52 protein-coding genes and 6 tRNA genes (1 of these 58 cut by a window edge) are annotated in these 57,085 nt (G+C 64.8%); 41 read left to right on the forward strand and 17 right to left on the reverse strand.

Annotated features, from left to right (window positions below):
• Positions 1–348 precede the first annotated feature (348 nt).
• The 3 genes from aceA to NX784_RS02240 all read left to right on the forward strand — a co-directional run bounded on the left by aceA (position 349) and on the right by NX784_RS02240 (position 4,708).
• Positions 349–1,647 carry an isocitrate lyase gene (gene aceA / locus NX784_RS02230; RefSeq protein WP_258815077.1) on the forward strand — a complete coding sequence of 433 codons (1,299 nt, stop codon included), beginning with the start codon at positions 349–351 and terminating at the stop codon, positions 1,645–1,647.
• A gap of 468 nt (positions 1,648–2,115) precedes the next feature.
• Complete coding sequence (locus tag NX784_RS02235; protein WP_258815078.1) at positions 2,116–3,270, forward strand: 23S rRNA (adenine(2030)-N(6))-methyltransferase RlmJ; 1,155 nt, start codon at positions 2,116–2,118, stop codon at positions 3,268–3,270.
• Positions 3,271–3,433: 163 nt separating this feature from the next.
• The gene (locus NX784_RS02240; RefSeq protein ID WP_258815079.1) at positions 3,434–4,708 is read left to right on the forward strand and encodes an EAL and HDOD domain-containing protein; all 1,275 of its coding nucleotides are present in this window, start codon (positions 3,434–3,436) and stop codon (positions 4,706–4,708) included.
• Between the two features lie 47 nt (positions 4,709–4,755).
• Here NX784_RS02240 and NX784_RS02245 read toward each other — a convergent pair whose 3' ends face one another.
• Positions 4,756–5,505, reverse strand: coding sequence for an SAM-dependent methyltransferase (locus NX784_RS02245; RefSeq protein WP_258815080.1), 750 nt, complete (start codon positions 5,503–5,505; stop codon positions 4,756–4,758).
• A gap of 8 nt (positions 5,506–5,513) precedes the next feature.
• Positions 5,514–6,131: a Maf-like protein gene (locus NX784_RS02250; protein ID WP_258815081.1), complete on the reverse strand. Its 618-nt coding sequence runs from the start codon at positions 6,129–6,131 to the stop codon at positions 5,514–5,516.
• Positions 6,132–6,236: 105 nt separating this feature from the next.
• Between NX784_RS02250 and NX784_RS02255 the strand changes: the two genes are divergently transcribed.
• From NX784_RS02255 to NX784_RS02325, 15 genes are all read left to right on the forward strand, one after another.
• On the forward strand, positions 6,237–6,734 hold the full coding sequence (locus NX784_RS02255) for a YceD family protein (protein ID WP_258815082.1): 498 nt from the start codon (positions 6,237–6,239) through the stop codon (positions 6,732–6,734).
• A gap of 210 nt (positions 6,735–6,944) precedes the next feature.
• Entirely contained in the window at positions 6,945–7,127 is a 183-nt protein-coding gene (rpmF, locus tag NX784_RS02260) for a 50S ribosomal protein L32 (protein ID WP_005666806.1), read from the forward strand.
• 206 nt (positions 7,128–7,333) lie between these two features.
• Positions 7,334–8,374 (forward strand): phosphate acyltransferase PlsX, encoded by a 1,041-nt coding sequence (gene plsX / locus NX784_RS02265; protein ID WP_166859100.1) that lies wholly within the window; start codon positions 7,334–7,336, stop codon positions 8,372–8,374.
• Positions 8,375–8,376: 2 nt separating this feature from the next.
• Positions 8,377–9,357 (forward strand): beta-ketoacyl-ACP synthase III, encoded by a 981-nt coding sequence (locus NX784_RS02270; protein WP_258815083.1) that lies wholly within the window; start codon positions 8,377–8,379, stop codon positions 9,355–9,357.
• A gap of 83 nt (positions 9,358–9,440) precedes the next feature.
• Positions 9,441–10,376, forward strand: a complete 936-nt coding sequence (fabD, locus tag NX784_RS02275; RefSeq protein ID WP_258815084.1) for an ACP S-malonyltransferase — start codon at positions 9,441–9,443, stop codon at positions 10,374–10,376.
• 35 nt (positions 10,377–10,411) lie between these two features.
• On the forward strand, positions 10,412–11,149 hold the full coding sequence (fabG, locus tag NX784_RS02280; protein WP_258815085.1) for a 3-oxoacyl-ACP reductase FabG: 738 nt from the start codon (positions 10,412–10,414) through the stop codon (positions 11,147–11,149).
• Positions 11,150–11,326: 177 nt separating this feature from the next.
• Entirely contained in the window at positions 11,327–11,566 is a 240-nt protein-coding gene (gene acpP / locus NX784_RS02285; protein ID WP_036168404.1) for an acyl carrier protein, read from the forward strand.
• A gap of 25 nt (positions 11,567–11,591) precedes the next feature.
• Positions 11,592–12,836, forward strand: coding sequence for a beta-ketoacyl-ACP synthase II (gene fabF, locus NX784_RS02290; RefSeq protein ID WP_258815086.1), 1,245 nt, complete (start codon positions 11,592–11,594; stop codon positions 12,834–12,836).
• Positions 12,837–12,943: 107 nt separating this feature from the next.
• A complete protein-coding gene (locus NX784_RS02295; protein WP_258815087.1) occupies positions 12,944–13,456 on the forward strand; it encodes a hypothetical protein in 513 nt (170 codons plus the stop codon).
• Positions 13,457–13,525: 69 nt separating this feature from the next.
• Positions 13,526–14,128, forward strand: coding sequence for an RNA polymerase sigma factor RpoE (gene rpoE / locus NX784_RS02300; RefSeq protein ID WP_258815088.1), 603 nt, complete (start codon positions 13,526–13,528; stop codon positions 14,126–14,128).
• 64 nt (positions 14,129–14,192) lie between these two features.
• Positions 14,193–14,534 carry a sigma-E factor negative regulatory protein gene (locus NX784_RS02305; RefSeq protein ID WP_258815089.1) on the forward strand — a complete coding sequence of 114 codons (342 nt, stop codon included), beginning with the start codon at positions 14,193–14,195 and terminating at the stop codon, positions 14,532–14,534.
• A 150-nt stretch (positions 14,535–14,684) separates the two neighbouring features.
• Positions 14,685–16,139: a DegQ family serine endoprotease gene (locus NX784_RS02310; RefSeq protein WP_258815090.1), complete on the forward strand. Its 1,455-nt coding sequence runs from the start codon at positions 14,685–14,687 to the stop codon at positions 16,137–16,139.
• Positions 16,136–16,405: a glutaredoxin family protein gene (locus NX784_RS02315; RefSeq protein ID WP_258815091.1), complete on the forward strand. Its 270-nt coding sequence runs from the start codon at positions 16,136–16,138 to the stop codon at positions 16,403–16,405. The genes NX784_RS02310 and NX784_RS02315 overlap by 4 nt, the downstream gene beginning before the upstream one ends.
• A gap of 75 nt (positions 16,406–16,480) precedes the next feature.
• The gene (locus tag NX784_RS02320; protein ID WP_258815092.1) at positions 16,481–17,929 is read left to right on the forward strand and encodes a pyridoxal phosphate-dependent decarboxylase family protein; all 1,449 of its coding nucleotides are present in this window, start codon (positions 16,481–16,483) and stop codon (positions 17,927–17,929) included.
• The gene (locus NX784_RS02325; RefSeq protein WP_258815093.1) at positions 17,926–19,161 is read left to right on the forward strand and encodes an ATP-grasp domain-containing protein; all 1,236 of its coding nucleotides are present in this window, start codon (positions 17,926–17,928) and stop codon (positions 19,159–19,161) included. The genes NX784_RS02320 and NX784_RS02325 overlap by 4 nt, the downstream gene beginning before the upstream one ends.
• Here NX784_RS02325 and NX784_RS02330 read toward each other — a convergent pair whose 3' ends face one another.
• Positions 19,162–20,133, reverse strand: coding sequence for a hypothetical protein (locus NX784_RS02330; protein WP_258815094.1), 972 nt, complete (start codon positions 20,131–20,133; stop codon positions 19,162–19,164).
• A gap of 360 nt (positions 20,134–20,493) precedes the next feature.
• Here NX784_RS02330 and lepA point away from each other — a divergent pair, with 360 nt between their 5' ends.
• The 16 genes from lepA (at position 20,494) to NX784_RS02410 (ending at position 31,003) form a co-directional block, all read left to right on the forward strand.
• Entirely contained in the window at positions 20,494–22,287 is a 1,794-nt protein-coding gene (lepA, locus tag NX784_RS02335) for a translation elongation factor 4 (RefSeq protein WP_258815095.1), read from the forward strand.
• 3 nt (positions 22,288–22,290) lie between these two features.
• Entirely contained in the window at positions 22,291–23,205 is a 915-nt protein-coding gene (lepB, locus tag NX784_RS02340; protein WP_258815096.1) for a signal peptidase I, read from the forward strand.
• An 18-nt stretch (positions 23,206–23,223) separates the two neighbouring features.
• A complete protein-coding gene (locus tag NX784_RS02345; protein WP_258815097.1) occupies positions 23,224–23,628 on the forward strand; it encodes a DUF4845 domain-containing protein in 405 nt (134 codons plus the stop codon).
• Positions 23,629–23,692: 64 nt separating this feature from the next.
• The gene (gene rnc, locus NX784_RS02350) at positions 23,693–24,526 is read left to right on the forward strand and encodes a ribonuclease III (protein ID WP_258815098.1); all 834 of its coding nucleotides are present in this window, start codon (positions 23,693–23,695) and stop codon (positions 24,524–24,526) included.
• Positions 24,523–25,449, forward strand: a complete 927-nt coding sequence (gene era, locus NX784_RS02355; protein ID WP_258815099.1) for a GTPase Era — start codon at positions 24,523–24,525, stop codon at positions 25,447–25,449. The genes rnc and era overlap by 4 nt, the downstream gene beginning before the upstream one ends.
• A gap of 21 nt (positions 25,450–25,470) precedes the next feature.
• Positions 25,471–26,271, forward strand: coding sequence for a DNA repair protein RecO (gene recO / locus NX784_RS02360; protein ID WP_258815100.1), 801 nt, complete (start codon positions 25,471–25,473; stop codon positions 26,269–26,271).
• A 22-nt stretch (positions 26,272–26,293) separates the two neighbouring features.
• Complete coding sequence (pdxJ, locus tag NX784_RS02365; protein ID WP_258815101.1) at positions 26,294–27,079, forward strand: pyridoxine 5'-phosphate synthase; 786 nt, start codon at positions 26,294–26,296, stop codon at positions 27,077–27,079.
• Positions 27,079–27,492: a holo-ACP synthase gene (gene acpS / locus NX784_RS02370; protein ID WP_258815102.1), complete on the forward strand. Its 414-nt coding sequence runs from the start codon at positions 27,079–27,081 to the stop codon at positions 27,490–27,492. Before pdxJ ends, acpS begins: the two co-directional genes overlap by 1 nt.
• A gap of 128 nt (positions 27,493–27,620) precedes the next feature.
• Positions 27,621–29,489, forward strand: a complete 1,869-nt coding sequence (gene uvrC, locus NX784_RS02375) for an excinuclease ABC subunit UvrC (protein ID WP_258815446.1) — start codon at positions 27,621–27,623, stop codon at positions 29,487–29,489.
• A gap of 142 nt (positions 29,490–29,631) precedes the next feature.
• Entirely contained in the window at positions 29,632–30,216 is a 585-nt protein-coding gene (gene pgsA / locus NX784_RS02380) for a CDP-diacylglycerol--glycerol-3-phosphate 3-phosphatidyltransferase (RefSeq protein WP_258815103.1), read from the forward strand.
• Between the two features lie 81 nt (positions 30,217–30,297).
• Positions 30,298–30,373, forward strand: a tRNA-Gly gene (locus NX784_RS02385).
• A 78-nt stretch (positions 30,374–30,451) separates the two neighbouring features.
• Positions 30,452–30,527, forward strand: a tRNA-Gly gene (locus NX784_RS02390).
• A gap of 42 nt (positions 30,528–30,569) precedes the next feature.
• Positions 30,570–30,645, forward strand: a tRNA-Gly gene (locus NX784_RS02395).
• Between the two features lie 33 nt (positions 30,646–30,678).
• Positions 30,679–30,754, forward strand: a tRNA-Gly gene (locus tag NX784_RS02400).
• 26 nt (positions 30,755–30,780) lie between these two features.
• A tRNA-Gly gene (locus tag NX784_RS02405) sits at positions 30,781–30,856 on the forward strand.
• 73 nt (positions 30,857–30,929) lie between these two features.
• A tRNA-Cys gene (locus NX784_RS02410) sits at positions 30,930–31,003 on the forward strand.
• 136 nt (positions 31,004–31,139) lie between these two features.
• On the opposite strand, the gene NX784_RS02415 is transcribed toward NX784_RS02410, so the two are convergent.
• Complete coding sequence (locus tag NX784_RS02415; protein ID WP_258815104.1) at positions 31,140–31,595, reverse strand: DoxX family protein; 456 nt, start codon at positions 31,593–31,595, stop codon at positions 31,140–31,142.
• Between the two features lie 100 nt (positions 31,596–31,695).
• Positions 31,696–32,274, reverse strand: a complete 579-nt coding sequence (locus NX784_RS02420) for a PEP-CTERM sorting domain-containing protein (protein WP_258815105.1) — start codon at positions 32,272–32,274, stop codon at positions 31,696–31,698.
• Positions 32,275–32,307: 33 nt separating this feature from the next.
• On the opposite strand from NX784_RS02420, the gene NX784_RS02425 reads away from it, so the two are divergent.
• Both NX784_RS02425 and NX784_RS02430 read left to right on the forward strand, forming a co-directional pair.
• The gene (locus NX784_RS02425; RefSeq protein WP_258815106.1) at positions 32,308–32,610 is read left to right on the forward strand and encodes a hypothetical protein; all 303 of its coding nucleotides are present in this window, start codon (positions 32,308–32,310) and stop codon (positions 32,608–32,610) included.
• Positions 32,611–32,682: 72 nt separating this feature from the next.
• Positions 32,683–34,761 carry an amidohydrolase family protein gene (locus NX784_RS02430; RefSeq protein WP_258815107.1) on the forward strand — a complete coding sequence of 693 codons (2,079 nt, stop codon included), beginning with the start codon at positions 32,683–32,685 and terminating at the stop codon, positions 34,759–34,761.
• 4 nt (positions 34,762–34,765) lie between these two features.
• Here NX784_RS02430 and NX784_RS02435 read toward each other — a convergent pair whose 3' ends face one another.
• The 3 genes from NX784_RS02435 to NX784_RS02445 all read right to left on the reverse strand — a co-directional run bounded on the left by NX784_RS02435 (position 34,766) and on the right by NX784_RS02445 (position 40,707).
• Complete coding sequence (locus tag NX784_RS02435; RefSeq protein ID WP_258815108.1) at positions 34,766–36,262, reverse strand: glycoside hydrolase; 1,497 nt, start codon at positions 36,260–36,262, stop codon at positions 34,766–34,768.
• 29 nt (positions 36,263–36,291) lie between these two features.
• The gene (locus tag NX784_RS02440; protein WP_258815109.1) at positions 36,292–37,812 is read right to left on the reverse strand and encodes a tryptophan halogenase family protein; all 1,521 of its coding nucleotides are present in this window, start codon (positions 37,810–37,812) and stop codon (positions 36,292–36,294) included.
• A 75-nt stretch (positions 37,813–37,887) separates the two neighbouring features.
• Positions 37,888–40,707 (reverse strand): TonB-dependent receptor, encoded by a 2,820-nt coding sequence (locus NX784_RS02445; protein WP_258815110.1) that lies wholly within the window; start codon positions 40,705–40,707, stop codon positions 37,888–37,890.
• A 412-nt stretch (positions 40,708–41,119) separates the two neighbouring features.
• Between NX784_RS02445 and NX784_RS02450 the strand changes: the two genes are divergently transcribed.
• Entirely contained in the window at positions 41,120–41,383 is a 264-nt protein-coding gene (locus tag NX784_RS02450) for a hypothetical protein (protein WP_258815111.1), read from the forward strand.
• A gap of 6 nt (positions 41,384–41,389) precedes the next feature.
• Here NX784_RS02450 and NX784_RS02455 read toward each other — a convergent pair whose 3' ends face one another.
• On the reverse strand, positions 41,390–41,614 hold the full coding sequence (locus NX784_RS02455) for a hypothetical protein (protein ID WP_258815112.1): 225 nt from the start codon (positions 41,612–41,614) through the stop codon (positions 41,390–41,392).
• A 99-nt stretch (positions 41,615–41,713) separates the two neighbouring features.
• Between NX784_RS02455 and NX784_RS02460 the strand changes: the two genes are divergently transcribed.
• From NX784_RS02460 to NX784_RS02470, 3 genes are all read left to right on the forward strand, one after another.
• Positions 41,714–43,246: an alpha-L-fucosidase gene (locus NX784_RS02460; RefSeq protein WP_258815113.1), complete on the forward strand. Its 1,533-nt coding sequence runs from the start codon at positions 41,714–41,716 to the stop codon at positions 43,244–43,246.
• Between the two features lie 121 nt (positions 43,247–43,367).
• Positions 43,368–45,290 carry a glycoside hydrolase family 97 protein gene (locus tag NX784_RS02465; RefSeq protein ID WP_258815114.1) on the forward strand — a complete coding sequence of 641 codons (1,923 nt, stop codon included), beginning with the start codon at positions 43,368–43,370 and terminating at the stop codon, positions 45,288–45,290.
• Positions 45,287–46,339 carry a glycoside hydrolase family 62 protein gene (locus NX784_RS02470; RefSeq protein WP_258815115.1) on the forward strand — a complete coding sequence of 351 codons (1,053 nt, stop codon included), beginning with the start codon at positions 45,287–45,289 and terminating at the stop codon, positions 46,337–46,339. The genes NX784_RS02465 and NX784_RS02470 overlap by 4 nt, the downstream gene beginning before the upstream one ends.
• Positions 46,340–46,354: 15 nt before the next feature.
• On the opposite strand, the gene NX784_RS02475 is transcribed toward NX784_RS02470, so the two are convergent.
• Genes NX784_RS02475 through NX784_RS02495 form a run of 5 tightly spaced genes read right to left on the reverse strand, consistent with a single transcriptional unit; the run spans position 46,355 to position 49,066 of the window.
• Positions 46,355–47,056 carry an MBL fold metallo-hydrolase gene (locus NX784_RS02475; RefSeq protein ID WP_258815116.1) on the reverse strand — a complete coding sequence of 234 codons (702 nt, stop codon included), beginning with the start codon at positions 47,054–47,056 and terminating at the stop codon, positions 46,355–46,357.
• 25 nt (positions 47,057–47,081) lie between these two features.
• Complete coding sequence (locus tag NX784_RS02480; protein ID WP_258815117.1) at positions 47,082–47,879, reverse strand: sulfite exporter TauE/SafE family protein; 798 nt, start codon at positions 47,877–47,879, stop codon at positions 47,082–47,084.
• A gap of 13 nt (positions 47,880–47,892) precedes the next feature.
• On the reverse strand, positions 47,893–48,330 hold the full coding sequence (locus NX784_RS02485) for a YeeE/YedE family protein (RefSeq protein WP_258815118.1): 438 nt from the start codon (positions 48,328–48,330) through the stop codon (positions 47,893–47,895).
• A 9-nt stretch (positions 48,331–48,339) separates the two neighbouring features.
• On the reverse strand, positions 48,340–48,771 hold the full coding sequence (locus tag NX784_RS02490) for a YeeE/YedE family protein (RefSeq protein ID WP_258815119.1): 432 nt from the start codon (positions 48,769–48,771) through the stop codon (positions 48,340–48,342).
• The gene (locus NX784_RS02495) at positions 48,761–49,066 is read right to left on the reverse strand and encodes an ArsR/SmtB family transcription factor (protein WP_258815447.1); all 306 of its coding nucleotides are present in this window, start codon (positions 49,064–49,066) and stop codon (positions 48,761–48,763) included. Before NX784_RS02495 ends, NX784_RS02490 begins: the two co-directional genes overlap by 11 nt.
• Before the next feature lie 219 nt (positions 49,067–49,285).
• On the opposite strand from NX784_RS02495, the gene NX784_RS02500 reads away from it, so the two are divergent.
• Complete coding sequence (locus NX784_RS02500) at positions 49,286–52,234, forward strand: EAL domain-containing protein (protein ID WP_258815120.1); 2,949 nt, start codon at positions 49,286–49,288, stop codon at positions 52,232–52,234.
• A 36-nt stretch (positions 52,235–52,270) separates the two neighbouring features.
• On the opposite strand, the gene NX784_RS02505 is transcribed toward NX784_RS02500, so the two are convergent.
• The 3 genes from NX784_RS02505 to NX784_RS02515 form a co-directional block, all read right to left on the reverse strand.
• Positions 52,271–54,187, reverse strand: a complete 1,917-nt coding sequence (locus NX784_RS02505) for an NPCBM/NEW2 domain-containing protein (RefSeq protein ID WP_258815121.1) — start codon at positions 54,185–54,187, stop codon at positions 52,271–52,273.
• Between the two features lie 37 nt (positions 54,188–54,224).
• Positions 54,225–55,217, reverse strand: a complete 993-nt coding sequence (locus tag NX784_RS02510) for a sulfurtransferase (RefSeq protein WP_258815122.1) — start codon at positions 55,215–55,217, stop codon at positions 54,225–54,227.
• A 73-nt stretch (positions 55,218–55,290) separates the two neighbouring features.
• Positions 55,291–57,085 carry the 3' portion of a bifunctional aconitate hydratase 2/2-methylisocitrate dehydratase gene (locus NX784_RS02515; RefSeq protein WP_258815123.1) on the reverse strand. 791 nt of this gene lie beyond the right edge of the window, so the window shows 1,795 of its 2,586 coding nt (coding positions 792–2,586); its start codon lies off the right edge, out of view — the gene reads right to left on this strand; it ends in the stop codon at positions 55,291–55,293.

Consider the following 57,085-nt stretch of genomic DNA (forward strand, 5'->3'; position numbering starts at 1 on the left):
CACGTCGTCGAAGCCCGCGGGGCTCGGCATCGTTGCACTGATTTATCAAGGCCCGAAGCGGAATCTGCGTCACGATAGCCCGCGTGCCCAGCGGAAATAACGCTCGTATCCCACATCATGAAAATCGGTTCGCAGATGTGAAAAGCCAATCGGCGAGTCACACCCGGCCGTTTCCATTTTGAGAAATTTGCTTCCGTATCATGAAAATGAATTTTTAAGCATTTGATTTAAAAGAAAATAAAAACCGTCATATGTCTTATATAAGACCATTGGTGCTGCGCACAACCGGCGCTATCATTGTTTCCAACGGAATCACTGTCCAACCTCGTTTCACATTGGGAGAACGCCATGGCAACTCGTGAACAGCAAATCGCCGCCCTGCAACAGGATTGGGAGACCAACCCGCGCTGGAAAGGTATCGTCCGCAATTACACGGCGGAAGATGTCGTACGGCTGCGAGGCTCCGTGCAGATCGAACATACCCTCGCCCGCCGCGGCGCCGAGAAGCTGTGGAACCTGATCAACGACGAGCCGTACGTGAACGCGCTGGGTGCGCTGACGGGCAACCAGGCCATGCAACAGGTCAAGGCTGGCCTGAAGGCGATCTACCTGTCGGGCTGGCAGGTCGCGGGCGATGCCAACCTGGCCGGCGAAATGTATCCGGACCAGTCGCTGTACCCGGCCAACTCGGTGCCGATGGTCGTCAAGCGCATCAACAACACGTTCCAGCGCGCCGACCAGATCCAGTGGTCGGAAGGCAAGGACGACGTCGACTATTTCGCGCCGATCGTCGCGGATGCGGAAGCCGGCTTCGGAGGCGTGCTGAATGCGTTCGAGCTGATGAAGTCCATGATCGAAGCGGGCGCCGCCGGCGTGCACTTCGAAGACCAGCTGGCGTCCGTCAAGAAGTGCGGCCACATGGGCGGCAAGGTGCTCGTGCCGACGCGCGAGGCCGTCGAGAAGCTGACGGCGGCCCGTCTGGCGGCCGACGTGATGGGCACGCCGACGATCCTGGTGGCCCGCACGGACGCCGAGGCGGCCGACTTGCTGACGGCCGACGTCGACGCGAACGACAAGCCGTTCTGCACGGGCGAGCGCACGGTCGAGGGCTTTTTCCGCGTCAAGCCGGGCGTCGACCAGGCCATCGCGCGCGGCCTCGCGTATGCGCCGTACGCCGACCTCGTGTGGTGCGAGACGGGCAAGCCCGACCTGGAATTCGCCAAACGCTTCGCCGACGCCATCCACGACAAATTCCCGGGCAAGATGCTCGCGTATAACTGCTCGCCGTCGTTCAACTGGAAGAAGAACCTGGACGACGCCACGATCGCCAAGTTCCAGAAGGAGCTGGGCGCGATGGGCTACAAATTCCAGTTCATCACCTTGGCCGGCTTCCACGCACTGAACTACAGCATGTTCAACCTGGCGCATGGCTATGCGCGCCGCGGCATGTCGGCCTTCGTCGAGCTGCAGGAAGCGGAATTCTCCGCCGCCGACAAGGGGTTCACGGCCGTCAAGCACCAGCGCGAAGTGGGCACCGGCTACTTCGACGCGGTGACGCAGACCATCCAGCAGCACCAGAGCTCGACGACGGCACTGCACGGCTCGACGGAGGACGAACAGTTCTTCGACGAAAAGAAAGTCGCCTGATGCCCCGATAGATTCCTCCACCCATCCTCGGATGGTCAGCCGCAGTGGTCACAAGCCGCTGCGGCTTTTTTGTGCCTGATCAATTCGGGGTCAGAGCATCGATTCGGGGTCCGAGCACCAATGGAATCACTATTTGGACGCAAAAAAACTCGTTCGAGCCATGTGTGGCGCGTTGCCATCCGCTGTGGGAAGGCGCGGTGGCTGGTACGGAAACTGGCCGTAGGAACTTGCTTGACAAGGTGCTCTGACCCCGAATGGTGGTGATATGTGCTCTGACCCCGAATTTATCGCTTGTTGGGCCAGAGACGTATCTGGTGGATAATGGTGGTTGGCCCACGCGCGCATGCGCGGTGTGGGCTCCGCCTCAACCAGATTGGAATCCCTATGTTCAGCTACCGCCACGCCTTCCACGCGGGTAACCATGCCGATGTCCTGAAGCACTTTATTCAGGTTCAGTTGCACAAATACATGAACCAGAAAGACACGGCCTACACGTATATCGACACCCACGCGGGTGCCGGCGTGTACGCGCTCGACAGCGCGCAGGCGGTCAAGAGCGGCGAATACATCGACGGCATCGCGCGCCTGTGGGGCCGCGACGACCTGCCGCCGGCGCTGGCGGACTACGTCGGCCTCGTGCGCTCGTTGAACCCGAGCGGCAAGCTGCGCTGGTATCCCGGCTCGCCGTGGGTGGCCGATGCCGAGGCCCGGCTGGAAGACCGCCTGCGCCTGTTCGAACTGCATCCAGCCGACATCAAGGTGCTCGCCGAGAACGTCCGCAAGCGCGAGGCGCACCATGCGGAGCAGGGCGAACGGGCGCGCGGGCGCCGCATCCTCGTCGAGCGCGCCGACGGTTTTCACGGTTTGAAGACGCTGCTGCCACCGCCGTCGCGGCGCGCGCTGGTGCTCGTCGATCCGCCGTACGAAGTCAAGCTGGACTACAAGCACGTGCGCGACGCGCTCGAGGAAGCGCTGAAGCGTTTCCCGGCCGGCATGTACGCCATCTGGTATCCCGTGCTGCAACGCATGGAATCGCGCCAGTTCGCCGACCGCCTCAAGCGCCTGCCCGCGAAGGAATGGTTGCACGTCACGTTGAGCGTGGCGGGCCCGCGCGCCGACGGCAACGGGCTGCACAGCAGCGGCATGTTCATCCTGAATCCGCCATACACGCTGGAAGCGACGTTGCGCGAGACGATGCCTTACCTCGTGCAGGTACTCGGCCAGGATGCCGGCGCCACGTTCCGTATCGAAAAAGGCACGCAGGTGACGGGTGCCATCGCGCGCGAAGGCGCCGCCGGCGCGCCGCGTCAGCCGGTGGGTAATGCGCGCCGGGCGAGTCCGCTGTCGGGTGGCGGCAGCCTGCGCCTGCCCGGGCAGGCGTATGGCGACGGTCCGCGCACGCGCGGCGAAGGCGAGCAGGGCCGCGCGCCGGGCGCTGCGGCGGGACGCGGCCAGCGTTCTCCGGCCCCAGGTCAGCGCGATGGCGACGCAGCCCAAGGCGAACGCAAGGCGGCCCCGCGCGGTGCCGGACCGGGTGCCCGCACGCAGTCGCGCAAGGCCAGTCCGAACGCCGATACGGCGCCGCGCGCACCGTTCAAGCGCAACGGCTCGGGGCGGTCCTGACCCTGTTCGTATAAAACGTTTCCTAAAAGAATGACTGTTGCCGAAACGTTTTGATACGATGTCGAAATGTAAAGACTGCTCGTCTGTAGTATAGTCGCACCCGTATTCCGGTCAGACCGGTTCCGGTGCGCATGGTGCGTGCCGCGTGTTTCAGGAGTTTTTCATGCAAGCGGTAGCAACGGCAGTCGCGTCCACGCCGTCCGACGAGTTCTTTCTGGCGCGCCAGCCCATTCTCGGGCGCGACCAGAAACTGGTGGCGTTCGAGTTGCTGTTTCGTGCCGCGCCAGAGCATGAAGACGCACAGCTGACCGATTATGCCGCGGCCACCGCGGCCGTGATCTCCCATGCGTCGCAGCTGGGCATGAAGCAGGTGGTGGGCGAGCAGACTGCCTTCGTCAATGTCGACGAGGTGGTGCTGATGAGCGATTTCGTCCGCTTCCTCCCTCCCGATCAAGTCATCCTGGAAATCCTGGAAACCGTCCGCCCGACGACAGCATTGCTGGCGCGTATCCGGGAGCTGAAAGAGCTCGGATTCAAGTTCGCTCTCGACGACGTGATAGGCCATTCGGAGCAGGTCAGCAAGCTGCGTAATCTCGTCGACGTCATCAAGATCGACTTGCAGGGCGTCGGCCGCGACGAGCTCGCCGACCTCGTGCGCACCTTGCGCGGGCCACACCAGAAGCTGCTGGCGGAAAAGGTCGAGACGGTCGAGGAATTCCAGCTGTGCCTGGAACTCGGCTTCGAATATTTCCAAGGCTATTATTTCGCCCGCCCTGCGATCCTGTCGGGCAGGAAGATCACGCCGTCCGAGCTCGTGCTGCTGCGCCTGCTGGACCTGATCCATGCGCATGCGGACAACGAGGCCATCGAAGCGGCCGTCAAGCGCGACGCGTTGCTGAGCCTGAATCTGCTGCGTCTCGTAAACGGCCACCTGGAGGGCACGGGCGCGCCGCGCGTGGAATCGATTGCGCAGGCGCTGGCCCAACTGGGCCGCAGCCAGTTGCAACGCTGGGTGCAGATCCTGCTGTACAGCGGTCCCGAGGGTCACGTCGAACTGAATTCGCCCCTGCTGCAGATGGCCACGACGCGCGGCCGCCTGCTCGAACTGATGACCTTGACCCTGCGGCCCGGCGACGTCGCCGCCGCCAACACGGCGTTCACCGTCGGCATCATGTCGCTGATGGATGCGCTGTTCGGCGTGCCGATGCGCGAGATCCTCGACAAGGTCGACATATCGCGCGACGTGCGCGCCGCGCTGCTGGAGCGTGACGGCGACTACGGCGCGATGCTGAGCATCGCGGAATCGCTGGAACATGCGGGACCGGGCCGCGACCTGGGTGCCGCGTTGGGCCGGCTGGGCCTGTCCGTCAAGCAGGTGCGCGACATCGAACTGGCCGCGTTCGGCTGGGTGCGCGAACTGGGCGCCGAGGTGCACTGAGCGCCCGGCGGCGCTTTCGCAGTACGAGCCGCAAGGCGCTTTCGATTCTACAGCGCCAGGAACAGGAAGACAGTCGGTTTCTTGTGAAAGTCCGGTGAGTTACCCGCCGCCAGCTGCGCCTTCCACTTGGCCGCCGTCTGCGTGCGCACGGTTTCCGTCGTCAGCGACAAATCCGTCGCGACGCAGATCAAGGTCTGCGGCTGGCAGCTCGCCACGAGCGCTTCCAGCATCGCGCCGTTGCGATAAGGCGTTTCGATCAGCAACTGCGTCTGTTTTTCGCTGCGCGCGCGCTGTTCCAGTTGCTGGATGCGCTTCGTGCGCTGGGCGGCGTCCGTCGGCAGATAACCGTTGAACGCGAAGCTCTGGCCGTTCAAGCCGCTCGCCATGACCGCGAGCAGCAGCGACGACGGGCCCACGAGCGGGCGCACGGGAACGCCGTGCTGGTGCGCCAGCCGGACGAGGTCGGCGCCCGGGTCGGCGACGGCCGGCACGCCCGCTTCCGACACGAGCCCGGCGTCCTGGCCGTCGAGCAGCGGCGCCAGCAGGGCGGCCAGCGCCTGCGGCGGCGTGTTCACGTTGAGTTCTGCGATGCGGATGTCCTGCAGCGGGCGCGCGAGCGGATGGTCGATGGCGACCAGTTTCAGGAAGGCGCGCGCCGTCTTGGCGTTCTCGGCCACGAAGTAGTCGAGCTTGCTGGCGATGTCCTGCACCTGCTCGGGCAGGACGTGGGACAGTGCGTGCGGCGCCGCGTCCGTCGGGCCGAGGGTGTTCGGAATGAGGTAGAGCGTACCGGGCATCGTGTTATTTAATTATTGTTGGCGGTGAAAAACGGCATGCCGGCGCGGCGCAGCATGCCCGTGAGGGCGATCAGCGGCAGGCCCGTGAGGGCCGTCGGGTCGTTGCTGTCGATGCGCTCGAGCAGGGCGATGCCGAGTCCTTCGTTCTTGGCGCTGCCGGCGCAGTCGTACGGCTGTTCGATGCGCAGATAGGCGTCCAGTTCGGCATCGGGCAGGTCGCGGAACGTCACGAACACCTGCACGTTTTCCACTTGCGCGGCCTCATCCGCGGGCAGGCGGCCGTCCCACAGGCACAGCGCAGTGTGGAACACGACGCGGTGGCCCCGCATCATCTGCAGCTGGGCGAGGGCGCGGGCGTGGTCGCCGGGCTTGCCGATCTGGAGGCCGTCCAACGTGGCGACCTGGTCCGAGCCGATGACGAGCGCACCCGGATGCGCGCGGGCGACGGCCGCAGCCTTCTCGCGCGCCAGCCGCAGCGCCGTCGCTTCCGGTGCCTCGCCGGGACGCGGGGTCTCGTCGATGTCGGGAGAGACAGTGTCGAACGGCAGCTGCAGGCGCTGCAGCAGCTCGCGCCGGTAGGCGGAACTGGAGGCCAGGATGAGGCGCGGAAGGGTGGGGCTGGACATCGATTTTTGTAAATAAAACAGGAAGATAGCGCTTTTCGACGAAGTCTTTGACGACGCGGGGCGAAGCCTGCTATTATCGCAGGTTTTCCGGGGATGTTTTTCCAAATGAGCGCTTTTGTCATCGACGCTTTTGAATTTTGTCGGAACAACGGCCATCGTGAAGGCGTCACGCCGGTGGTGGACATGCCCCGTCTGGCAGCCGATTGCGCCGACAAGTCCGGCGAGATCGCCTGGTCCATCGATGGCGGCCAGACGCGGCAGGGGTATCCGATGCTGACGTTGTCCGTCTCCGGAACCGTGCAGCTGGTGTGCCAGCGCTGCCTGACCCCGTTCGGCTACGAGATCGATTCGTCGACCGAGCTGGTGCTGGGCAAGGACGACGCGGAAGCGGACGAGATCGAGGAAATCCTCGACGACGAGAGCATCGACGTGATCGTCGGCAGCCACACCTGCGACATCCGCGACTTGCTGGAAGATGAAGCCCTGCTGGCCCTGCCGCAGGCACCGAAACACGAGGTGTGCCCCGATACCAAGCTGCTGGACACGATCAAGTCCGAGAAGGTATCGCCGTTTGCGGCATTGAAGAGCCTCAAATCTGAATAAAAGAATTGCAGTGGGTGCTGCCTCCGGGTAGCATTCGCAGCGTCAAAACGTGTCAAACGCGTGCAGCTCGAGTATTGAGTCATCGTTGTAAGGCAGCGTTAAGCATGTCGGCAATGGCCTTCCCATGGGTATTGCCGCTGGGATACTCGATGCGCATGTATTTGCAAGTCGAATGTGTTAGAATTTTAGAACTTAAGTTTAGGAGTCATCATGGCAGTTCAACAGAATAAGAAGTCCCCGTCGAAGCGCGGCATGCACCGTTCGCACGATTTCCTGACCGCCCCGAACCTGGCAGTCGAGCCGACCACCGGCGAAACGCACCTGCGTCACCACATCAGCCCGAACGGTTTCTACCGTGGCCGTAAAGTGCTCAAGACCAAGAACGACGAGTAATCGACGTCTTGCTGTTTTGTTCGATGAAAGCGGTGCAACGTATGACGAATGCGTGGCACCGCTTTTTCTTTCGCGGTACCCGTGTCGCCGGTCGCAACCGGAACTGGCACACCGTCATTTTCCATCCCGCTGACTCGGCTCGCTGTGTATCCCGCCGAGAACGAGCAACTGCCGGCCGACCTTGAGCCTGCGGTCCATCCCGACAAATGACAATCAAAATTTCCATCGACTGCATGGGCGGCGACCACGGCCCCGCCGTGACCATCCCGGCAGCCCTCGCTTTCCTCAAGCGCGAACCCGATGCCGAACTGATCCTCGTTGGCCAGGAAGAGCAGGTCCGCGCTGAACTCAAGAAACATCATGCGGGCGACCAGCCGCGCCTCACCGTCCGCCATGCGTCGGAAGTGGTGGCGATGGACGATCCCGTCGAAGTCGCCCTGCGCCGCAAGAAGGATTCGTCGATGCGCGTGGCGATCGAGCTCGTCAAGGACGGCAGCGCCGACGTCTGCGTCTCCGCCGGCAACACGGGCGCGCTGATGGCGATCTCGCGCTATGTGCTGAAGACGATGGCCGACGTCGACCGCCCGGCCATCTGCTCGATCCTGCCGAACCAGAAGGGCGGCCCGACTTATATGCTGGACCTGGGCGCCAACGTGGATTGCGAGCCCCATCACCTGCACCAGTTCGCCATCATGGGCGCCGTGCTGTTCGAGGCGATGGAGCACCGCCGCCCCAGCATCGGCCTGCTCAACGTGGGCACGGAAGAGATCAAGGGCAACGAAGTGGTCAAGGCCACCGCACCCCTGCTGCGGGCCGACCACGAACGCGGCGTGCTGAATTTTTATGGCAACGTCGAAGGCAACGACATCTTCAAGGGCACGGTCGACGTCGTCGTGTGCGACGGTTTCGTCGGCAACGTCACGTTGAAGGCGATCGAAGGGCTGTCCCGCTTCTTCAAGACGACGTTCATGGAAAGCACCATGTCGAAGTTGGGCGCGCTGCTGGCGCGCAAATCGCTGAAGAAGCTGAACCCCGAAAGCTATAACGGCGCGGGCCTGCTGGGCTTGAAGGGCCTCGTGTTCAAGAGCCACGGCGGTGCCAGTGCGTACGCCTACGAGTGGGCGATTCGACGCGCTTTTGACGCGGCGAAATATAATGTGCAAGCGCAACTCTCGACCTTGATCGCCGAAATGTTGCCGCAAACGCCCGACGCAGGGGCGCCTGGGTCAACCATTCAGCAAGGTTAGCAATGACTTACAGCAAAATTATCGGCACCGGCAGCTATCTGCCTGCACGGCGTGTCACGAACGACGACCTGGCGGCTCAGTTGGGCGCCAAGGGCATCGAGACGTCGGACGAGTGGATTACCACCCGCAGCGGCATCACCGCGCGCCACTACGCGGCGCCGGACGAAAACGCGTCGGACCTGGCCGTGTACGCCGCGCGCAATGCGCTCGAAGCGGCCGGCCTGGAGGCCGAGCAGATCGACTTGATCATCGTCGCCACTTCGACGCCCGACTTCTTCGGCAGCTTCCCCAGCACGGCGTGCATCGTCCAGAACAAGCTGGGCATGCGCAACAACAGCGCCGCGTTCGACATGGGGGCCGTATGCAGCGGCTTCGTGTATGCGTTGTCGACGGCCGACGCGTTCATCAAGGCCGGTCACGCAAAGAACGTGCTCGTGATTGGCACGGAAGTGTTTTCGCGCATCCTCGACTTCGATGACCGCACCACCTGCGTGCTGTTCGGCGACGGCGCCGGCGCCGTCGTGCTGTCGGCCTCGGGAGAGCCGGGCGTGCTGTCCATCAAGCTGCATGCTGACGGCAGCTACGGCGACATCCTGTGCGGCCCCGCGAATCCGGGCAACGCGTCCGCCAATCAGAAGTTCCTGTACATGGACGGCCCGGCCGTTTTCAAGCTGGCCGTCACCGTGCTGGAAAAGGTCGCCAACGAAGCGCTGGCACATGCGCAGATGCCGGCGAGCGACATCGACTGGCTGATCCCGCACCAGGCCAACCTGCGCATCATGGCGGGCACGGCGAAGAAGCTGGGCCTGCCGAACGAGAAGATGGTCGTCACCGTCCACGAACACGGCAATACTTCGGCCGCGTCGATCCCGCTGGCGCTCGACATCGCCGTGCGCGACGGCCGCATCAAGCCGGGCCACAACGTCATGATGGAAGGCGTGGGTGGTGGCTTCACGTGGGGCGCCGTCCTGGCGCGCATGTGACGCCGGTCAACCCGGACTGAACAACCCACCGGGCGTCCGGTCGAACGGATCGGCGTCCGCACAACAAGATCAAGGAGCACTTGATGAGTAAATTCGCTTTTCTTTTCACGGGCCAGGGCGCGCAAGCCGTCGGCATGCTGAACGGCTTCGCCGGCAACCCGGTCGTCGACCAGACCGTCGCCGAAGCGTCGGAAGCGCTGGGCCAGGACCTCGGCAAGCTGATCGCCGAAGGCCCGAAGGAAGACCTCGACCTGACCACCAACACGCAGCCCGTGATGCTGACCGCAGCCGTCGCCGTGTATCGCGCGTGGATCGCCGCGGGCGGCCCCAAGCCGGCCGTCGTTGCCGGCCACAGCCTCGGTGAATACTCGGCGCTCGTCGCGGCCGGCGTGATCGACTTTAAGGATGCGGTGCCGCTCGTGCGCTTCCGCGCCCAGTCTATGCAGGATGCCGTGCCGGTCGGGCAGGGCGGCATGGCCGTGATCCTCGGCCTGTCGGCCGACGACGTGCGTGCCGTCTGTGCGGAGGCAGCCCAGGGCGAAGTGGTGGAAGCCGTCAACTTCAACGAGCCGACGCAGATCGTGATCGCGGGCCACACGGCCGCCGTCGAGCGCGCCTGCGACATCGCCAAGGCCAAAGGCGCCAAGCGCGCCATGAAACTGGCCGTGTCGGCGCCGTTCCACTCGTCGCTGCTGAAGCCCGCGTCGGACCGCCTGCGCGACTATATGGCGACCCTGAATTTCGCCGCACCGCAGATCGACTTGATCAACAACGTCGACGTGGCTATCCTGAACGATCCGGCTGCAATCAAGGATGCGCTCGTGCGCCAGGCGGCCGGCCCTGTGCGCTGGGTCGAGACCATGCAGAAGATGGCCGCCGATGGCGTGACCCAGGTCATCGAATGTGCGCCGAGCAAGACCCTGATCGGCATGGCCAAGCGGATCGACCCGGTGCTGGTGGGCGAAGCACTGGTCGACCAGGCCGCGCTGGAACGCGTGCTCGCCGCCGTCAAAGGCTGAGCGCCGCAATATCCCCCGTTTAAGAAGAGGACTCAATGAATCTGCAAAACCAAGTCGCCCTCGTCACCGGTGCCTCGCGCGGCATCGGCAAGGCCATCGCACTCGAACTGGCCCGCCAGGGCGCCAAAGTGGTCGGCACCGCGACCACGCCGGCCGGCGCGGAAGCCATCGGCGCTTACCTCGCCGAGTTCGGCGGCAAGGGCGTCGTGCTGAACGTGACGGATGCCGCGCAATGCGCCGCCGTCATCGACGACGTGACGAAGACCGTCGGCACGATCGGCATCCTCGTCAACAATGCGGGCATCACCCAGGATCAATTGGCGATGCGCATGAAGGACGAGGAGTGGGACAACGTGATCGCCACGAACCTCACGGCCGTGGGCCGCCTGTCGCGCGCCGTACTGCGCGGGATGATGAAGGCGAAGCAGGGGCGTATCATCAACATCACGTCCGTCGTGGGCGCGGCCGGCAATCCGGGCCAGATGAATTACGCAGCGGCAAAGGCCGGCGTGGCCGGCATGACCCGCGCTCTGGCGCGCGAGATCGGCAGCCGCAACATCACCGTCAATTGCGTGGCGCCGGGCTTCATCGACACCGACATGACGAAAGCGCTGGGCGAAGGCCAGCACGAGGCGCTGCTGACGCAGATCCCGCTGGGCCGCCTGGGCAAGCCGGAAGACATCGCGCACGCCGTCGCCTTCCTGGCCGGCCCGCAGGCCGACTACATCACGGGGTCCGAGCTGCACGTCAACGGCGGCATGTACATGAACTGATGGCCGGGCGTGCCGGCCTGTTTTGCAGCGTTTGGCCGGCACGTTTTCCGAAAAAATCTCAGCAGTTGGCAGTAGTTTCAGCCGATTTAGCGGCAGACGCTGAAAATAGTTTTACAACGCGCAAAGCCTGATAAAATGCGCGCACTTTCCGCAACACATACCTAATGGAGCCATAACATGTCGGATATCGAACAACGCGTTAAAAAAATCGTCGCTGAGCAACTGGGCGTTGCCGAAGCAGACATCAAAATCGATTCCTCGTTCGTTGACGACCTCGGCGCTGACTCGCTGGACACCGTGGAACTGGTGATGGCCCTGGAAGACGAATTCGAAATGGAAATCCCGGACGAGCAGGCCGAGAAGATCACGACCGTTCGCCAGGCTATCGAGTACGCACAGGCACACGTCAAGGCCTAAGCTTTCAGGATTTCAGGAGAAGCGCTTGAGTTCACGCAACCGCCGTGTCGTCGTCACCGGCCTGGGTTGCATCTCTCCGATCGGCAACACCATTGCCGAGGCGTGGGAGGCAGCACTGGCGGGCAAGTCGGGCATTGCCAACATCACCAAGTTTGACGCAACGTCTTTTTCCACCCGCTTCGCGGGCGAGGTGAAGAACTTTAACGTCGAGGATTACCTGCCGGGCAAGGAAGGCCGCCATATGGATACGTTCATCCATTTCGGCATGGCCGCGGGCATCCAGGCGTTACAGGATTCGGGCATCGTCGTCACCGACGACAATCGCGATCGCATCGGCGTGCTCGTGGGCTCCGGCATCGGCGGCCTGCCGATGATCGAAGACACGAAGGCGGAGTACGACAGCCGCGGCCCGCGCCGCATCTCGCCGTTCTTCGTCCCGGCGTCGATCATCAACATGATCTCGGGCGACCTGTCGATCAAGTTCGGCCTGCGCGGCCCGAACCTGGCGATCGTGACCGCCTGCACGACCGGCCTGCACTGCATCGGCCAGGCAGCCCGCCTGATCGAATACGGCGATGCCGACGTGATGATCGCCGGCGGTTCGGAATCGACGGTGTCGCCGCTGGGCCTGGGCGGTTTCGCCTCGGCACGCGCGCTGTCGTCGCGCAATGACGATCCGGCGACGGCATCGCGTCCGTGGGACCGCGACCGCGACGGCTTCGTGCTGGGCGAGGGCGCTGGCGTGATGGTGCTCGAAGAGTACGAACACGCGAAGGCACGTGGCGCCAAGATTTACGCGGAAGTCGTCGGCTTCGGCATGAGCGCCGACGCGAACCACATCACGGCCCCGCTCGAGGACGGCAGCGGCGCATCGCGCTGCATGGTCGACGCGATGCGGTACGCAGGCATCAACCCGGATCAGGTGCACTACGTCAACGCGCACGGCACGTCGACGCCGGTAGGCGACGTCGCGGAAGTGAAGGGCATCAAGCGCACCTTCGGCGACCACGCGAAGAAGCTGGTTGTCAACTCCACCAAGTCGATGACGGGTCACCTGCTGGGTGGCGCGGGCGGCCTGGAGTCGGTGTTCACGGTGCTCGCGATCCACAAGCAGGTGTCGCCGCCGACGATCAACATCTTCAACCAGGATCCGGAATGCGACCTGGACTTCTGCGCCAACACGGCGCGGGACATGAAGATCGATTACGCGGTGAAAAACTCCTTCGGCTTCGGCGGTACCAACGGTACCTTGGTCTTCGCGAAGATCTAAACTTCGCCAAATAGCTGAAATAAGCTGAACTTTCAAGCGCCCATTCCTGTCAAAGGAGTGGGCGTTTGTCATTTCTGGCCTGGCGCCCGTTCACCACTGGACTCACCATGTCGATCGCGGTCTCCGCGCTCGTCAGGCCGTCGCGCATCCAGCGTTTCGTGTGGGGAGGTTGCGGCTTGGCACAATGCGCGTCGGCGCTTGCCGTCGGGCTGCTGGCGCCCGAACGGTTCCTGCTGGCACCTCAATTGGCCCTCGCGCTGGCGGGGGGCGGCGCGTGCGTGCTGGGCGCCGCGGTCCGTCGTCCAAAGACGCACCGGATTGATATTTCTGGAACCGGCGACCTGCGCGTGACGGTACAACAGGACGTGGACGGCCGGGATCGCGCCGCGCGGGAAGGCGCCGCGGCCCTGCTGCCGGACTCGGTCATCTGGCCCATGCTGATGCTCGTGCGGTACGCCGCGCCCGGCGCGAGGCCGCGCGTGCTGGCCGTGTGGCGCGACAGCGTCGAGCCCGCGGCCTGGCGCGCGCTGGCGGTCGCGCTGGCGGTGGCCGGCCGGCGTCCGCATGTGGGCGAAGGATGCGAAGACACGACGAACTCATTGCAGCGGACCAACTCTTAAGGAAACGCCGCCTGCGGGCGACCGTTTTCCGCATACCAGGGACGCCGCCGCAGCCAACGGGGCATTGCAATGACGACCGAACGCGAATGTGATCAACTGCTGGTCGAGCGCGTCCAGGCCGGCGATCGCCGGGCGTTCGACCTGCTGGTGTCGAAATACCAGCGCCGCCTGATGCGCTTGGTGTTGCGCCTCGTGCACGATCCGGCCGAGGCGGAAGACGTCGTGCAGGAAACGTTCATCAAGGCGTTCCGCGCACTGCGCCATTTCCGCGGCGATTCCGCGTTCTATACGTGGCTGTATCGGATCGGCATCAATACGGCAAAGAATTTTCTGGTCACGCAGGGCAGGCGGGCACCGACCTCGACGGAAACCGATGCGGAACGTGCGGAAGGATTTGACGACGCGGATAGCTTGCGAGACATTAATACACCGGAATCGGTGTTGGCCAGCAAGCAGATCGCCTATACCGTGAACGCGGCCATGGATGCCTTGCCGCTGGAATTGCGGACGGCGATCGTCCTGCGCGAAATCGAAGGTTTGAGCTACGAAGAAATCTCCGAAGTGATGGCGTGTCCAATCGGTACGGTGCGGAGCCGGATTTTCCGGGCGCGCGAAGTCATCGCCGAGAAATTGAGGCCCTTGCTCGATGTCTCGGCGGACAAACGTCGGTAGGTAGCGATGATCGTGGAGGAATGGCGAACGACCGGCGCTGGCGGCGGTCGTATCGGGATTCCCGATGATGAAGACGAAGGATCACCGGCGTGATGGAACGATGATGGACACCAACAAGAAAAACCGCGAACTCATCTCGGCGCTGTGCGACGGCGAGCTCCCGGATGCCGACCAGGAACTGGCGCTCGCCGCCCTGGACACCCCGGACGGCGGGCAGGCCTGGGCGCGTTTCCACCAGATCGGCGACGTGCTACGCGCGGCGCCCGCGCCCGACCTGTCGCCGGGCTTCGCCGAACGCCTGGCGGCACGCCTCGCGGCCGAGCCCGCGCCCGGCAAGCGTCCCGCCGCCGGCGACGCCGCCGGCGCGGCGCCGCAATTCGACCAGACCGTCGCCGGCCCCACCTGAGTCGATCCTGTCCCGCTACGGCCCGCCACAGGGCTACCATTCGCATTGCCGGGCCCGGTCATGTCCGGTCCGCCACGGGCGTGCCAACGCGACAACAATGCACTTTTGTCTTACCATACGATCCATTCAAGCACAGACCATACCGATCCTATGACAAGCAAAACTGGAAGCGCGCTCCTGTCCGCCCTCGTGTTTGCGGGCGCGAGTCTGATGTTTTTTCCGGCGGCCCAGGCGGCCGCTCCTGTCGCCGTCACGCCCGTGACGGGCTTGCCGGACTTTGCCGACCTCGTCGACAAAGTCGGCCCGGCCGTCGTGAACATCCGCACCACCGAACGCGTCCGCCTCGACCAGGGCGGGCCCGACGAGGACATGCAGGAATTCCTGCGCCGCTTCTTCGGCGGCCAGATGGCGCCGCGCGGACGCCGCGGCGGGCCCGTGGAGCAGCCGCAGGAAGAGCGCGTGCAGCGGGGCGTCGGCTCCGGGTTCATCATTTCGGACGATGGGTATGTGCTCACGAATGCCCACGTCGTGGAGGGCGCGGACGAGGTCGTCGTCACGTTGACGGACCGCCGCGAATTCAAGGCCAAGGTGCTGGGCTCGGACGCACGCAGCGACGTGGCGGTGCTGAAGGTCGACGCGCGCAACCTGCCCAGCGTGCGCATCGGCGATTCCAGCAAGATCCGCGTGGGCGAGTGGGTGATCGCCATCGGCTCGCCGTTCAACCTCGAGAACACGGTGACGGCCGGTATCATCTCGGCCAAGGCGCGCGACACGGGCGAGTACCTGCCGCTGATCCAGAGTGACGTCGCCGTCAATCCCGGCAACTCGGGCGGTCCGCTGATCAATATGCGTGGCGAAGTCATCGGCATCAATTCCCAGATCGCCACCCTGTCCGGCGGGTATAACGGCATCTCGTTCGCCGTGCCGATCGACGAGGTCATGCGCGTCACCGACCAGATCCGCAAGACGGGCAAGGTCACGCGCGGCCGCCTGGGCGTGCAGATCAGCGAAGTCACGACGGACGTGGCGGAATCGCTGGGCCTGGGCCGCGCGCGCGGCGCCGAGGTCGCGATGGTCGAGCCGGGTGGCCCGGCGGACAAGGCCGGCGTCAAGGTCGGCGACATCATCCTGAAATTCAACGGCAAGGACATCGAGCGCTCGTCCGACCTGCCGCGCCTCGTGGGCGGCACGGCCGTCGGCAGCCGGGCCACCGTCACCGTGTGGCGCCGCGGCACCCAGCTCGACGTGCCCGTGACCATCGTCGAACTGCAGGAAGACAAATCGTCGACGGCGAAGGCGTCGCCGAAGAAGCCGACGCCGGAGCAGGCGCCGAACGCGCTGGGGCTGCACGTGTCCGACTTGACGGCCGCGCAGAAGCGCGAGCTCAAGACGGAGGCCGGCGTGCTGGTCGAGTTCGCCGAAGGACGCGCGGCGTCCGCGGGCATCCGCCAGGGCGACGTGATCCTGCAGATGAACAACGTCGAGATCACGAGCGCGGGCCAGTTCAACGGCCTCGTCGCCAAGCTCGACGCCAAGAAACCGGTGGCCTTGCTGGTGCGGCGCGAGAACGTGTCGCGCTACCTCGTCATCCGGCCGCGCCCATGACCGCGGTGCCACGGTTCACGCTGTATTCGCGCTCGTACTGCCACCTGTGCGAGGACATGCTGGCGGCGCTGCAGGCGTTCATGGCGAGACTGGGCATGGCGTACGCGGTGGACGTGGTCGACGTCGATGCCGACCCCGACCTCGTCTCCCGCTACGACGAACTGGTGCCTGTGCTGGTCGACGCGGCCGGCTCCGAGCTGTGCCATTACTTCCTCGACGAGGCGGCGCTGCGGCGCCACCTCGGCCTGCAGGCGGCCGCGGCGTAGCATCCCATCGTGTTCACTGGATCGAAGTCGCCGCGACCTGCGATAATCGGCGACATCGATTCCTGATTGACCCCCATGGCTGACGGCCCCGACACTACGCTTGACCCCGACGACTGGACCGGCATCCGCGCCCTCGGGCACCAGATGCTGGACGATATGTTCGACTACCTGGAAGGCATTCGCGCACGGCCCGTGTGGCAGCAGATGCCGCTTGCAGCCAAAGAGAGCCTGCGTGCGCCGCTGCCGCGCGGGCCCGGCTCGCTGGCCGACGCGTACCGCACCTTGCAGGACAACGTCATCCCCTATACCGTCGGCAATCCGCATCCGGGCTTCATGGGCTGGGTGCATGGCGCCGGCACGCCCGTCGGCATGCTGGCCGAGATGATCGCGGGCGGGCTGAATGCGAACGTCGGCGGGCGCAACCAGGCGCCCGTCGAGGTCGAGCGGCAGGTGTCCGCGTGGATGGCGTCGCTGTTCGGCTTTCCGGACGGCGCGCGCGGCGTGTTCGTCACCGGCACGTCGATCGCCAACTTCATGGGCGTCGTCGTCGCGCGCACGAGCGCGCTCGGGCGCGACGTGCGCGCGCAAGGGCTCGCGGCGCATGCGGACCTGCGCGCGTACGCATCGACCGAAGCGCACGGCTGCATCGCGAAGGCGATGGACATGGCGGGCTTCGGCACCGATGCGCTGCGCTGCGTCCGCGTCGACGCCGCGGGCCGCATGGACCTCGCCGACCTAGCCGCACAGGTCGACGCCGACCGCGCGGGCGGGCTGCGGCCGTTCCTCGTCGTGGCCAGCTGCGGGACGGTGAACACGGGCGCCATCGACCCGCTCGCCGCGCTGGCCGACTTCGCGCACGAACGGGAGATATGGCTGCACGTCGACGGCGCCTACGCGGCGCTGGGCATGCTGGCGCCGGACGTCGCGCCGCTGCTCGCCGGCATCGACCGGGCAGATTCGATCGCGTTCGACTTCCACAAATGGGGGCAGGTGCCGTACGACGCCGGCTACTTCATGGCGCGCGATGGCGACCGCATGCTCGACTCTTTCGCCGCGCCGGCCGCCTATCTGCAGCGTGCGGGACGGGGGCTCGCGGCCGGCACAGCGTGGCCGTGCGACGTCGGCCCGGACCTGTCGCGGGGCTTCCGCGCGCTGAAGACGTGGCTGACGTTCCAGGTCTACGGCGCCGACGCCATCGGCCGCGCCATCTCGGCCACGTGCGCGGTGGCGCGCCACCTCGCAGCGCGCGTCGCGGCCGAGCCGGAACTCGAACTGGTGGCCCCAGTCACCCTCAACATCGTGTGCTTCCGCTACGTGTGCGCGGACGCGGAACGCGTCAACCGCGAAATCGTGCTCGCGCTGTACGACGAGGGCCTCGCGGCGCCGTCCGCGACGACGATCAAAGGTCACTACGCGGTCCGCGCCGCCATCGTCAACCACCGTACCGGCCCCGCCGACGTCGACGCCCTCGTCGATGCCGTGCTGCGTGCCGGCCGCCGTCTGTCCCAGCCCGCCACCCCATGATCACACCCGAACTCATCGATGCCGCCACCACGCCGTACGCCCCGCTGATCGGCGCGGCCACGCTGATGCGCTGCGCGTTCTACCACGACGACCTGCGGCCCGTCGGGGAAATGCTGCTGGCGCGCGCGCAGGCCAATCCCGACGATGCGAACGCGTGGCTGGACGCCAGCTGCGTGCTGCAAGTGCTGGGCCAGCGCGACGCGGGCCTGGACATCCAGCGCCACGCGCTCGCCACCCGTTCGCTGTACGCGCTGCCGGTACCGGCGCGCACGCCCACGTTGAACCTGCTCGTGCTGATGGGGCCCGGCGACTTCATGGCCAACACCCCCATCGAATTCCTGCTGCAGACGACGGACATCGCCGCGCAGGTGCAGTACGTGACGCCCGATCTGCCGTTCCCGGAACAGGTGCCCGACCACGACGTTCTGTTCGTCGCCATCGCGCAATCGGACGCGAACGTCGTGCTGCTGCGCGACGTCGCGCAGATGCTGGCGGACTGGCCGCGGCCCGTCGTCAACCGGCCGGAGAACATCGCCCACCTGTCGCGCGACGGCGCGCACGCGAAGCTCGAGGGCACGACGGGCACGGTGATGCCGCGCACCGCGCGCGTGGCGCGCGCGACGGCCGAGCAACTGGCGCAGGGCGCGCTCGACGTGCAGGCCTTGCTGCCGGGCGAAGCGTTTCCGCTGATCGTGCGGCCGCTCGACTCGCACGCGGGCACCGACCTGCAGAAAGTCGACGATGCCGCGGCGCTGCGCGCCTACCTGGCGGCGCAGCCGTCGCGCGAGTTCTACCTGGCGCCCTTCGTCGATTATTCGGGCCTGGACGGCCAGTTCCGCAAATATCGGATCGTGCTCATCGACGGCAAGCCGTTCATCTGCCACCTGGCGATCTCGTCGCACTGGATGGTGCACTACCTGAACGCGGGCATGGACGACAGCGCAACGAAACGGGCGGAGGAGGCCGCGGGCATGGCCGGCTTCGACGACGGTTTCGCGCAGCGCCACGCGGCCGCGCTGGCGGAGATCGACGCCCGCATCGGCTTGCCCTACCTGGGCATCGATTGCGCGGAGACGCGCGATGGCCGATTGCTCATCTTCGAGGTGGACAACGCGATGGTCGTGCACGCGATGGACGACCCCGGCAAGTACCCGTACAAGGGCCCCGCGATGGACAAGGTGTTCCGCGCGTTCGAGGCGATGCTGCACCGGGCGGCGCAGCCGGCGGCCTGATCAGGCCGCCGCGAGCGCGTGGGCGTCGTTGGCGACGGGCAGGGCGGCCGGCTCGCCCAGCAGCGCGCGCATGAACGCGCGCTTCGCATGGCTGCGCGGGCTCGCCCAGAAGCTGTCGAGCGTGGCCTGCGGCACGCCGTCGTAGTCGACGCGCAGCGCGTACGGGCGGCCCAGCAATTCGTGGTGGACATAGCTCGCAAAACATTCCGCGAAATCGTCGTACGGGTTCGTCGCGCCGTACAGGCTGGGGAAGTCGCTGCCTTCCAGGCCCGAGTACGCGGTCAGGATGGCTTCGCTGTCCAGCTTGTTGGTGCCGTAGAAGTCGACGACGCCGCGCAGCGCGAAGTCGGACCCTTCCCACGGCGCGAACCGGCCCTGCGCATTGACGCCCCAGCTCAGGTCGAGGAAGGGGAACGTCGCGGCCGGCACGGGCTCCCACCAGCGCGGCAGGAACGTGCCGCCTGCCGTCACGACGTGGCCGAACTCATGCAGCAGCAGGAATTGCAGGGCATTGGCGCGCGTGTCGTCGTGCGGCTCGGCGATCGTCGCCGCGAGCGAAAAGCCGGGGCCGCCGAACGGCAGGTTTTCCTTCCAAGTCGCCCAGGAATTCGCGGTGTGCGTTTCCAGCAGATCGATGTCGAGCAGCACGATGCAGCCGAGGATACGGCCGTCGACGGCGTCGGCGACGATGTCCGTCACGCCCGACGAACCGAGGCCCCGGCCCACGCAGACACCCAGCAGCTGCGGGCTCACGAGCGCGTGCACGACTGCGGGCATGCGGGCCAGCGCGGCGCGCAGGTCCGCCAGCATGGCCCCGTCCGGCGTGCAAGGGACGGGCACGGCGTCCATGCCCGATGCCATGTTCACCTGGTGCACGAATTCGCGCACCTCGTCGGGGAGCGGCAGGATGCGCTCTCCCAAGGGCTGGCGCAGCAGGGCGCTCCATGCTTGCGGTTCGGACGTGTAGATCATGATGTCGGGCGTGGAAGGCGGCGGGCCGCCGATGTCTCTTTAACGACGCGCCCCGCGCAAACTTGACGCTCGGAAAGGAAATTCCTCAGCGTGTTGACAGCCCGGCAAGAGAAGAACGGGTCGTGCGGGCGGAGTTTTCCGAGGGCCTTCCCCCGGAAACCGGGCTTTCTGGCTCGAAATCCGGTAAAATGGGCAGCTTGCGGGTCCAGCCGCGGCCATTGCGCGCCGCGACTCGCCCGATAAGGCGCTCGCCCGGGGAACCTTCCGTCCCCCAGACGCGGCGCTTTTTTCGTATTGCGCCGACAGCATCGAAGCTGCCGGCCTGGCCGCGTGCCGCTCTTTTTGGTTTTGAGTTTGTTAATGAAAAACATACGTAACTTTTCCATCATCGCCCACATCGATCACGGCAAATCGACGCTGGCCGACCGCATCATCCAGTTGTGCGGGGGCTTGTCGGAACGTGAAATGGACGAGCAGGTGCTCGACTCGATGGACCTGGAGCGCGAGCGCGGCATCACCATCAAGGCCCAGACCGCGGCGCTGTCCTACAAGGCGCGCGACGGCCAGGTCTACAACCTGAACCTCATCGACACCCCGGGCCACGTCGACTTCAGCTATGAAGTGTCGCGCTCGCTGTCCGCGTGCGAAGGCGCGCTGCTCGTCGTCGACGCGTCGCAGGGCGTGGAAGCGCAGACGGTCGCGAACTGCTACACGGCACTCGACCTGGGCGTGGAAGTCGTGCCCATCCTGAACAAGATCGACCTGCCGCACGCCGACCCAGACCGCGCCAAGCAGGAAATCGAGGACGTCATCGGCCTCGACGCCACCGACGCGACCACGTGCTCCGCGAAGACGGGCCTGGGCGTGGAAGATGTGCTGGAGACGCTGATCGCGAAAGTGCCGCCGCCGGAAGGCGATCCGGACGCGCCGCTGCAGGCGCTGATCGTCGACTCGTGGTACGACAGCTATGTCGGCGTCGTGATGCTGGTGCGCGTGAAGAACGGTACGCTGCGCCCGAAAGACAAGATCCTCTTGATGGCGACGGATTCCCAGCAGCTGGTGGAGCAGGTCGGCGTGTTCACGCCGCGCTCCGTGCAGCTGTCTGAGCTGAAGGCCGGCCAGGTGGGCTTCATCATCGCCGGCATCAAGGAATTGAAGGCCGCCAAGGTGGGCGATACCGTCACCTTGGCGTCGCGCCCGGCACCGGAGCCGCTGCCGGGCTTCAAGGAAGTGCAGCCGCAGGTGTTCGCCGGCCTGTTCCCGGTGGAAGCGAACCAGTACGACGCGCTGCGCGACTCGCTGGAAAAGCTGAAGCTGAACGACGCCGCGCTGCAGTACGAGCCGGAAGTGTCGCAGGCGCTGGGCTTCGGCTTCCGCTGCGGCTTCCTGGGCCTGCTGCACATGGACGTCATCCAGGAACGCCTGGAGCGCGAATTCGACCAGGACCTGATCACGACCGCCCCGACCGTCGTCTATGAGGTGGTGATGCGCGACGGCTCCATGATCAAGGTCGACAACCCGTCGAAGATGCCGGAAGTGTCGAAGATCGACGAGGTGCGCGAGCCGATCGTCACCGTCAACCTGTACATGCCGCAGGAATATGTCGGCGCAGTCATCACGCTGTGCACCGGCAAGCGCGGCGTGCAGATGGACATGAGCTACCACGGCCGCCAGGTGAAGCTGGTGTACGAGATCCCGATGGCCGAGATCGTGCTGGACTTCTTCGACCGCCTGAAGTCGACGTCGCGCGGCTATGCGTCGATGGATTACGAGTTCAAGGAATACCGCGCATCGGACGTCGTGAAGGTCGACATGCTGATCAACGGCGACAAGGTCGACGCCCTGGCCATCATCGTGCACCGCGCGAATGCGGCCTACCGCGGCCGCCAGGTGGCTGCGAAGATGCGCGAACTGATCCCGCGCCAGATGTTCGACGTGGCGATCCAGGCCGCGATCGGCGCGACGATCATCTCGCGCGAAAACGTCAAGGCGCTGCGCAAGAACGTGCTGGCGAAGTGCTATGGCGGCGACGTCAGCCGTAAGAAGAAACTGCTCGAGAAACAAAAAGCCGGCAAGAAGCGCATGAAGCAGGTGGGCTCGGTGGAGATCCCGCAAGAAGCGTTCCTCGCCATCCTCCAAGTGGAAGAAAAATAAGCAATGAACCTGCAACCGATTCTAGGGAATTTTGCGTTAATCCTGTTCGTCGCCATGGTCATCACGGGCGTCATCTGGTGCCTGGACGTGTTCGTCCTGTCGAAGCAGCGCCGCGCGAAGGCGGATGCGGCGCTCGCCGAATACGACGCGCGCCATGCCAAGCTGACGGCCGACGGCATCAAGCTGGACAACGGCAACCGCGCCGCGCTGGAAGCCGCCATCCTGCGCCAGCCGACGTGGGTCGAGTATTCCGGCAGCTTCTTCCCCGTGATCGCGCTCGTGTTCGTGCTGCGCTCGTTCCTGTTCGAGCCGTTCAAGATTCCGTCGTCGTCGATGGTGCCCACGCTGCTCGTGGGCGACCTGATCCTCGTGAACAAGTTCGACTACGGCATCCGCCTGCCGATCGTGAACAAGAAGATCGTGCAAGTGGGCAATCCGCAGCGGGGCGACGTCATGGTGTTCAAATACCCGAAGGATCCGAGCCAGGACTACATCAAGCGCGTGATCGGCGTGCCGGGTGATAAAATCACTTACGAGAACAAGCGCCTGACCGTCAACGGCCAGCCCATCGAGTACGCGCCGATGGACGATTACCTGGACGACGAGCGCCCGGTTTACCACAAGCAATTCCTGGAAAAGCTGCCGAATGCCCCGCACCGCATCCTGAACATGGACAGTGCGCACACGATCAACCTGGGCGCCGTGGAGGAGTTCCCTCATCACGAAAATTGCACCTATTCCTACGATGGTTTTACCTGTATCGTACCGGAAGGCAATTATTTCATGATGGGCGATAACCGCGACAACAGCGCAGACAGCCGCTACTGGGGCTTCGTGCCGGACCAGAACATCGTCGGCAAGGCTGTGTTTGTTTGGATGAACTTCAGCAACCTGAAGCGCATCGGCGGTATCCACTAAGCCGACGCGGAGGGTGAAATGAAAGGTGGCAAATATCGGATCGGTGCGGAGAGCGGTGTCTCGCTGTCGGGCCTGATCGTCGTGCTGATCGTGCTGGGTGCGCTGGCGCTCGTGGCCATCAAGGTGACGCCGGCGTTCATCGAATACCGCGCCGTCAAGGATGCGATCGTCAAGGCCAAGGCGGATGCCGGCAGCGGCTCCGTGCGAGAGATCCAGCAGGCGTTCGACAAGAACGCCGGCGTCAACGACGTCAGCGCGGTCTCGGGCCGCGACCTCGTGATCACGCGCGACGGCGGTACGACGGAAATCAGCTTCGCCTACGAAAAGCGCGTGCCGCTGGCAGGCAACGTCAGCCTGCTGTTCGACTTTGCCGGCACGACGGACCCGAGCGGCGTCGTTGCCGCCAAGGCCGACACGAAGTAACACAGCCGGGCGGGCGCGCGGGCGGGATCGGCGCGCGGCGCCGGCCCACTAGATTGGTACGACCATGAATCTTCAGTTATTGCAAACTCGCCTAGGCTATACGTTCCGGGACCCCGGCCTGCTGCAACAGGCGCTGACCCACCGTAGCCACAGCAGCGTGCATAACGAGCGCCTGGAATTCCTCGGCGACTCGATCCTGAACTGCGTCGTCGCCTCGATCCTGTACGAACGCTTCAACACGCTGGCCGAAGGCGATTTGTCGCGGCTGCGGGCGAATCTCGTCAAGCAGCAGTCGCTGTTCGAGATCGCGCAGAAGCTGGAATTGTCGCAATTCCTGCGCCTGGGCGAAGGCGAATTGAAATCCGGCGGCTTCCGCCGGCCGTCGATCCTGGCCGATACGCTGGAAGCGCTGCTGGGCGCCATCTTCCTCGACAGCGGCTTCGACGCCGCGCGCGCCGCGATCCGCTCGTTCTACATCCCGCTGCTCGACACCGTCGACCCGCGCACGCTCGGCAAGGATGCGAAGACCTTGCTGCAGGAATTCCTGCAGAGCAAAAAGATCTCGCTACCCACGTACAACGTCGTCGCCACGCACGGCGCCGCGCACAGCCAGGAATTCGAGATCGAGTGCCTCGTGCCGAAGCTGGGCATCCAGGTGTTCGGCCGCGGGGGCAGCCGCCGCGCCGGCGAACAGGCGGCGGCCCGGCTCGCGCTGGAGACGGCCGAGCAGTTGCTGCAGAAGAGTCCGTCGGCCACGCGCAAATCGCGTCCGCGCTCGGCGCAACTGAAACTGGCCGGCATCGCCACCGACCAGAGCGAGCTGACCGTGCAGGCCGAAGAGCCGCAAACGCAGCAGAAACAATCACAGCAACAGCAGTCAGGAAACCCGTCAGCATGAACACCGAAACCACCCCCAACGACACCACCGAAGGCGCCCCGGAAGGCTTCCGCTGCGGCTACATCGCCATCGTCGGCCGTCCGAACGTGGGCAAGTCGACGCTCATGAACGTGCTGATCGGTGCCAAGGTGTCGATCACGTCGCGCAAGGCGCAGACGACGCGCCACCGCATCACGGGCATCCAGACCCGCGACGACACCCAGTTTATCTACGTCGACACGCCGGGCTTCCAGACCCGCCACGCGAACGCGCTGAACAAGACGCTGAACAAGACCGTGTCGAACACGCTGACGGCGTCGGACGTGGTCCTGTTCCTCGTCGAGGCCGGTACGTTCGGCCCGGCCGACCAGCAAGTGCTGGACCTGCTGCCGAAGAACGTCCCCGTCATCCTCGTCATCAACAAGTCGGACCGGATGAAGGACAAGGCCGAGCTGATGCCGTTCGCGGCAAAAGTGGCGGGCCTGCGCGACTTCACCGCCGTCGTGCCCGTGTCGGCGAAGGTGCGCTTCCAGGTCGACGCGCTGGAAGGCGAGATCCGCCGCCACCTGCCGGAAAACCCGCCGATCTTCGGCCCGGACGACATCACGGACCGCAGCGAGAAATTCCTCGCGGCCGAGATCGTGCGCGAAAAAGTGTTCCGCCTGCTGGGCGACGAGCTGCCGTACACGAGCACTGTGCTGATCGAGCAATTCCAGCAGGAGGGCAATCTGCGCCGCATCTTCGCCGCCATCCTTGTCGAGCGCGACACGCACAAGTCGATGATCATCGGGAACAAGGGCGCCCGGCTGAAAGAGATTTCCACGCAGTCCCGCCTCGACATGGAAAAGCTGTTCGGCGGTCCCGTGTATCTGGAAATCTGGGTCAAGGTGAAATCCGGCTGGGCCGATAACGAAGCGGGCCTGCGCGCTTACGGCTACGAGTAAGCCGGGAGTATCATTCTCTGCATGCCCAGCCGCGACGAGGAACTCATCGACAACGACCAGGACGCGCATGCGCCGGCGACAGCGCCAGCCAAGCGCCGCGCACCCGCGCGCGAAGGCCGCGTCGTCGGTCAACCCGGCTTCGTCCTGCACAGCTATCCGTACAAGGAAACGAGCCTTATCGTCGACCTGTTTACGCGCGACCATGGGCGGATCGGCGTCGTGGCAAAAGGCGCGAAGCGGCCGCATTCGAAATTGCGGGGCGTGCTGCAGACGTTCCAGCCGCTGTCCGTGTCGTTCTCCGGCAAGTCCGAACTGCGCACCCTGATCGACGCGGAATGGGTCGGCGGCATGCTGCCGATCGAGAAGACCGCGCTGCTATGCGGCTTCTATCTGAACGAATTGCTGGTGAAACTGCTCGCGCGCGACGACCCGCATCCGGCGTTGTTCAACCATTACGTCTCGACGTTGAACGAGTTGGCGCACGGCGAACCGGTACCGATCGCCTTGCGAAAATTCGAACGGGCCTTACTTAAGGAGACCGGGGTCGCCGCCGACCTCACGCGCTGCACGACGACGCGCGCCCCGGTCGAGCCGGACGGCCTGTACGTCGTCGACCCGGAACGCGGCGCGCGCACGGCGCAGGCCGTGGAGTCGTGGCCGGTGGTGTCCGGCAAGACGCTGGTCGACATGGAGCGCGAGGATTACGCCGACCCGCAGACCAAGGCGCAGAGCAAGCAGCTGATGCGCTTCCTGCTCGCCTATCACCTGGGAGGCGCGCCGCTGAACACGCGCCAGATTTTGATCGACCTGATGCAGCTTTAAACACATAGCAAAGACGACGACCATGAGCTTCCTGCAACCCGCCGGCCAGGTGATCGACCTGGGCGTGAACATCGACCACATCGCCACCGTCCGCAACGCGCGCGGCACCGTCTATCCCGACCCGCTGCGCGCCGCGCTGCTGGCCGAGCAGGCCGGCGCGGACGTGATCACACTGCACCTGCGCGAAGACCGCCGCCACATCAAGGACGCCGACGTCCTCGCCATCCGCCCGCAGCTCGCCACGCGGATGAACCTGGAAGCGGCCGTCACGCAGGAGATGATCGACTTCGCGTGCAAGGTGAAACCGCAGGACGTGTGCCTCGTGCCCGAACGGCGCGAAGAGGTGACGACCGAGGGCGGCCTGGACGTGATCCGCTACCAGAAGGAAGTCGAGGCCGCGATCCGGCAATTGAAGGGCGAGGGCATCCGCGTGTCGCTGTTCATCGACGCGGACGAGCAGCAGATCGCCGCGGCTGCGGCAGTCGGCGCGCCCGTCATCGAGCTGCACACGGGCCGCTACGCCGAGGCCGGGAACGCCGACGAGCACGCGCACGAACTGGAACGCATCAAGGCCGGCGTGCGCGCCGGCGTGAAGCACGGCCTGCGCGTGAATGCGGGCCACGGCCTGCACTACACGAACGTGCAGCCGATCGCGGCGATCTCCGAGATCCATGAGCTGAACATCGGCCACGCGATCGTCGCACACGCGCTGTTTGCCGGCTTCGAGAACGCCGTGCGCGAGATGAAGGCGATCATGGTCGCCGCGCGCCTGGGCGTGTCGTACGCCGCTTCGAAAGCGGGCCAGTGATGATCTACGGGATCGGCACGGACATCGTCCAGATCTCGCGCGTCGAGGCTGCCCTCGCGCGCAGCGGCCAGCGCTTCGCCGAAAAAATCCTCGGTCCGGAGGAACTCGTCAAATACCACGCCCGCCGCGCCAAGAACGAGGTGCGGGGGCTGCGCTTCCTGGCCACGCGGTTCTCGGCCAAGGAGGCGTTCTCGAAAGCGATCGGCCTGGGGATGCGCATGCCCATGACGTGGCGCTCGGCCCAGATGCTCAACGCGCCGAGCGGCAAGCCGGTCATCGTATGCAGCGGGGCGCTCGAAGAATTCATGCGGACGCACCGCCTCACGGCCCAGGTGACGATCAGCGACGAAGCCGATTACGGCGTCGCGTTCGTCATCGTCACCCAGGCCCCCGCAGGAGCGTCCGCGACCTAGCAGGTGCAGCGGAAGTGAAAGACGAAGTCGTAGTACCCGCGCGGCGCAAGCCGCGTCCCGTCCCGGTGAAAGCGCCGCGCGCCCGCCCGGATGCGTGGCAAGCCATGAAAGAGGAATTGATCGCGACGATGACGAAGGATGCCGAATCTCCCGTGCGCCCCACCGAGGCGGCGCGCGAACAAGTCCTGGTGACGGTAGCCAAGCTGCCCGACCTGCCTGGTGTCTATCGCTATTTCGACGCGGAAGACAAGGTCCTGTACGTCGGCAAGGCGCGCAACCTCAAGCGGCGCGTGTCCAGCTATTTCCAGAAGACGCTGACCAGCCCGCGCATCGCGATGATGGTGTCGCAGATCGCGCGCCTGGAGACGACGGTAACGCACAGCGAGGCCGAGGCGCTGATCCTGGAAAACAACCTGATCAAGAGCCTCAAGCCGCGCTACAACATCCTGTTCCGCGACGATAAATCGTACCCGTATTTGAAACTGACGGGCGGCGACTATCCGCGCATGGCCTATTATCGCGGCGCGCTGGACAAGAAGAACCAGTACTTCGGGCCGTTCCCCAGCGCGTGGGCCGTGAAGGAATCGATGCAGCTGCTGCAGAAGGTGTTCATGCTGCGCACGTGCGAGGACAGCGTCTTCGCGAACCGCACGCGGCCCTGCCTGCTGCACCAGATCGGCCGCTGCAGCGGGCCGTGCGTCGACCTGATCGCGCCGGAGGACTACAAGCGCGACGTCGACAACGCGGCGAAATTCCTGCGCGGCCGCCAGACCGAGGTGCTGGAAGAACTCGAGAAGAAGATGCTCGCCTATGCCGAGGACTTGAAGTTCGAGCAGGCGGCGAGCGTGCGCAACCAAATCCAGGCGCTGTCGCGCGTGCTGCACCAGCAGAGCATGGAGACGACGGGCGATGCGGACGTCGACGTCATCGCCGTCGTCGTACAGGGCGGGCGCGCGTGCGTGAACCTCGCGATGGTGCGGGGTGGCCGCCACCTGGGCGACCGCGCCTACTTCCCCACGCAGGTGGGTGAGGCGATGGATGAATGTCCCATCGAAGTGGAGGTGCTCGCCGCATTCATGGCGCAGCACTACGGCGACAAGTTCGTGCCGGGCATCATCATCCTGAACATCGAGTTCGACCAGCCGGAGCTGATGGTGGCGCTGCAGGAGCAGTGCGGCCACCGCATCAACCTCGTGTTCCAGCCGCAGGGCCAGCGCCGCCAATGGCTGGAACTGGCGCAGAAGGGCGCGGAGATCTCGCTTGCACGGCTGCTGTCGGAGCAGGGCTCGCAGCTGTCGCGCACACGCGCGCTGGCGGAGGTGCTGGGCATCGACAACGACGACCTCGACACCCTGCGCATCGAGTGCTTCGACATCAGCCACACGGCGGGCGAGGCGACGCAGGCGTCGTGCGTCGTGTTCCACCATCACCAGATGCAGAATGGCGAATACCGGAGATACAACATCACCGGGATCACGCCGGGCGACGACTACGCCGCCATGCGCCAGGTGCTGATGCGGCGCTACGAAAAGGTGGCGAACGGCGAGGGCGTCATGCCGGACATCGCGCTGATCGACGGCGGCAAGGGGCAGGTCGAAATGGCGCGCCAGGTGTTCACGGAGCTTGGCCTCGACATCGGCAACATCGTCGGCGTGGCGAAAGGGGAGGGCCGCCGCGTGGGCCTGGAGACCTTGATCTTCGCGGACGGCCGCCCGCCGCAGGAACTGGGCAAGGAATCGGCCGCGCTGATGCTGGTGGCGATGATCCGCGACGAGGCGCACCGATTCGCCATCACGGGCATGCGCGCCAAGCGCGCCAAGACGCGCCAGGCGTCGCGCCTGGAAGAGATCGAGGGCATCGGCGCCAAGCGCCGCCAGAAGCTGCTGGCGCGCTTCGGCGGGCTGAAAGGCGTGATCGATGCGAGCGTCGAAGACCTGATGTCGGTGGAGGGCATCTCGAGCACCTTGGCCGAAGAGATTTACCGGCAGTTGCATTGAACGGAAACCGGGCCTGGCCCGGTTTTCCTTTTTGGCCGTATTGACGAGGCGCGCCTCGGGCAGTGCAACTGGTTTAATAGGCAAGAGCCATGTAGACTAGCGCGCACGAAACATAACAAGCAGAGCTCCAATAGCCTCACCCATGCCTTTCAATATCCCGATTTTCCTGACCTGGTTACGCGTCGCCCTGATTCCGCTCGTCGTCGGCGTCTACTACCTCCCCGAACACTGGCTGCACGTGGCCGACCGCAACCTGGCGTCCACGCTCGTCTTCATCGTGGCGGCGATCACGGACTGGTTCGACGGCTACCTGGCGCGCCGCTGGAACCAGACGTCGGCGTTCGGCGCCTTCCTCGACCCCGTCGCCGACAAGCTGATGGTGGCGGGCGCGCTGCTCGTGCTCGTGCAACTGGACCGCGTGAACGCCATCATCGCCTTCATCATCATCGGCCGCGAGATCACGATCTCCGCACTGCGCGAATGGATGGCCGAGATCGGCGCGCGCAAGTCGGTCGCCGTGAGCTCGCTCGGCAAGATCAAGACGGCGGCGCAGATGGTCGCCATCCCGATGCTGCTGTTCCACGATCCGCTGTTCGACGGCGTGCTCGACATCCATCGCTGCGGCGAGCTGCTGTTGTGGGTGGCGGGCGTGCTGACGGTCTGGTCGATGTTCTACTATCTGCGCCGGGCCTGGCCGCTCATCAAGGAAAAGTCCGGGACGATATAAGCTTTCTGCCAAGTCATCCTTGACACATAGCTCAGCATCTCTATAATGCCTGCCTGTTGCGAAGACATCGCGGCAAACGAAGCGGGAGTAGCTCAGTTGGTAGAGCGCAACCTTGCCAAGGTTGAGGTCGAGAGTTCGAGACTCTTCTCCCGCTCCAGCGTTTGCAGATGGTCGTAATGAAAAGGTTGTCTTGGAAAGCAGTAAAAAATCTGAGATAATCGCAAGTTCCAGCAACGCGGGAGTAGCTCAGTTGGTAGAGCGCAACCTTGCCAAGGTTGAGGTCGAGAGTTCGAGACTCTTCTCCCGCTCCACTCGTCAACGATGAGGCTGGGGCAGCAACAGTAAGACTCCATGCGGGAGTAGCTCAGTTGGTAGAGCGCAACCTTGCCAAGGTTGAGGTCGAGAGTTCGAGACTCTTCTCCCGCTCCAGTGTTTTGCGGCAGTAACGTGATGAACTCCTAAGCGGGAGTAGCTCAGTTGGTAGAGCGCAACCTTGCCAAGGTTGAGGTCGAGAGTTCGAGACTCTTCTCCCGCTCCAAGCGATTCACGACGGTAGTACCCGATGCGGGAGTAGCTCAGTTGGTAGAGCGCAACCTTGCCAAGGTTGAGGTCGAGAGTTCGAGACTCTTCTCCCGCTCCAGTTACAGAGAAGCCAGCCTTCTCGTGTCGCTGCGACGAATAACCGGTCGCTGTGGCATCATCAAGTCTCCTCAGGCGAGGTAGCAAAGCGGTTATGCAGCGGCCTGCAAAGCCGTCTAGACGGGTTCGACTCCCGTCCTCGCCTCCAGCACATCGGTAGATCAGCGCACGAGCGCTGATCTACGTCTGCAGTCCACGTCAAGCACAACCATCCTTGTCTTGTCTCCAAGCGACCATTGCGGACACTGCGGTCCCGGCGCGAATGATGAGTAATGATGAGCGTTTCAGCTGGTGGGTCGAATCCCGCCACCTGAAGTTCCGGCCTCGGCGAGAGGGCGCCAATAGGCGCGCAGGACGCCGAACAGGCACACCAGCAATATGAAGCCCCATTCCATCCCGTGTTCCCCCGGCCCGGTGACATACCAGCCGTGCGGGCGATGAAAGTGGATGATGCCGAACGTGACAATCACGATGTGTCCCAGGCACGCTGGAACGACCCATCGATTCACGATGAGCGCGAGGGAGCAGGCGGTCTGTGTGACGAGGATCAGCCATGCCAGCACGCCTCCCATCGGATAACCGAGGCTGCTCAGGTAGCCCCCGAAGCCTGGCGCAACGTCCTGGTAGTAATAAAAACCGTGTAAGGGGTGCATCAGGATGATGACCGCGACACCTAACCGCACGATATCGATTCCCGGCACAGCATTCTCGGGCAAGGTTTTGTACCATCGTCGAAGCATTCGTCCTCCTTTGCATGAGTCCAGCACATCTGTGGATCAGCGCACGAGCGCTGATCTACGTCAGCAGCCAGCTACCTTCCCGGTTCGTTGAGGGACGAGGTCACGCGCGCGTTCTGCGGCGCGCCGTCACGCCCGCCGCCAGTCCGCCCAGCATGAGCGCCAACGATGCCGGCTCGGGCACGTTGTTGCCGATTTCCAGGATAATTGTGTCAGACGGCAGAGTGAACGTGTAGGTGCCCGGGATGAGCGTCATGCCCGCGATACTCTGGCCGCTGATCATCATCGAGGAGGAGATCGCATCTCCCGAGGCGTAGCCGTCAGCCAAACCAACGAGCGGCGTGCCGCCGCTATATCCCCACAGCGCGAATCCGTCACCCGACGTAACGCCCGAGGTAAAGTAATTGCTGCTGATACCGAACGGCAAAGTCGTGCTGGTCAGTTGGTACCAACTGAGTCCAGGGGTGTTACCGAGTGCGACATACCAGTTGCTGTCGCCCGGGATGATACCGGTGCTGTAGTCCTGTTGGTGGTGATACACCGCGCCGGCGAGGTCCAGGCTACCGGACGCCGTTACGTTCACGTTGCCGCCCGATTCAGTGATATGCATGATGACTGCGGCGTGCGCGCCAGCCGCGGCCAGCATGCCTGCCGCGAGCGCGGCTGCTAAAACCTTTTTCATCTTCGCCTCACGTGTATTGTTGTCGATAATCGAATGCTCGTGGTGCGCGACACCGCGGTTTTCCAAGAAGTGCAAGCTTGCGATATGACCTGCAACGAGGGGATGCAGCGATTCTCAAGCCACCGCACGGTGAATGCAGCTCGGTCGTCACGATCCGATTCCCGCCTTCGTCTTCGCGCACTTGCTCTTCCTTATCGGGAGATTAACAAGTCGGAAATTGGATGTCTATTTACCAAGCATTTTCTCGGTGAATGCATTGCCGAATTCACGGCAGAAAGCAGTGCCGAGCTTTCCGGCGGCGCCAAAGCGCTCAAGCTCATCGCCGGTGTGGAATAATCGGTGGCCGGACGGTCGCGTCGTGCGCGCCGCCACGTGCAGCATCTGCCAACCTGAGGAGACAACATGACAATGAAAACAAGACTGATGCTGGCTTTGCTGGCAACCTGGGGCAGCGCACACGCGGCCAGCGTGACGACCTACGACATCTTCGTCGAGAACGGCAAGCGCGCCGGCGAGCAGGTGGTGGAGCGCGGCGACGACGGCCTGACGCGCGTGAAGTTCATCTTCAAGGACAACGGCCGCGGTCCGGAACTGACGGAGCGCATCCGCTACGCGCCCGATGGCACGATGACGGAGTACGAGGTCAAGGGCGCCTCCACGTTCGGCGCGACCGTGGACGAGCATTTCGCGCTGAAGGACGGCACGGCCACCTGGCACTCGACCACCGAAAAGGGGCGCACGCAAGTCGCAGGCACGGCCATGTACGTGCCGCTCAACAGCTCGTTCGAGGTCGCGTCTGCAGCGCTGGGCGCGCTGGCGGCACGTCCCGGCGGCACGCTGCCGCTGCTCCCGAACGGCACGCTTTCGCAGACGAAGCTCGACCAACTGCAGGTCACGAGGCCCGACGGCAAGACGCAGACGGTCCAGCTGATCGCCACCACCGGTATCGGCCTGTCGCCGAACTTCGCGTGGGCCACACTTGACGCGCGTCCGCGCCTGTTCGGCGTCATCCAGCCGGGCCAGATGGCCCTCGTCGAACACGGCTGGGAAGCCGCCATCAAGCCGATGCGCGACCACCAGAAACTGGCCGAACAGAAGATGCTGGCGGACCTCGCGGCCCGGCTCCAGCATCCGCTCGACGGCCTCACCGTCGTGCGCAATGCGCGCGTGTTCGACAGCGACAAGGCCGTGCTCACGGGCCCGTCCGACGTTTACGTGCTGCGCGGGAGGATCACGGCCGTGCTGCCGGCCGGGGCCCCGATGCGCGGCGTGAACCACGAGATCGACGCGACCGGCAAGGTGCTGTTGCCGGGCCTGTTCGACATGCACGCCCACGTGACCCGCTGGGATGGCGGCCTGCACTTGGCGGCCGGTGTGACGAGCGTACGCGACATGGGCAACGACAACGCCCAGCTCCAGCTCATGCTCGACGAGACGGCGCGCGGGAATCTGCTTGGTCCCCAGATCGTGCCGGCCGGTTTCCTCGAAGGGGAAAGCCCGTATTCGTCCAACGGCGGTTTCGTGATCAAGGACCTCGACGAAGCGAAGCGCGCAGTTGATTGGTACGCCGAACACGGCTACCCGCAGCTGAAGATCTACAACTCGTTCCCGAAAGCGATCCTGAAGGACACCGTCGCGTATGCGCACAGCCGTGGCATGCGCGTCTCCGGCCATATCCCGGCCGGCCTGCGCGCGTTCGAGGCGCTCGACGCCGGCTATGACGAGATCCAGCACATCAACCAGGTCATGCTGAACTTCCTCGCCACGCCGCAGACGGAGACACGCACGCTCGAACGCTTCGTGCTCCCGTCCGAGAAGGTGGCGACGCTGGACTTCGACTCGCCGCAGGTCAAGCAGTTCATCGCGCGCCTTGCCAAGCAGCAGATCGTGATCGATCAGACGCTCGCCACGTTTGCCTTCCTCAAGCAGAAGGACGGCGACATCAACGAGCCGTTCGCGCCGGTGGCCGACCACATGCCGCCGGACGTCAAGCGCGGCTTCTACGTGGGCACGATGAAGATTCCCGACGAGGCGACCCTGCACCGCTACGAACAGTCGTACACGAAGATGGTGCAGTTCGTCGGCATGCTGTACCGCGCCGGGGTGCCGCTGGTGGCGGGGACGGACGAACTTGCCGGCTTCACGCTGCAGGCCGAACTCGAGATGCTCGTGAAGGCCGGCCTGACGCCGGCGCAGGCGCTGCAGGTGGCCACGCGCAACGGCGCGCGCTACACCCGCACGAGCCACGAGCGCGGCGCCATCGCGGCGGGCAAGCTGGCCGACCTCGTGCTCATCGACGGCGACCCGACGCGCACCATCGGCGACGTGCGCAAGGTGGCGGCCGTCATCACGCGCGGCTACCTGATCTACCCGCGCGAGATCGACATGGCGCTCGGCATCCAGCCCTTCGTCGCGCAGCAGCCGGACCTCAAGACGCTGCCGGTGCCGCCGGGCGATTCGGGCTCGCTGTCGACGGCGCGGCGCTGACGCCCTATTGTCGGGGCGTCGACACGACAGTCACCACCGACATCGGTAGCGACTGCACGGCTAACCTGCCGCCGCATGGGGCAGGTTTCGACATCGCGAGGTTATTGTTTGCGTCCGTAATGTAAGTCTTGCATGTCGATTTGCCGCGCTTAGGATTTGGCAGCCGGATGTCCAGCGTCCGTGCGACGATGCCGGGATTGACGGCCACGATGACGACATCGTTCGTCTCCGGATTTTCGGCCACCAACGCATCCGGGTGATCGGATTTCAAGAACCGATATCCCGGCCTGATGAATCTGGTGAAATTGGCAAACGCCCAGTACTTCTTGGTGAGCCGGTATTCCGGCCGCTCCAGATTCGAAAAATCAGCCTTGATCAATCCCCAGTTCGAGCTTTTCTTCGGGTCGGAAGACTTGTTTTCGATGGCTTGCCACAGCACCCACGCGCGGGGGTTCATGCTGTTGATGTCGGTGACGATCTGCTGCGCCAATGCGATGGCTGGACGCATGTCGTCGATGTCTTCGCGCACATTGCTGGGCGATAGGTCGACTTCCGACATCCACAACCGTTTTCCGGACGTCTCCGCAATATCGCTGACGCCACTTTTCCCGATCCATTCGTAGCTATGGACGTTGATTTGCCGGATGGCCGCTTTCGCATTGGCCGACAGGCCAGCCCAATCGATAAAAAACGTCTGGGGATTGGTTTCGTCCGGTCCCGATATCTCAGTCTTCATGCCGGACTCGCTTAACACCCGCGCCAGCGCAACGAACATGCGCGACTGCGCTTCCGGCGACCAATGCGCGCCTTCCTGTCTGTTCGTGGAAAACCAGTAGGGCGTGTTTGGCTCGTTAATCGGAGACAATGTTCTGAATCGAATCCCGTGCCGCCGCTCGAGCTCCGCAGTGACGCGCACCAGATACCTTGCAAACTTGGTTTCCAATCCTGGAATGAGGTTATCTTCCAACGGGTTGACGTTACCCGAAACCACACCGCTGCGCGTCATGAAGTAGGGCGGTGAGTTCGAAAACGCTTCCAGAATCAATTCTCGCGGCGTTACCCGCGCTTTGATTGCATCGAGCCACCAGCGCTGCCCCGCATCTGCAGACCAGTCCCAGGCGTCGTCGTCGTCGGGATTCCACCCATCCGTCCCGGCATTCGGACGAGGCTTGCGCCAGAAACCGGGAATATCCCCGCCGGGGCGCAGATACGGCGGCGTGTCGGGCGCATTGCCGCCCCCGATGTTGTAACGCGCTATGTTGAGTGCTAGACCATCCCGTCCATAGAGCAGATCGGCCAATTGGGTGCGATAGGGTTCGGCGAATCGCCCGGACACGTGACCAAACCACGCAAGTGCGGTTCCCCATCCTTCGAACGGAGGGCTCGGATGCCGCCAGTCGACATTGACGACGGCCCCAACGTTCACCGGCTTGTCCGCATGGGCACCGCCAGCCAGGAAACACAGCCCCACCATCAGGATGCGCAGTGAACGAGGGATCATGGATGGCATCTCCTGGTTACAGCACCTCATCAGCGATTCTCGACTGGCGAGGTCAGCTTGTTGTCTCTGATGTAGGCACCATGATCCGGCAGCCTCGACACGATTTTTTTGAAGTTGCGCTCAAGATTGCTGTACGCATTCGCAAGCATGGCGTCGTCTTGCAGGGCCATGGTGGGCATATAGGTTTTTGGCCGAATGCCCTGTCCCAGCAGGACGGCATGCCACGAGGTGCTTTGGAACAGTTCTTCGGCGGCGAGGTTCAATTGGCCGCGCTCGCGGAACAGCTCGATTCGTTCCTGCAGACTGTCCGGAATCCGCATGGTTTTTACGTAGCGCCATAGCTCCGAATCGTCGCGTTCAGTCGCGTGGTAATGCAGGATGAGGAAGTCCCTGACATTGTTGATTTCCCGAGTGGCGTCCGTGTTGAAAGCCTGTGCGCACACCGGAGAAAACGCCGCATCCGGGAAGTATCGAATGAGTCGCTGGATGCTCGATTGAATGAACTGGATGCTCGTGGACTCCAGCGGCTCGAGAAACCCGCTGGCAAGGCCGATGGCCACCACGTTCTTGGTCCAAGGTGTCCTGCGCCGTCCTGCCGTGAACTTGATGCGGTTGACCGGCGCCAGGTGCTCACCCTCCAATCCCTCCAGCAGACACCGCTCCGCCGCTTCATCCGTGATGAATTCGTCCGAATACACGACGCCATTACCGACACGATGTTGCAAGGGGATCCGCCACTGCCAACCAAAGGGTTTGGCCGTGGAAATCGTATATGGAGTCAGCGCTGATTTCTGTTCACAGGGCACCGCGCACGCGCGGTTCATGGGCAGCCAATGCGACCAGTCCTCATAACCGACGCCCAGCTCCTGCCCGAGAAGCATTGCACGCATTCCCGAGCAGTCGACAAACAAGTCACCCGAAACAACCTCGCCCGACTTGAGTTTCAAACCCGTGATATGCCCGCTTTCGGCGTCACGTTCCGCCGTCAGCATGTCTCCAATCTTGTGCGACACCCCGCGCGCGATGCAGAGCCCCTTCAAATATTTCACGTAGCGGCCAGCATCGAAGTGATAGGCCGACTGCAGGTGCTGCAGCGGATCACCGGGCCGTTCAGACGCGGGGGCGAAGAGGTTGTTTCGAGCTGCCAACGTACATAGCGAGAATTCGGAGAAGTCGGCAACCTGCCCCTTCTCCTTCAAACGCAACCAGTACTGGAAGAAGTAGCCGATGTCGCGTTCCACCCCATACGCCCCAAATGGGTGGAAATACGTTGAACTTTCATTCAGCCAGCCGCGGAATTCGATACCGAGTTTGAACGTCGCTCCGGTGGCGCGTATGAACTCGGCTTCATCGATGCCGATCATTTGATGAAACGTGCGGATCGGCGGGATCGTCGCCTCGCCGACACCCACCGTCCCGATGGCGTCCGACTCGACCACCACAACCTCGACGGCCCGCCCGAATGTGTGAGACAACGCGGCCGCTGTCATCCACCCGGCGGTACCGCCGCCAAGAATGACGACTTTACTGATCCATCTACCCTTGACCATCCCATCCCCTTGTCAGGTCTCGAATGCTGAAAATGCGCCGCAGAAACACCCGCGGCGCGTTCGTCCATGCCAGCTTTAGAAGCTTGCTTTCAGGGACACACTATACCGACGGTCGTTGAGTTGCCACAACAAACCGCCCGAGGGGCGCTCGACATACGTGTGGTACATCGAGTTTTTCAAATTAACCGCGTCCGCCGACAGCGTGAAGACCTTGTTGATTTGATAGCTCACCGAAGCATCGAGCGACGAATACGGCGCTGCATATTGGTTCGCACCAAACACACCGCTGCCATTGATCTGGTCAAGGTAAGAGGAACGCCAGTTGTACGCAATACGCGCCTGGATCGGCCCTTTTTCATAGAGGCCGATCAGGTTGTAGCTGTTCTTGGACAGCTTCGGCAACGGAATGAGCGTTCCGGGCTTGAGCTCGACTTTCGAGTCCACATACGTGTAGTTGGCCTGTACGCCGAATCCCTTGAACGGGTCGGGAAGGAAATCGAAGAATTGCGTGATACCGGCTTCGATGCCTTTTACCGAACCCGCGCCCAGATTGATGCTGGTGCCGATATCGTAGGTGACGCCACCGAAGTTCATCGGCTCGGTGCCGCCTGCCAGGTAACCCTTGATGTCCTTCTTGAACAAGCCCAGGAACGCCATATTGGACGAACCCCAATAGTCTTCCACGGTCAAGTCGTAGGAAGTCGCAGTCATCGGCTTCAGGAACGGATTACCGGAACTGCCGGTCGGGCGTCCGTTGGCGTCGTACTGCGAAGGGATGTTCGGATTCAGCTGGACATGCGCGGCCATATCGGTGAAGTTTGGCCGCGTCATCGTTTTGCTGTAGCCAAAGCGGACCTGCACATCCTCGTTCAGGTGCAGGCGCGTGTTGAGGCTGGGGAGGAAATTCGAGTAGCTGTTATCGAGCGACACGGCGTGCGACCCGGTGCTGTCCTGGACAAAGCCGACAGAAGTCTGATTGGTCCTCACGACGCGAGCACCGGCGGTACCGTCGAGCGCGTAACCGAATACCTCGGTAGCGAAGTCGCCCGTGACGAACATGGATCGCGTCTTTTCGTGCTGCTCGTTGATATCGCCCGGAGCAAACGACGTATCGAACGTATAGGTATTCGGCTTGCCGGCGAACAGCTCCGCATAAGTCGCGACGGTACGGTCGAACACGCTCGAGTTGGGATTGGCGTACTCCGGGAACACGGCAACAGGCCAACCGATGCCCGGCTTCATGAAGTTGCTGGCAGGCCCGGCGTAGGCGAGATCCGGATGTTGCGACACCGGGATCAGCGGGCATGCGCCCCAGCTGGGGTTGGTACCCGTATCGTTACAGACACCGGTATTGTTCCAGTTGCCCCGCAATAACACCTTGGTATCGGCTGCGCGAAGGCCGACGTGCAGCTTGGTGAAGAAATGATCGCCAAGGTCGTAATCGAAATCCTGGCTGAACGTCGTCATTCTGAGCTTGTGGCGGTCGACCGCGTTGGCGAGCCACTCGTAATACCAGTTGTTCGGATTGCCGAAATAGGCGTAAGGGTTGCTGGGGTTGGCCGGATCGACGATCGAAAATACGGGAATCTTGCCGCGCACATCGAAGGCAAGATTCAGATTGGGAATGTTGGCAACGCTTCTGCTTTCGTTATCGTAAAGCTTGATGGAGTCGCCATTACGGTCGGCGTCATAGCTCGCACGTTCGTAAGCGAAATCGGTCTTCGACTTGAGCTTGTCCGAGATGCGCCACTTGACGTTCAAGGCGGACAAGTTCGTGCGATTGCGAACGTCCTGGTCGAATCGGGAGGTCGAAAAAATTTGCGGCGACAACACGCCGCTCGTCGCACTGCCATCGGCTCCCCAGGTCCAGGTGGAGCCCGCCGCTGCGCGCGGGTCGGTGTTCTTGTCGTCGCCATAAATGTATTCGCCGCGACGGATGAACCTGTAATTCGAATAGAGATTCTGCGCCGTGAGAAGGACGTCGTTGTTCACCTGCCATTGGTAGGCGAGTGCCAGGCCCTGGCGCTTGCGATTGCCCGAGTCCTGGTACATCTCGAAGGAAGTCGGGACATAGAGTTCCGTGAGCGACCCCTTGTTCGGCATCGAATTATAGGCCGCAACCTTCGCCGCGGAGGGCGCCTGCGTCGGGTCGTTCGAACATTTTCCGACCATTGCGGTCAGACAGTGTTGCTGCTGTTGAAGAACGGCATCCTGGCGATAATAGGTCTCGCTCGCGGTTGCATTCACCAGGAAGCCCATGCGGCCGAAATCCGTCTTGAATTGGCGGCTCAGGAGGCCGGAACCCGACGGTGACGACTTGCGAATGCGGTCGTAGTAATTGCCCTTGACCGAAATGACGTTGATGTCGTCTTTCGAGTCGAATGGGAGTCGCGTGCGGATGTTGACCACGCCGCCGATACCGCCTTCGATCAAATTCGACGCCGCGTTTTTATAGACATCGACGCCGGCCATCAGTTCGGAGGGGAGGCCTTCCAGGTCTGGTGCGCGACCACCGTTGGCCGTGAAAAAGTCTCGTCCGTCGATCAGGTTGCGGACCTGTGTAATGCCGCGGATCGTGATCGCGGGTTCCGTGCGATGGTCGTAATCGGTGCCACCTTCGCCGTAGCGGCGCTGGATCTGGACCCCGGCAACCCGCTGCAAGGACTCGACAGTATTCACGTCCGGCAGCTTGCCGATGTCGGTGGCCTGGATCGAGTCGACGATCTGGTTGGCGTCCTGCTTGAGATCACGCGCCGACTTCAACGCCGCGCGCTGACCGGTGACGATAACGGTGTTCGGGGCGTTCGCGTCCTGGCTTGCGCCGGCAGCGCCTGACTCCTGCGCATGCGCGGCAATCGGTCCTGCGACTGCAAGCGCGCAGGCCTGAGCCAACACCGTCTTTCTGATCGTTTTTGTATGTCCGTTCCGCACAGTGAATGTCTCCCTTTAGTAATTTTTAGGCAGTGCCTTTATATGCTGCCGGGCTCGATCGTTCGGTCCAGCAGGTCCGTGACGTCCGTATCGACGGGATCAACCGTGCCGCGTTCTCCGCCCTGGACTTCAAGGGATTGCGACAAGGTTGTCGCATACAATGTTACGAGAAAGCATTGCTAACATTGCTATGCGGTTTTTGCGTGTATGTATAACGATTCCGGATAGATCTGCCGATGCCTGCAGCCGGGCCGGCTTGGTGAAAAGTGGGGTGTCGAGCTGACTCGTTGATGTGCGGGTCTATCGAACGGCCTGGCGAGGCATGCGGTCGGATGTGGCGGGGACAGGTTCCTGTTGTTAATCAGGTGGGATAACAATGAAATTTAACGATGTATATGTGAACACGGCGGAACGCTTCGCCATCGGCATCGAAGAAGAGTCGGGACGGTACTACGTGTCGTTCCCGGTTCGTAACGGTTACGCCGAGTACGAAGAGTATTACGCGCTCGGGCGCGCCCAATTCGACCTGTTCCAGCGGGACGGCGCCGCCGCGCTGGCGTTCGTGACGCGATGTCGCAACCGCGAAAAAGACGAGCTGTTGATCGTCAAGCCGGGCCGTTTGCGCGGCGTCGCCTGCTAAGGGCGGTCAAGAAAGGCGACTCGCGGAATCGCACTTGCGGGAATCCGCGGCGCCGCACGTCGGCCAGCGCGCCCACGTCGACGGAACCGTCGAGATCCGGTGGTTGAGCATCTTCAGGTCGACGTTGCGGTCGAACAGGACGATGTTCCCCGACCGCGGCGTAAGCGCGATGCGGGCGCCCGCGTCGCCGCTGCGCAGCACGTCATCACCGCCGCACCGGCAGTTTTTCACGGCGGTGCCCGCAGGGCCGGGATAAACGTGTTGCGAAGCATTCAGGCTGCATCTATAATCGCCTTAGTACCTTATATATTAAAAACCATGGAGATCTCGATGACCCCCCGTGTGCTTACCGCCGCATTGGCCCTGTGCGGCTTGCTCGCCACCCCGTTCGTCCCCGCCGCCGAGAACGCCGGCGCCCCCGTCAAGCTGACCCACGTCGCCGGGCCGTTCACGGCCGATCCGGCGTCGCTGGACAAGTACGAGACACCTGACTGGTTCCGCGACGCCAAGTTCGGCATCTGGGCCCACTGGGGACCGCAGGCCGTGCCGCGCGCGGGCGACTGGTATGCGCGCAATATGTACATCTACGGCACGCCGCAGTACGAACACCACCTGAAGCACTACGGCCACCCGACCAAGTTCGGCTACAAGGACATCATCCCGTTGTGGAAGGCCGAGAAATTCGACCCGAACGCATTGATGGCCCTGTATGCCAAGGCCGGCGCGAAGTACTTCGTCAGCATGGGCGTCCACCACGACAATTTCGACTTGTGGGATTCGAAGTACCACCGCTGGAACGCCGTCAAGATGGGCCCACACCGGGACATCGTCGGCGACTGGCAGAAGGCGGCCGTCAAGGCGGGCCTGCGCTTCGGCGTCTCCGAGCACCTGGGCGCCAGCTACGGCTGGTTCGGCACCAGCCACGGGCACGACGAGGTCTTCCCCCAGCTCGGCGTCCCGTATGACGGCGCCGATCCGCAGTACGCCGACCTGTACCACACCAAGCACGATGAATTGTTCAGCGGTGGCCAGCAGTGGTACACGAAGAACACCGCGTTTCACCAGGAATGGTTCAACCGCGTGACCGACCTGCTGACGCACTACAAGCCCGACCTGCTGTACTCGGACGGCGGCATCCCGTTCGGCGTGACGGGCAGGACGATGGTCGCCAACTTCTACAACGAGAACATCAAGACGCACGGCAAGCTGGAGGCCGTGTACAACCACAAGGACATCGGCTCCGGCGAATTCCTGCGCAAGGCGGGCGTGCAGGACGTCGAACGCGGCGTCATGAACGGCATCCAGCCGTTGCCGTGGCAGACGGACACCTCGATGGGCGACTGGTTCTACAGCGAGGGTTATAAATACAAGACCACCCGCGACGTCGTGACCATGTTGGCGGACATCGTCAGCAAGAACGGCAACCTGCTGCTGAACGTCGTGCAGTACCCGGACGGCAGCCTGCCGCCCGAGTCGCGCACGTTCCTCGACGAGATGGCCGCCTGGATCAAGGTCAACGGCGACGCGATCTACGGCACGCGCCCATGGAAGACGTTCGGCGAAGGCCCGACGAAGACGGCAGGCGGCGCGTTCAATGAAAGCGCCGGCTACACGCCGAACGATATCCGCTTCACGACGAAGAACGGCGCCCTGTACGCCATCACCCTGGGCGAGCCGAAGGGGCAGGTGCGCATCGCATCGCTGGGCGCAAAGGCAGGCCTGGAAACGCGGCCCGTCAAGTCGGTGTCGCTGCTGGGCGCCACGGCGCCGCTGCACTGGAAGCAGGACGACGATGCGCTCGTGATCGACGTGCCGGCCACCTTGCCGACGGCGATCGCATCGAGTTTCAAGATCGGCTTCTGATCAACGAAATTTATTAGCGGGATTCGCGAAAATCGTGAATTTTCGCGGCCCATAGTATGCAATACATAGAATACAATCGTCGGTTGCATCCAGCGACATGGAACGATCAGGAGACGGCAACATGAATACAAGAATGATGACGTTGGCGGCGGCAGTGCTCGCGGCCTCGAGCGGTGCCGCGTGCGCCGCGCCCGCGGGCCCGGTCACGGTGACGTCGCCGAACGGCCAGGCCGCGATCCGGATCGCACAGGACGGCGCCAGCTATGTCGTCACGCGCGGCGCCGAGACGGTGATCGCGACGTCGCCGCTGGGCCTCGAATTCGATGGCCAGCCGGACCTCGGTCCGCTCGAACTGGAAAAGGTCACGACGTCGAAGGAAGACCGCAAGATCCCCCTCGTCGCGACCAAGGCGTCCGTCGCGCGCGACCATTACCGCGCCGCCACGCTGACGTTCCGCGAACACGGCGACGGCGCGCGACGCCTGCTCGTCGACGTGCGCGCGTACGATGACGGCGTCGCCTTCCGCTACCGCATCGACGGCAGCGCGCCCGTCCGCCTGCGCGGCGAAAAGACGGCGTTCGTGCCGGTGGGCGATCCCGAATGCCTGATCTCGGAAGCGCAGGGCGCGCACGAAGTGCCGTTCGCGCGCCAGAAGATATCGCAACTGCGCGACAACCTGGGCTACGACGTCCCGGTCGTGTGCAACAGCACGTCGGGCCGCACCGCCTACGCGATCACGCAGTCGCAGCTGGAAGGCTATACGGGCGCGTCGCTGTGGCGCGAAGGCGCCGGGCTGCGCGTGCATCTGTCGGGCACGCCGGGCCGCGCCGCGCCCGTCTACGAGTCGCACGGCGGGCTGCGGACGGCATGGCGCGTCGTCATGCTGGGCAACCGCGCCGGCGACCTGATCGCATCGAACCTCGTCGGCAACCTGAATCCGCCGGCGCAGGGCGACTTCAGCTGGGTCAAGCCGGGCAAGGCCGCGTGGGACTGGTGGTCGGGGCCCCTCGTGGGCATGAAGCCGGACATGGCCGCGTACCGCCGCTTCATCGACTTCGCCGCGGCTTCCGGCTTCCCGTACTACCTGATCGACGCCGGCTGGGCGCAGGGCAGCGGCGGTTGCTGCGACGCGCTGCCGACGACGGACATCACTCGCGCCGCCGACGGCATCGACATGCCGGCCCTCGTGCGCTACGCGGCAGAGAAGGGCGTCGGGCTGATCCTGTGGGCGCACTGGGAACACGTGCGCACACGCATGGACGAGGTGCTCGACACCTATGCGCGCTGGGGCATCAAGGGCGTCAAGATCGACTTCATGAACCGCGACGACCAGGACGTCGTCGACTTCTACCACCGTGTGGCGGCCGCCACCGCGAAGCGCCACCTGCTGCTGGACCTGCACGGCGCCTACGTGCCAGCGGGCCTGCAGCGCACCTATCCGAACTTCATCACCCAGGAAGGCGTGATGGGCGCGGAGTGGGACAAGATGAAGACGATCATCACGCCGGAGCACAACCTGATGCTGCCGTACACGCGCATGCTGGCGGGCCCGATGGATTACACGCCGGGCGGCTTCCGCAACGGCACGCCGGCCACGTTCGCCGTGCATGACGTGGGGCCGCTCGTCCAGAACACCCGCGGGCAGGAGTTGGCGAAATACGTCGTGTACGACAGCCCGCTGCAGATGGTGTCCGACGATCCGGACGCCTACCGCGACGCCGAAGGCTTCGACTTCATCCGCCGCGTACCGACCGCATGGGACGAGACGCGCTTCGTGTCCGGCGAACCGGGCCGCGACATCGTGCTCGCGCGCCGTCTCGGCAAGACGTGGTACGTCGGTGCGATGTCGGCGGAAGCAGGGGCGACGACGAAGCGCGTGCCGCTCGACTTCCTGCCGGCCGGCCGTTACCGCGCGACGATCTGGGAAGATGGCGCCACGCCGAACAACGTCAAGCGCCGCGAAGTGGATGTCACGGCACATGACGGCCTGACCTTGCAACTTGCGGGTGTAGGCGGCGCGGCGGTCGTCCTGGAGCGCAAATGAGGGCGCTGATTCTCGGGGCCGTCACCGCGGCGGTCCTGGCCGGATGTACCGGCGTCCCCGCAGCCGGCGGCAGCGCCGTGCCTGCGTCTGCGCCGACCACGTTTCACTGGACCGCGAGCCCGCCGCTGATCTCGCCCCAGGCGGATGCAACCCAGACGATCTACGGCGTCAAGGATCCGTCGATCATCCACGTGGACGGCAAGTACCACGTGTTCATGACGACGGCCGGGTCAAGCGGCTGGGGCCTCGCGTACACGAGCTTTGCCGACTGGTCGGACGCGGCATCCGCGAAGATTGTCCCGCTGGCGAAGTCGCCGATGGGGCCGGGCTATCGCGCCGCGCCGCAGGTGTTTTATTTCGCGCCGCAGAAGACGTGGTATCTCGTGTACCAGGGCGGCGATCCGATGTATTCGACGACGCAGGACATCGACGACCCGATGTCGTGGAGCGCGCCGAAGCCGTTTTTCCCCGTCGTTCCCGACGCCGTGAAGGCGCCGCAGGGCACCGGCTGGCTGGATTTCTGGGTGATCTGCGACGACGCCAAGTGCTACCTGTTCAATACGGACGACCACGGCCGCCTGCTGCGCTCCGAAACGGACATCCACCAGTTCCCGCGCGGCTTCCATGACACCGTCGCCGTGATGACGGCAAAGACCGAGGACGTGTTCGAGGCGAGCAATACGTACCGGATCGCCAACACGAACACGTACATCACGCTGGTGGAAGCCATTGCGCCGCAAGGCCGCTACTTCCGCATCTGGAAGAGCGATGGCCTGGGCGGGAAATGGGAGCCGTTTTCGTCCGCGCCGATGAACACGTTCGCGGGCCGCGACAACGTCGACGGGCTGTGGGCGACCGGTATCTCGCACGGCGAGATGATTCGCACGAACGTCGACCAGACGATGACGATCGACCCGTGCAAGCCCCTCGAATACCTGTTCCAGGGCGACGACCCGGCGGTGAAGGTCGACGACTACATCAAGATCCCGTACCGCCTGGGCGTCATCACGGCGCAGGGCGACAATCCCGTGCGGGCGCTCTGCCGCTGACCGTGCGCGCCGACGTCAGGCGCCGTGCGGCAGGCCGAGGTTCTGGTTCGCGGGCACGGCGACGTCGATCAGCTTCGGTTTCGGCAGGTTCAATGCGCCCATCAGCTTGACGAAGTCGTCGCGCGAGCGGTTCGCGAGGCGGCTGTTGTGGTGCTTTTCCCAGCCGATCGTCGACACCGACTGGCCCTTGTAGTCGTGGCCCGGCCACACGCGCGTGGCATCGGGCAGCGCGAACAGCTTGCCCGTGACGCTGTCGTACAGCGCGTCGGCGCTGCCGCTCTGGAAGTCGGTGCGGCCACAGCCGTCGATCAGCAGCGTGTCGCCGGTGAACACGTTGCCGCGCCAGACATAGCACATGCTGCCCGCCGTGTGGCCCGGCGTGTGCAGCACGGCGATCGTTTCGCCGGCACCGAATGCGAGGACGTCGCCGTCGTCGAGCTGGCGTTCGGCCGGCGCGATGCCGCAGCCGCGCGGCGCGGCGGCCTGCGCGCCCGTGCGCGCGCGCAGCATGCCCGCCGACGTCACGTGGTCGGCATGCGCATGCGTTTCCAGCACGTAGGCAAGCTTCAGCCCGAGCCGTTCGAGGTGGCGCAGGTCGCGCTCGACGTTGCGGTCGACGGGGTCGATGATGACGGCGTCCTCGCTGCCCGGTGCGGCAAGGATGTACGTGAACGTGGACGACTCGGCGTCGAACAGCTGGATGGGATTCGGGTTCATGTCTGCTCCTGGGATGGGACGAATCTTAGCGCAATGCCTTGACGATCATGCCGGCCGCCACCAGCGCAGACACTCCAGCGAACGCCATCTGCAAGTGGGGGCCGGACAGCCGGCCGGACAGCGAACGGCCGCCGAGCATGCCGGCAAGCGCGCCGGCAGCGAAGGGCAGGGCGATGCTCCACGCGAGGCCGCCGCTGGCCGCACTCGTGACGACACCCGCGGCCGAGATCAACGCGATGACGGCCAGCGACGTCGCCACGGCCGACTGCATCGCCAGGTCCGTGTAGCGCTGCAGCGCGGGCACCATCACGAAGCCGCCGCCGACGCCCAGGAGGCCCGACAGCAGGCCCGCGAAAGAGCCGGACAGCGCGAGCGCGCGGGCGCAGGGCCGCGTCCACACGAAGCGGCCCGTGGCGGCGTCGCGCACGCACACGGGAACCGGCCGCGGCGCAGTGCTCGCGGCGCCTCTGCGCCGCGCCTTGCCGAACGTGTTGAAGGCGACGTACAGCAGCGTGAATGCGAACAGCACGCTGAGCCAGCGGTTGTCGACGCGGCGCGCGAGCCACAGGCCGGCCGGCGAGCACACCATGCCCGTGACGGCGACGAGCAGGGCGGCGCGGTAGCGCACGACGCCGGCGCGCAAGCCGAGGATCGCCCCGAGGCAGGCCGCCATGCCGACGGCCAGCAATCCGATGGGGCCCGCCTGCGCCATGCCGATGTGGGTGCCGAAGACGAGCAGCGGAACGGCGAGGATGCCGCCGCCGGCGCCCGTCAGCGCGAGGATCAGGCCGACGGCCAGGCCCAGTGCGAGCGGGATCATCATGGGCGTGCCCCTGTCAGGCCGTGCGCCGGCGCAGCGCCGTGCGGCCGCGTTCCAGCCATTCGAAGACGACCATCCCGGCCACCATCGCGCCCGTGAAGATCAGCACCTTGCTGCCGCCTGTCGCCAGCGAGGCGAGCGCGGGTCCGGGACAGAAGCCCGCGAGGCCCCAGCCCGCGCCGAATGCGAGCCCGCCCAGCACGAGGCGCCGGTCGACCTGGGTCGCTGTCGGCAGGCGCATGGCATCGCCCAGCAGCGCGCGTTCGCGCTTGCCCGCGATGCGGAAAGCGACGAGGCCGACGAGGATGGCGCCGCCCATGACGAAGGCCAGCGACGGGTCCCAATTGCCCGCGAGGTCGAGGAAGCCCTGGACCTTGGCGGGATCCGTCATCCCGGCGACGATCAGGCCGATGCCGAACAGGAGGCCCACGATGAAGGCGGTCACGATGTGCATGGCATCTCCTCAGGCGAGTACGTGGCGCAGTAAGAAGACGGTCGCGAAGCCGGCCGCCATGAATGATACGGTGGCGACCAGCGAGCGGGGCGACAGACGCGCGAGGCCGCACACGCCGTGGCCGCTCGTGCATCCCGAGCCGTAGCGGGTGCCCAGCCCGACAAGCATGCCGGCCGCCACCAAGGTACCGGCGCCGGCGTCGATGCGGACGGCGGGCAGCGGCGCGAACAGGGCGTAGCCGAGCGGCGCGGCCACGAGGCCGGCCAGGAAAGCGATGCGCCAGGCGACGTCGCCCGGGGCCGGCCGCAGCAGGCCGCCGACGATGCCGCTGATGCCGGCGATGCGCCCGTTGACCAGCACGAAGGCCGCGGCCGCGAGGCCGATCAGCAGGCCGCCGGCCAGCGCCGGCCACGGCGTGAAATGGGTCCAGTCAACCGTCATTGCGTTCTCCCTGCGGTGTGGGGCAGTACAACCGGTACAGGACCTGCAGCACGGCGATGGCCTCCTTGCTGGCGAGGCTGTAGTAGATCTGCTTGCCTTCGCGCCGCGTCGCGACGAGCTTTTCTTCGCGCAGCACGCCGAGCTGCTGGGACAGCGTCGGTTGCTGGATGCCCAGCTTCGATTCCAGGTCGCTGACGCAGAACTCGCCCTGCGTCAGCTGGCACAGCAGCAGCAGGCGGTCGGCATTGCCGAGCGTCTTCAGCAGCGCGCAGGCCTGTGCGGCGGCGGCCTGCATGGCCGGTAAATCGAATTTGTCTTGATGATATGCCAACAGCGACCTCATCGGATAAAATATGCTCGAACACATTCTATATTTTAACGATATATATTTCAATAGATTGTTTGGCGGTTTTGCGTCCCGGGCGTCCGGCTCGTATTGACACAATTTTGTGGATATACTCCATTCGCCTGCCAAGTCCCCCGATACTTTCACGAACGCGCCCGGAATCCGCCTTTGAGCCCGCCTACCTCCTCACTTCGCACCGTCCGTCTCGGCATTGCACTTCTGAGTGTCGTCGTCCTCGTCATGGGGGCGGGCAGCGCCCGGGCGGCGCCCGCGCCATTGCGTGTCGGGGTCTACGACAATCCACCCAAGCTGTTCGTCAACGGCGACGGTCATGCGGCCGGCATCCTGATCGACTTGCTGGACAAGGTGGCGGCGGACGAGGGGTGGACGGTGCAGTATGTGCCGTGCACCTGGGCCGCATGCGTGGCACAACTCGGGCGCGGCGAGATCGACCTGCTGCCCGACGTCGCCTACACGGAAGAGCGCGCCCGCATGTTCACGTTCCACGACGTGCCCGCGCTGCTCAGCTGGTCGCAGCTGTACCGCGCCAGCCGCATGAACGTGCCGTCGATCGTCGACCTCCGCGACAAGCGGATCGCCGTCCTGGACGGCTCCGTGCAGGCATCGTATCTGACCTCGCTGCTGGGTGCCTACGGATTGACGCCGCGTTTCGTCGTCGCATCGTCGTTCGACCAGACGTTCCGGCTCGTCCGCGACGGCAAGGCCGACCTGGCCGCGGCGAACAATTTTTACGGCGATACCCACGCACAGCAGTACGGCTTGAGCGTCACGCCGATCGTCTTCCTGCCGGCGCGCCTGTTCTATGCCGCCCGTCCCGGTCTGCGCCCGGCCTTCCATGCAGCGCTGGACCGCCACCTGCGGGCGTGGCAGGCCGATCCCGACTCGGTCTATTTCGCGATCCTGAAGCGGTGGCAGCTCGAGGGGCCGGCGCAAACGGTCAACGAGCGCAGGCTCTGGCTGCTCCTGCTGTCCGCCACGTTCATGATCGCCGCCCTGGCCGCGGCGCTGTGGTTCCGGCGCCAGGCGAGCCGGCGCGCGCGCGCACTGCGCGATACGGAGAACAAGCTGTCGCTGATCCTGAACAGCATCGATTCGCTCGCGTACATCAAGGACGCCGACTTCCGCTACCGCTACGTCAACGATGCGCTGTGCCGCATGCTGGACCGGCCCGCCGCCGACATCCTCGGCAAGGACGACTTCGCGCTGTTCGAACCCGACCTCGCCGCCGAGCTGCGCGCGCACGACCTGCAGGCGATGGCGGCCGCCGAGCCGCAGCTGTTCGAGGAGTGCGTCGGACTGGACGGCGCGCGGCGCGCGTATCTGTCGACGAAGATGGCGCTGGCCCTCGGCGACGGCGCGGCGCGCTCGCTGTGCGGTGTGTCGAGCGATGTCACGTCGCGCAAGCGCATGGAGGAATCGATCCGCATCGCGGCCACCGTGTTCGAGTCGCATGAGGGCATGCTGGTGCTGGACCGCATGCGCGCCGTGGTCGACGCCAACGCCGGGTTCTGCGCGATGAGCGGCTACGGCCGGGACGAATGCGTGGGCATGCGCGCCTTGCCGTTCCAGCTCGAGGAAGCGGGCGGCGAACTGGACGCGGCGCTCTGGGACAGGGTCGACAGCGAGCGCAAATGGCACGGCAGCGCGCTCGGCCGGCGCAAGGACGCGACGGTGTATCCGGTGCTGCTGTCGATCAGTGCCGTGCTGGACGAGGACGGGCGCATCGCGCATTACGTGTGCACGGTGTCGGACATCACGGAACTCAAGCAGGTCCAGGAACGCAACCAGCGCCTGGCCTACTACGACGACTTGACGGGGCTGCCGAACCGCCGCCTGCTGTTCGAGCGCATCCGCGCCTGCCTCGCCGTGTCGCGCGACGCGCCGCAGATGGGCGCCTTGCTGTTCCTCGACCTGGACAACTTCAAGGACTTGAACGACACGCGCGGCCACAGCGCCGGCGACCAGCTGCTGCTGCAGGTGGCGCAGCGCATCGGCGCCTGCGTGCGCGCCGGCGACACCGTGGCGCGCGTGGGCGGCGATGAATTCGTCGTCATGCTGGACGCCATCGGCACCAACGAAGAGGAAGCCAGGCTGCACGCCGAGGTGCTGGCGGAAAAAGTGCTGGCGGCCGTCGCCGCGCCGTACGTGATCGACGGCTTGCCGCATCATGCCAGCTGCAGCATCGGCGTCACCTTGTGCGCGCACCGCAACGAGGCGCTCGACACGCTGATGAAACGGGGTGACCTGGCGATGTACCAGGCGAAGGCGGACGGCCGCAACACCGTGCGCTTCTTCGAGACGTGGATGGAGGATGCCGTGGCGCGGCGCACGCGGCTCGAAGTGGAATTGCGCGAGGCGCTCACGGCCGGGCAGTTCGACCTGTACTACCAGCCGCAGGTCGAGGGCGACCGCGTCGTCGGCGCCGAGGCCCTGCTGCGCTGGCGCCATCCGCGGCGTGGATTGATCGGCCCTGTCGAATTCATTCCCGTTGCCGAAAGCACCGACCTGATCCTGCCGATGGGCGCCTGGGTGCTGCGCGCGGCCTGCGAACAACTGGCACGCTGGGCCGCGGCGCCGTACAGCGCCCACCTGACGGTCGCCGTGAACATCAGCATCCGCCAGCTCATGGAAGACAACTTCGTGCGCGACACGCTGGCCATCATTGCCGACACCGGGGCCGACGCCGGCCGCCTCAAGCTCGAGGTCACGGAATCGATGGTCATCGAAGGCGTCGAAGAGACGATCGCGAAGATGGAAGCGTTGCGGCGCCACGGCGTCCGCTTCCTGCTGGACGATTTCGGCACGGGTTACTCGTCGCTGGCCTACCTGAAGCGGCTGCCGCTCGAACAGCTCAAGATCGACCGGTCGTTCGTGCGCGACATCCTCGTCGATCCGAACGACGCGTCGATCGCCCGCAGCATCGTCGCGCTGGCCCAGGCGCTCGGCCTGTCGATCATTGCCGAGGGCGTCGAGACGGCCGCCCAGCGCGACAAGCTGCTGGAGCTGGGCTGCCCCCGTTTCCAGGGCTATTTCTACGGCCGGCCGATGCCCGTGGCCGACTTCGACGACCTGGTCATCGCCGCCGTGACGCAATGAGCGGCACCGCGCGCGCGGGCGCGGCGCCGCGCCCGCTCAGCGGGCCTGCGCGGACGACAGCAACGCGGCGCCGCCCCACGTGACGGGCAACTGCTCGTTGACGCCGCCCGTGCTCTTCGCCACCAGTTCGACGATCTTGGCGCCGCCGACGTCGGCGGACAGCGCCTGTGCCGGCTGGCCCCAGCGCAGCGCCTTGCTCTTCGCGAGCAGCTTGCCGTCGCCGTAGATCATGAACGTGACCGCATGCGTGCGGTCGCGCGCGGAATCGTCGACGCCGACGTGCGCCTCGATGCGGCGGTAGTCGCCGTTGCGCACTTCGAGGCGCGAATTGGCCAGGATGCCGATGCCGGCGGCGTAGGGCGTACCGGCGATCTGCAGCAACTGGCCGTACGGCGTGCTGTCGGCGCGCGCGCCGCCCCAGCCGGCATACATCGGGCGCTCGCCGCCGCCCTTGGTGCCGGTCCAGCCGAACGAGGAGCGGAACACGGTCGGGTCGATTTGCGGGGTCGTCACGCCGTCGACGGCCGGATTCACGCTGCCCGGCACTTCCGACAGGTACACGCCCTGCGCCAGCGCGCGCGTGCCCTGGACGCGGAAGACGCGCGTCTCGCGCGGCGCCACGTGCACCTTGGTCTCGTTCGTGAACGTCGTGTCGGCCTTGGACCAGAGGTCGGTCAGCTTGATGGGAGCGTCCTTGCGCAGCTTCAGGTGGTCGGCCGTCAGGTCGGCGTCCACCGCCGCGAAGCCGCGGTTGAAGACGGCGACGGCCTTGTCGCCCGACGCCAGCGTCTTGACGAGGATTTCCAGGTCGTCCGCGTCGTACGCGAGCACGGCCTGGTTGCCGGCCGGGTCCTGGTTGAGGGCGATGAGGTCGGCGTTGCCGAAGATGTCGATCAGCGCCTGCGGCGTGGTGCGCAGGTCGGCGCCCGTCATCAGCGGCGAGTTCAGCATGGCCCACAGGGTGAAATGCGACTTCGCCTCGACGAGGTGGTTCGCATCGAAGTCGCCGGCGCCGATGAACAGCATGTCCGGGTCGTTCCAGCTGCCCGGATGGCCGTACAGCTCGCGCCGCACGGCGCTGTCCAGGTTACTCAGCAGGCGGCTCCACTGCGGGCGGATGTCGTCGCTCGTGCGCGAGATATTGCCGAAGTTCTTGCCCCACGCGCGCACGTCGCCCGCGCCCCACACGCACAGCGACAGCAGGAAGTCGCCATCGGGATTGCTGCGCTTCAGCGCGTCGTTGATCTGCGTGAATTCCGCCTGCACGGCGGGGATGTCGGAGCGGGCGACCGATTCCAGGTCCAGAATCGGCTTCAGCGCGCGGTAGTCGCCCGACTTGACTTTCGGGCTGTCGGCGCCGTATGCACGCACGCCGCAGCCGTCGACCTTGATGAAGTCGAAGCCCCAGTCGCGGAAGAACAGGGTGATGTCCTGGTCGATGTGGCCGTACAGGCCCACTTCGCGTTCCAGCATGCTGCCTTTCGGCAGGTTCGGGTCGTCGCCGCCATACGCCTGCGAACACGTATTGCGGCCCAGGTCGGAGTAGATGCCGGCCTTCAGGCCCATCGCGTGCAGTTTGTCGGTGAACGGGCGGAAGCCGCCGTTGACGGTGGAGGGGAAGCGGTCCGGGCGGGCCTCCAGGCGATTATCAGGCTGGTGACGGCGCAGCGCCCAGCCGTCGTCGATGTTGATGTAGCGGTAGCCCTTGGCGGCCAGGCCGCTGTCCACGATGCGCTGCGCGGCGCCCATGATTTTTTCTTCGTCGATGTTGGTGCCGAACGCGTTCCAGCTGCTCCAGCCCATGGGCGGCGTGGTGGCGCGGCCGGCCGTGTAGGCGCTCCAGTGCGCCGTCGGCGCCAGCGGATCGGTGGCGGCGTGCGACGTGGCCGCAGCGAACAACAGGGGTATCAGGGCCAGGCGGGGCAGCCGGCGTAAGGTCCTTTGCGCTTGCATCAGGGTCTCCATGCGATGTTTGAACGTTAACGTCAGATTATCTGGACAGCCGAACTGCGCGACAAGTATTAAAACTGCCAGGCGGTATATGAATTTGTGCTGGCAGGGCAGGGCCGACCTCCCGGCGCACGACGGGGTTGCCCGCGTCGCGGCTCCATTCGCACCAGCCGCCGTCGTAGACGCCGATCCGCTCCCAGCCCATCAGCCACGCGTAGAAGAACGCAAGCGAGGCGCGCCACCCGGTGCCGCAATAAAACACGGTGAGGCGGCCGGCGTGGATGCCGGCTTCGTGCCACATGGCGCGGATGGTCGACGCGGGCAGCATGCGCCCGTCCGCGTGCTGGTAGGCGGCCATGCTGTTCACGTCGCCGTCCGCGCCCGCGCGGCCCCACAACGCACCGGGAATCTCGCCGCTGGCGTTAATGTAGCTGTAGCCGGACGTCGCACCGATGAACTCTTCCCACGTACGGATGCTGGCCAGCGTGCCGTGTCCGCGCGCCAGCAGGTCGCGCACCTGGCCCGTGTCGAACAGCCAGCCGGGACGCGCGGGAAACGGGGCACCGAATGCGTCGGTGGCCGCGGCCCGGCGCGCCGGTCCCGCTTCGAGCGGCAGGCCGGCCCGGCGCCACGCCCCGAAGCCGCCGTCGAGCAGGCGCACGTCGGCCACGCCCGCAACGAGCAGCAGGTGCGCGACGCGCGCGGCCGCGAGCACGTTGCGTCCGTACAGGATCACGGTGACGTCGTGGCGGATGCCGTGGGCGAGCAGCACCCGTTCCAGGTCGGCGTCGGGCACCTTGTTCCACAGCGGCCCGTGTTCGAACGACGCCGTGTCGAGGTAGCCCGCGCCGGGGATGTGGCCGTCAGCGAACGCATCGGCTTCGCCATACCCCGCTTCGAACAGCCGCCACGGTCCGGCCGGCGCGGCGGCGATCGCGGTGCCGGCGACGAGGCCCGCCACCCACGCGGGCGTGACGAGGTGCTGCCAGCGGGGCAGGTCGCGGCGGAAGCCGAACGGAGGAATGCTGTTCAAGAGACGATGAAAAGAAAAGGGCCGGGCCCCGTATGTTACAGGACCCGGCCCTCGAGGGGCTGACGCGTCAGTGTCAGACGTTGACGCCGTCGGCCACGTCGCGGAACTCGCCGATCTGGTCGAAGTTCATGTAGCGGTAGATCTGGTCGGCGTTCTCGGCGAGCACACCGGTGTGCGCCATGTACTCTTCGCGGGTCGGGATCTTGCCCAGCGTCGAGCAGACCGCGGCCAGTTCGGCCGAACCCAGGTACACGCGGGTGTCGATGCCGAGGCGGTTCGGGAAGTTGCGCGTCGACGTCGACATCACGGTCGCACCCTTGCGGATCTGCGCCTGGTTACCCATGCACAGCGAGCAGCCCGGCATTTCCATGCGCGCGCCCGTGCGGCCCAGGGTGCCGTAGTGGCCTTCGGCCGTCAGCACCTGCTGGTCCATCTTCGTCGGCGGCGCGACCCACAGGCGGACCGGGATGTCGGTCTTGCCTTCCAGGAGTTTCGACGCGGCGCGGAAGTGGCCGATGTTCGTCATGCACGAACCGACGAACACGTCGTCGATCTTGTCGCCGGCGACGTCGGACAGCGTCTTGACGTCGTCCGGGTCGTTCGGGCAGGCGACGATCGGCTCATGGATGTCGGCGAGGTCGATCTCGATGACGGCGGCGTACTCGGCATCCGCGTCCGGCGCGAGCAGGTCCGGCTTCGCGAGCCACGCTTCCATCGCCTTGATGCGGCGCTCCAGCGTGCGGCGGTCGAGGTAGCCGTTCGCGATCATCCACTTCATCAGCGTGATGTTCGAGGTCATGTACTCGATGATCGGCGCCTTGTCCAGGTGGACGGTGCAGCCGGCAGCCGAGCGCTCGGCCGATGCATCGGACAGTTCGAACGCCTGTTCGACCTTCAGGTTCGGCAGGCCTTCGATTTCCAGGATGCGGCCTGAGAAGATGTTCTTCTTGCCCTTCTTGTCGACGGTCAGCAGGCCTTGCTGGATCGCGTACAGCGGGATCGCGTTGACGAGGTCACGCAGCGTGACACCAGGCTTCATCTCGCCCTTGAAGCGGACGAGCACCGATTCCGGCATGTCCAGCGGCATGACGCCGGTGGCGGCCGCGAAGGCGACGAGGCCCGAGCCAGCCGGGAACGAGATACCGATCGGGAAGCGGGTGTGCGAGTCGCCGCCGGTGCCGACGGTGTCCGGCAGCAGCAGGCGGTTCAGCCACGAGTGGATCACGCCGTCGCCCGGACGCAGCGCGACGCCGCCGCGGTTCTCGATGAACGCCGGCAGTTCCTTGTGCATCTTGACGTCGACGAGCTTCGGATACGCCGCGGTGTGGCAGAACGACTGCATCACGAGGTCGGCCGAGAAGCCCAGGCAGGCCAGGTCTTTCAGTTCGTCGCGGGTCATCGGGCCCGTCGTGTCCTGCGAGCCGACGGTGGTCATCTTCGGTTCGCAGTACGTGCCCGGGCGGATGCCCTGGCCTTCCGGCAGGCCGCATGCGCGGCCGACCATCTTCTGCGCCAGCGAGAAGCCGCGGCCGGAATCGGCCGGGTTCTGCGGCAGGCGGAACAGCGTGGACGGTGCGAGGCCCAGTGCTTCGCGGGCCTTCGACGTGAGGCCGCGGCCGATGATCAGCGGGATGCGGCCGCCGGCGCGCACTTCGTCGAACAGCACGTCGGATTTCACCTTGAATTCGGCGATGACTTCGCCGTTCTTCAGCGCTTTGCCGTCGTACGGACGCAGTTCGATGACGTCGCCCATTTCCATGTTCGACACGTCGACTTCGATCGGCAGGGCGCCGGCGTCTTCCATCGTGTTGTAGAAGATCGGGGCGATCTTGGTGCCGAGGCACACGCCGCCGAAGCGCTTGTTCGGG

Origin of the sequence: Massilia pinisoli (assembly GCF_024753285.1) — a bacterium.
Classification (GTDB): Bacteria; Pseudomonadota; Gammaproteobacteria; order Burkholderiales; family Burkholderiaceae_D; genus Telluria; species Telluria pinisoli.

Excerpts from the sequence above, each read along its gene's own strand:
- rpmF (WP_005666806.1), top strand. The coding sequence starts at position 6,945 with ATGGCAGTTCAACAGAATAAGAAGTCCCCGTCGAAGCGCGGCATGCAC.
- NX784_RS02460 (WP_258815113.1), top strand. The coding sequence starts at position 41,714 with ATGACCCCCCGTGTGCTTACCGCCGCATTGGCCCTGTGCGGCTTGCTC.
- NX784_RS02255 (WP_258815082.1), top strand. The coding sequence starts at position 6,237 with ATGAGCGCTTTTGTCATCGACGCTTTTGAATTTTGTCGGAACAACGGC.
- NX784_RS02245 (WP_258815080.1), bottom strand. The coding sequence starts at position 5,505 with ATGCCCGGTACGCTCTACCTCATTCCGAACACCCTCGGCCCGACGGAC.
- NX784_RS02315 (WP_258815091.1), top strand. The coding sequence starts at position 16,136 with ATGACCGCGGTGCCACGGTTCACGCTGTATTCGCGCTCGTACTGCCAC.
- rnc (WP_258815098.1), top strand. The coding sequence starts at position 23,693 with ATGAATCTTCAGTTATTGCAAACTCGCCTAGGCTATACGTTCCGGGAC.
- NX784_RS02415 (WP_258815104.1), bottom strand. The coding sequence starts at position 31,595 with ATGCTTCGACGATGGTACAAAACCTTGCCCGAGAATGCTGTGCCGGGA.
- NX784_RS02310 (WP_258815090.1), top strand. The coding sequence starts at position 14,685 with ATGACAAGCAAAACTGGAAGCGCGCTCCTGTCCGCCCTCGTGTTTGCG.
- NX784_RS02450 (WP_258815111.1), top strand. The coding sequence starts at position 41,120 with ATGAAATTTAACGATGTATATGTGAACACGGCGGAACGCTTCGCCATC.
- rpoE (WP_258815088.1), top strand. The coding sequence starts at position 13,526 with ATGACGACCGAACGCGAATGTGATCAACTGCTGGTCGAGCGCGTCCAG.
- NX784_RS02425 (WP_258815106.1), top strand. The coding sequence starts at position 32,308 with ATGCTCGTGGTGCGCGACACCGCGGTTTTCCAAGAAGTGCAAGCTTGC.
- NX784_RS02440 (WP_258815109.1), bottom strand. The coding sequence starts at position 37,812 with ATGGTCAAGGGTAGATGGATCAGTAAAGTCGTCATTCTTGGCGGCGGT.
- NX784_RS02270 (WP_258815083.1), top strand. The coding sequence starts at position 8,377 with ATGACTTACAGCAAAATTATCGGCACCGGCAGCTATCTGCCTGCACGG.
- acpP (WP_036168404.1), top strand. The coding sequence starts at position 11,327 with ATGTCGGATATCGAACAACGCGTTAAAAAAATCGTCGCTGAGCAACTG.
- NX784_RS02330 (WP_258815094.1), bottom strand. The coding sequence starts at position 20,133 with ATGATCTACACGTCCGAACCGCAAGCATGGAGCGCCCTGCTGCGCCAG.
- plsX (WP_166859100.1), top strand. The coding sequence starts at position 7,334 with ATGACAATCAAAATTTCCATCGACTGCATGGGCGGCGACCACGGCCCC.
- NX784_RS02505 (WP_258815121.1), bottom strand. The coding sequence starts at position 54,187 with ATGCAAGCGCAAAGGACCTTACGCCGGCTGCCCCGCCTGGCCCTGATA.
- NX784_RS02465 (WP_258815114.1), top strand. The coding sequence starts at position 43,368 with ATGAATACAAGAATGATGACGTTGGCGGCGGCAGTGCTCGCGGCCTCG.
- NX784_RS02240 (WP_258815079.1), top strand. The coding sequence starts at position 3,434 with ATGCAAGCGGTAGCAACGGCAGTCGCGTCCACGCCGTCCGACGAGTTC.
- NX784_RS02485 (WP_258815118.1), bottom strand. The coding sequence starts at position 48,330 with ATGCACATCGTGACCGCCTTCATCGTGGGCCTCCTGTTCGGCATCGGC.
- NX784_RS02475 (WP_258815116.1), bottom strand. The coding sequence starts at position 47,056 with ATGAACCCGAATCCCATCCAGCTGTTCGACGCCGAGTCGTCCACGTTC.
- pgsA (WP_258815103.1), top strand. The coding sequence starts at position 29,632 with ATGCCTTTCAATATCCCGATTTTCCTGACCTGGTTACGCGTCGCCCTG.
- acpS (WP_258815102.1), top strand. The coding sequence starts at position 27,079 with ATGATCTACGGGATCGGCACGGACATCGTCCAGATCTCGCGCGTCGAG.
- NX784_RS02235 (WP_258815078.1), top strand. The coding sequence starts at position 2,116 with ATGAACCAGAAAGACACGGCCTACACGTATATCGACACCCACGCGGGT.
- NX784_RS02420 (WP_258815105.1), bottom strand. The coding sequence starts at position 32,274 with ATGAAAAAGGTTTTAGCAGCCGCGCTCGCGGCAGGCATGCTGGCCGCG.
- NX784_RS02305 (WP_258815089.1), top strand. The coding sequence starts at position 14,193 with ATGATGAAGACGAAGGATCACCGGCGTGATGGAACGATGATGGACACC.
- NX784_RS02320 (WP_258815092.1), top strand. The coding sequence starts at position 16,481 with ATGGCTGACGGCCCCGACACTACGCTTGACCCCGACGACTGGACCGGC.
- aceA (WP_258815077.1), top strand. The coding sequence starts at position 349 with ATGGCAACTCGTGAACAGCAAATCGCCGCCCTGCAACAGGATTGGGAG.
- NX784_RS02295 (WP_258815087.1), top strand. The coding sequence starts at position 12,944 with ATGTCGATCGCGGTCTCCGCGCTCGTCAGGCCGTCGCGCATCCAGCGT.
- lepA (WP_258815095.1), top strand. The coding sequence starts at position 20,494 with ATGAAAAACATACGTAACTTTTCCATCATCGCCCACATCGATCACGGC.
- pdxJ (WP_258815101.1), top strand. The coding sequence starts at position 26,294 with ATGAGCTTCCTGCAACCCGCCGGCCAGGTGATCGACCTGGGCGTGAAC.
- era (WP_258815099.1), top strand. The coding sequence starts at position 24,523 with ATGAACACCGAAACCACCCCCAACGACACCACCGAAGGCGCCCCGGAA.
- NX784_RS02495 (WP_258815447.1), bottom strand. The coding sequence starts at position 49,066 with ATGCAGGCCGCCGCCGCACAGGCCTGCGCGCTGCTGAAGACGCTCGGC.
- recO (WP_258815100.1), top strand. The coding sequence starts at position 25,471 with ATGCCCAGCCGCGACGAGGAACTCATCGACAACGACCAGGACGCGCAT.
- NX784_RS02490 (WP_258815119.1), bottom strand. The coding sequence starts at position 48,771 with ATGACGGTTGACTGGACCCATTTCACGCCGTGGCCGGCGCTGGCCGGC.
- NX784_RS02480 (WP_258815117.1), bottom strand. The coding sequence starts at position 47,879 with ATGATGATCCCGCTCGCACTGGGCCTGGCCGTCGGCCTGATCCTCGCG.
- NX784_RS02345 (WP_258815097.1), top strand. The coding sequence starts at position 23,224 with ATGAAAGGTGGCAAATATCGGATCGGTGCGGAGAGCGGTGTCTCGCTG.
- NX784_RS02435 (WP_258815108.1), bottom strand. The coding sequence starts at position 36,262 with ATGATCCCTCGTTCACTGCGCATCCTGATGGTGGGGCTGTGTTTCCTG.
- NX784_RS02250 (WP_258815081.1), bottom strand. The coding sequence starts at position 6,131 with ATGTCCAGCCCCACCCTTCCGCGCCTCATCCTGGCCTCCAGTTCCGCC.
- fabD (WP_258815084.1), top strand. The coding sequence starts at position 9,441 with ATGAGTAAATTCGCTTTTCTTTTCACGGGCCAGGGCGCGCAAGCCGTC.
- fabG (WP_258815085.1), top strand. The coding sequence starts at position 10,412 with ATGAATCTGCAAAACCAAGTCGCCCTCGTCACCGGTGCCTCGCGCGGC.
- NX784_RS02470 (WP_258815115.1), top strand. The coding sequence starts at position 45,287 with ATGAGGGCGCTGATTCTCGGGGCCGTCACCGCGGCGGTCCTGGCCGGA.
- uvrC (WP_258815446.1), top strand. The coding sequence starts at position 27,621 with ATGACGAAGGATGCCGAATCTCCCGTGCGCCCCACCGAGGCGGCGCGC.
- NX784_RS02430 (WP_258815107.1), top strand. The coding sequence starts at position 32,683 with ATGAAAACAAGACTGATGCTGGCTTTGCTGGCAACCTGGGGCAGCGCA.
- lepB (WP_258815096.1), top strand. The coding sequence starts at position 22,291 with ATGAACCTGCAACCGATTCTAGGGAATTTTGCGTTAATCCTGTTCGTC.
- NX784_RS02325 (WP_258815093.1), top strand. The coding sequence starts at position 17,926 with ATGATCACACCCGAACTCATCGATGCCGCCACCACGCCGTACGCCCCG.